The sequence below is a fragment of the Enterobacter sp. 940_PEND genome (assembly GCF_001059415.1).
Classification (GTDB): Bacteria; Pseudomonadota; Gammaproteobacteria; order Enterobacterales; family Enterobacteriaceae; genus Enterobacter; species Enterobacter cloacae_M.
On sequence record NZ_JUMS01000091.1, the window covers coordinates 1 to 56,738 of the forward strand.

A 56,738-nucleotide genomic window follows, 5' to 3' on the forward strand; every position below is an offset into this window, starting at 1 on the left:
CGGGTACTGAATGTCGCCCGGGCCGGGTTCTATGCGTGGCTGCATAACCCGGTCCCGGCGCCACAGTCATCTCGGCGGCGTCAGTCCGGAGGCCTTTGAATAGGCCTCGTCGTGAGGACAGAATTTGTCTACGAGCGTGGGCCTGTCCAAAAAGCTCTCATTGTCCCATGAAAATGAATATCCAAATAATTCAACAACGTTTCGCAAAATCGAATGGGTTTACCCCCTTCTCCCGATTCGCATCCAGATAATCAGCCCACCACTGCAACATTAGCCTACGCTCCCCTATATGCTCCGCCATATGAATATAAGCCGCCCGAACAGAGTTGCGTTCCTGATGACTCATCTGCCGCTCTACCGCATCTCTAGACCACAGCCCCGACTCAATCAACGAACTACACGCCATCGTTCTGAAACCATGTCCACACACTTCCGTTTTCGTGTCATAGCCCATCACTCGCAGAGCCTTGTTAACCGTATTCTCACTCATCGGCTTACGCGGATCGTGATCGCCCACAAAAATCAGCTCTCGATTCTCATTCATGCTTTTGATCTTTTCCAAAATGGCTAGAGCCTGCCGCGACAAAGGAACAAGATGAGGTGTTCGCATCTTTGAACCACGCTGAGAATGCTTAACACCTTCTAGCGGTTCACGCTCACCAGGAATCGTCCACATAGCCGTTTCAAAATCTACTTCAGACCAGCGAGCAAAACGCAGTTCGCTTGAACGGATGAAAACTAGTAACGTGAGTTCGACAGCCAGTCGGGTTAACGGTCTGCCAGAGTAGTGATCGATGCGGTGAAGTAATTCAGGAATGCGGTTAAGTTCCAATGCAGCACGCTGCTGTCTTTTCGCCGTAGCAACCGCACCGGCAATTTCTTGCGCGGGGTTATTATCGATTAGGCCGCTCTGCACAGCAAATCGCATAATCGCGGTAGTGCGCTGCTGTAAACGGGCGGCGACTTCAAGTCGCCCGGATGACTCGACAGCTTTAATGGGTACAAGAAGATCCCGAGTCTTGAGCTCCGCAATGTTCCGCTTACCGATGGTAGCAAAGAGATTATCTTCAAGACTTTTCAACACACGAGCGCTATGCAATGCCGACCATTTCTGATTACTGGCGTGCCAGTCTCTGGCAACCACCTCAAACGTTATCGCCTCTTGTTCCTGCTCTACTTTAACGGCTTTCTTATTCTCACTGGGATCGACACCATTAGCTAACAGCTTACGGGCTTCATCCCTGCGTGCTCTGGCATCCGCCAGCGAAACCTCAGGGTATTTCCCAAGCGCCAGCATCTTCTCTTTACCACCGAAGCGATAACGTAGCCGCCAGTATTTTGAGCCGTTAGGGTGAACCAGCAATACCATACCGTCACCATCAGTAAGCTTATAGGCTTTTGCTTCAGGCTTAGCCGAACGAACCTTCACATCACTCAGAGCCATGATGAGTATCCTTTCAAGGGTTCTGTGTGGGTACAAACATTATCGAACCGGGATATACCCGCAGTTGTACCCACTTCAGTAAGTTGATGTAGATTGAATCAGGTTGACTTAGGTTAAGTGAAAAGCGAGAAAAGCCTTGCGGATACTGGATTTCAGGCACAAAAAAAGACGTCCGTTGACGTCTATTGATGTTCCGATGGTGCCGAAGGCCGGACTCGAACCGGCACGTATTTCTACGGTTGATTTTGAATCAACTGCGTCTACCGATTTCGCCACTTCGGCACTGAAGGGGATGCGGAAACGTTGTGGATTATACCTGTCGCGCGCCGCCATGCAAGCGACGACGCGCGAAACCCGCGCTAAGTGCCCAAAAAACCAGCGCCCTTTGTCACTCCAGCTCAGACACCGCCAGCCGAATCACCCTCGCTGCCTTCTGCTCCGGCAGCGCCAGCACCTTCGCCCACATCTCCTGCACCATATCGCAGGAGAGCTTCTCTTTGCCCACCGCCTTCTCCGGCATCTGCAGCAGCTGGATGTCCTCGCCGTACTTATCGGCAAGTGCCTTCATAATCGGTCGCACATCCTCAACTGCCGCCTCGCGTTCGGCCGGGGTCACGGTGTGGCGGTTTTTGCCGTAGGCCGCGCGCATCATGTCGGCGTCGGCCTGCATGCGCCGCGCCATCAGGTCTTTATCCAGCATGCGCATCGGGTTCACGCCGCCCTTCACAGTCGGGTAGAGGAAGCGGAAGCAGGCGTCGTCGCTCACCTTCTGGATGGCGGCGGTCTGCTCCATGTTGATGGTCATGTAGTTCACCACGTTGGCGTCCGGGGCGTTTTGCAGGCGCGTCATCTGCAGATGCAGGATCTGCGGCTGAATGGTGTCGATAATCTGCTGCTCCGGCTCGCCCGCTTTTTGCAGGGCGGCCATCTGGTCGAGGATGCGCTGATGCAGCGCGGGCTCCTGCTCCTTAATTACCTGCCAGGCGGGCATCGCGTTAAGGGCGGAATCCATCTGCCGTTCCGGAGAGCGCTGCCTGTCGAAGAACACCCAGAACGCCACGGCGGCGGCCACCACAACAACCATCACGGTACGGGTCCACGTTTTATTCATCTCGCATCCTTATCCTTGAATTATGCCGGTTTACACCGGCACGCCGCTGTGGAAGCGAAACTCGTGGTCCGGTGTCGAGATAAGTGTGGCTTCAATTTCGCCAAAATGCTGTATGCGGGGTGAGATATCGTCGTCGCTCACCTGCCGGGCGAGCGTCAGGTAGTCCTGATAGTGGCGCGCTTCCGAGCGCAGCAGCGAGAGATAGAACTTCTGCAGGTCGTCGTCGAGGAACGGGGCCAGCGCGGCGAAGCGTTCGCAGGAGCGGGCTTCGATGTAGGCGCCGCAGATGAGCTTGTCGATCAGCGTCAGCGGCTCGTGGGTGCGTACTTCCTTCAGCATCCCTTTGGCGTAGCGGCTGGCGGTGATTTTGACGTACGGAATGTCGCGGGCCAGCATCGCCTCGCGCACCTGCCAGAAGTGGTGAAGCTCCTCTTTGATCAGCAGCACCATGCTGTCGATGAGCGCCTGGCCCCACGGGTCGTCGGTTTTGGGCATCACACTTTTGCCAATCTGCCTGTGCAGGGCGATGAAGTCCGGCTCCGGGCCGTCGCGGAAGGTGAACTGTTCGTAGGGCTTGAGCCAGTCGAGCAGCGCGTCGGCACCGCTTTCGTCGGCGACGTATTTACGCACCAGCAGCAGCGCGGTCTGGGCGGCCTTGAGCTCGCACACCATGTGGTCGGTGAGCAGCAGCGGCAGGTTCGCCGGGTCGCGGGCTTTATCAATCCATGCTTGCGGGGTCGGGCACTGGAGGAAGTTGAGTACGGGGGCGAGTATCTGCGGGTAATCCATGGTTCTGCCTTGAAAAAGCGGTGGCGCGCGCCACCGCCTGAAACGCTTAGTGACGCACGCCGTCGTCGTCTTCGTCGACGTAATCTTCGTCGTCGCCTTCCTCGCCGTCTTCACCGTTCGGATCTTCGAAGTAGGTTCCCCAGCCGTCGTATTCCACGTCAAACTTCTCGGCCAGGTTCATCAGCTGTTCTACCTGCGCGTCGATAAGCTCCGCCTTCAGCGCGCCTTCGCTCAGGATGTCACAGCAGATAACGGTGTCGCCCTCTTCCACTTCCAGCTCTTCCGGCTCGGTCACTTCGTAACCCAGCTTGAAGGCTTCTACGGCCATTTTTTCCAGCGCGTCGAAATCATCCGCAGAGAAATGGTGCTCGATGGTGTAGAGCGCGTCCGGATCGCTACCGTCTTCCAGCAGTTCTTCAATAATCAGACGCGTCTCTTCGCGTTGCTCTTCCAGGTGTTCCGGGTTTGCCATGGCTCAATCCTCTTTAAAGTGCGGCAGATACTTCTATTTTCACACACGGACGGGTTTGCCTCCACCTTTGTTGGAAAGATTTGTGAAACGGGGTTGCAAATGAATAATTACACATATAAAGTGAATTTTAATTCAATAAGTGGCGTTCGCCATGTGAGGATAAAATGTCCGATTTATACAAGAAACACTTTCTGAAACTGCTCGACTTTACCCCTGCACAGTTCACTTCTCTGCTGACCCTTGCCGCACAGCTCAAAGCCGATAAAAAAAATGGCAAGGAAGTACAGAAGCTTACCGGTAAAAATATCGCGCTCATCTTCGAAAAAGACTCGACCCGTACACGTTGCTCTTTCGAAGTTGCCGCATTTGACCAGGGCGCGCGCGTCACCTATTTAGGGCCGAGCGGCAGCCAGATTGGGCATAAAGAGTCAATTAAGGACACCGCGCGCGTGCTCGGACGAATGTACGATGGCATTCAGTATCGCGGCCACGGCCAGGAAGTGGTCGAAACGCTGGCGCAGTACGCGGGCGTGCCGGTGTGGAACGGGCTGACCAACGAGTTCCACCCGACGCAGCTGCTGGCGGATCTGCTGACCATGCAGGAGCACCTGCCGGGCAAGGCGTTTAACGAGATGACGCTGGTCTACGCGGGCGACGCGCGCAACAACATGGGCAACTCAATGCTGGAAGCGGCAGCGCTGACCGGGCTGGATCTGCGCCTGGTGGCCCCGAAGGCCTGCTGGCCGGAAGAGAGCCTGGTGGCGGAGTGCAGCGCGCTGGCGGAGAAGCACGGCGGGAAAATTACCCTGACGGAAGACGTGGCGGCGGGCGTGAAGGGCGCGGACTTTATCTATACCGACGTGTGGGTGTCGATGGGTGAAGCCAAAGAGAAGTGGGCGGAGCGGATTGCGCTGCTGCGCGGGTATCAGGTGAACGCGCAGATGATGGCGCTCACCGGCAACCCGAACGTGAAGTTCCTGCACTGTCTGCCCGCGTTCCATGACGACCAGACCACGCTCGGCAAGCAGATGGCGAAAGAGTTCGACCTGCACGGCGGGATGGAGGTGACGGACGAGGTGTTTGAGTCGGCGGCGAGCATCGTGTTTGACCAGGCGGAAAACCGGATGCATACGATTAAGGCGGTGATGGTGGCGACGCTTGGGGGTTGAGTCCTCTGCGGTCTGGTGCCCTCACCCCGGCCCTCTCCCACAGGGAGAGGGAGAAAACACTAAAAATGACAACAGCGTTATCGTCAGGCAGAAAAATTCATTTTACTGACGCTTTCTCAGATACGCATTAACCATAATAGGTATTTATCTTTTTATTAACCATTATTTACTGAGTAGATAATGGTTAATATCAGGTCATTATCAATTACAAAACACCTTATATTATCGGCGTAATATTTCCTTATTGCTGCATTTCATTAATAAGGATTGTTTATGTCATGGAATAAACATGAAGCTGTGTCATACGCCCGTAGCCACGCACTAACCCATACTGGACACTATTGCGCTCGAGCAATCGCCGCCGCCATTCGAGCCGGAGGGCTTAAAATCGAAGGGGCAAACGCTAAGGATTTCTGGCGTTCTCTTGAAAATGCAGGGTTCACAAAAGTCTATGGCACCCCCATAGAGGGGGATATCGCGGTGATTGATGCCTTGCCCGGCCCGAATCAGTACGGGCATGTCTGTATTTATGATGGCGCTGGAACCTGGTATTCAGATTTTAAACAGAGAACACTGTACCCGGGGCCAACCTATCGCCAGCTCCAGCCAGCCGTAACCTTATACAGGCATTATTAATATGAATAAGCTCATCTTAATTGTGTTATTCAGCACAGCCGCATTGGGGGCCGAAGATTTTCAGATACCGATGCAGCGCGCCCTTGAATTCAATCGCTGGTACGTCAAACAGGTGAACAACGATCGTTATCCCATCCAAGAGGGAAATGAAATCGATAAGTTCGTTACGGCCAGCACCATGAAAAAATTACGTCATGCAGACGATCCCCGTTATGCCGACGCTGAATTTTACGAGGCTGATTTTTTTATGAAATCGCAGTATATCGGCGAGGACTGGGCTGAGAATGTGGCTATTGATTCGTATGTTTCAGACCCGGTCTGTGTAAACGTGAATATCACGTTTGGCAAAAAGACCCAGCACACAGTCATTGATTGCATGGTTAAAGAAGATGGGGTCTGGAAAATCCAGTCTGTTGCCGCCCGGGATAATAATTGATGCCCCCCGCTAACAATAATGTAGCCGCCTTTGTTGCCGGGTGGCACTGCGCTTACCCGGCCTACACAACCCGTAGGCCCGTGCAAGCGTAGCGCCGCCGGGCAAATCAGGCAGCCCCTCTCCCACGGGCAGAGGGAGAACATCGGCGCCATTTCATTGATTTTTCACCCCGAAAAAGGTACGTTTTCGCCTTAATTCCAGCGTGGACATGCCAGCATTATGCCGATTATTCAGTCTGTTGAACGTGCGTTGCAGATCCTCGACCTGTTCAACGAGCAGGCCACCGAGCTTAAGATCACCGACATCAGCAAACTGATGGGGCTGAGCAAGAGTACCCTCCACTCGCTGCTGAAAACCCTGCAGCTTCACGGCTATATCGATCAGAACCCGGAGAACGGTAAGTATCGCCTCGGCATGAAGCTGGTCGAGCGCGGTCATTTCGTCGTGGGCTCCATCGATATTCGTCAAAAGGCGAAAGGCTGGCTGACGGAGCTGTCCCAGCGGACCGGGCAGACCACCCATCTGGGGATCCTGGACGGGCGTGAAGGGGTCTATATCGAGAAGATTGAAGGCAAGCTGGCCGCCATCGCCTATTCGCGCATCGGCCGCCGCCTGCCGGTTCACGCCACCGCCATCGGCAAGGTGCTGATTGCCTGGCTGGGCGAGACCGAGCTGAACGACCTGCTGGAGGGCTATCAGTACACCACCTTTACGCCCGCCACCCTCGCGTCTCGCGAAGCCTTAATTAGCGCCCTGGCGCAGACCCGCGAGCAGGGTTTTGCCCTGGACCGCGAAGAGAACGAGCAGGGCGTGCGCTGCGTGGCGGTGCCGGTGTGGAACCATGAGTCCCGCGTGATTGCCGCCCTGAGCCTGTCGACGCTGACCTCCCGCGTGGACGACGCAGAGCTGGCTAATTTCCGCGAACAGCTTCAGCAGGCCGGGCTCGAGCTCTCACGCGCGCTGGGCTACCCGGCCTGAGCCGTTAAACCGGCTCGTAGGTGAAGTAGTCGAAGTCCGCGTGGCAGCCGTCGCCGCTGATGTCCTCGCAGTGCAGCCCCACAAACGCGCCGGTGAAGAAGCCGCGCCCGCCGATGTAGTCGTCCGACAGCTTCCACGCCTCATACGTTACCGGCACGGTGTGCCACGTATCGCCGTCGAACGAGTAGCTGTAGCGGTAGACCAGCGTATCCACATCTACCCGCAGCCAGACGCTCTCCGCGCTCTCCGGCACCGGAATCGGCCGCTCGTGCAGCGGCCACGACGGTACGTTGTGGTCGAGCTGGATAACCTTAATCGTTCTGCCCTGCCCCTCCTCGTAGTCCACAAAGCAGTAGCTCCAGTTTTTGCTGTTGTAGTAGCAGGTCAGCCCCGCGCTCTGCTGGAAGTGGACCGGCGAAAACTGCATCCGCGTCTCGGCCCGGAAGGTGAAGTGCTGCCAGCGGCGCGCCACGGTCGACTGGGTAAAGGTCGAGTTGAGCGAGTCGTTGCCGTAGAGCCGTAAATAGCCCGGGCGCGCGGTGAGCGAGCCGAGGGTGTCGTCGAACGGAATGCGCAGGGTCTGCAGTTCCGGGTCGAGCGAACTGGCGTCGAAATCGTCCCGCCAGGTCGTCTGAACGGTAGCGGGCTGCTCGGCCATCTGCGGGCCGGGCACGGTCAGCTGCGCATGCTTGCCGCCTTCCACGTACGGCCAGCCGTCGCGCCAATCAATGCGGGCGATTCCGGTCTCGCGCCCCAGCGGGCAGTAGCCGCGCCCGCCAGCGGCCAGCAGCGGCACGCCGGGCAGGCGCAGCGGGCGGCTGGTGAGGTAGGCCATGTACCACTCTCCGGTGTGGATCTGCAGCAGCGAGCCGTGGCCGCTCTTCTGCAGCGGGTTCTCCGGCAGGTGCCAGCTGGTCATCATCGTTACGTCCGGGTGCAGCTCGTACGGCCCGTCGATATTTTTGGAACGCAGCACCACGACGGCGTGCTCGTAGCTGGTGCCGCCCTCGGCGACCATCAGGTAATACCATCCCGCGTGGCGATACAGGTGCGCGCCTTCGGTGTAGCAGAGCGGCGTGCCGGTAAACAGCGTTTTGCGCTCGGGCGAGAGGGTGCCGGTCTGCGGGTCAAACGCCTGCATCACGATGGTGTTGTGCGGGTTGCTGTGGTGGCGCGGCCCCCACGGGCGGTAGATATAGTATTTGCGGCCATCGTCGTCGTGGAACAGGGACGGGTCGAACCCGCCGTTGCCCATCGGGATCGGCTCGCTCCACGGCCCCTCGATGGAGGGCGCGGTAACGAGGAAGTTGCGGCCGTTTTTCCACGGCGAGTCGACAATCTTCACGTCGGTGTAAAGCAGCCAGAACCTGCCGTCGGCGTAGCTCAGGCACGGCGCCCAGATGCCGCCGGAGTCCGGGTTGCCCTTCATGTCCAGCATCGACACGCGGTCCAGCGGGGTGCTGACCAGCGACCAGTTTTTCAGGTCGCGGGAGTGGTAGATGCGCACGCCGGGGAACCACTCGAAGGTCGAGGTGGCGATGTAGTAGTCCTCGCCCTGGCGGCACAGGGACGGGTCCGGGTTAAAGCCGGTGAGTATCGGGTTGGTGATTTCCATATTGCCTCCGGTTAATGGGATGCGGCTGTCGCTGCGTCGGGAACGGCCTCGCCCTGCGCCGCGCGGTGTTTGATCAGCTGCTGGCTGATGGCCTCCACGCGGGCGTCGGTGAGCTTGTAGAACGACAGCATGATGAACATGCCCGCGTAGAGCACCACCGGCACCACGCAGAAAAGAATTTTGATGGTGGTGAGCACCTCGACCGGCTGCACGCTGCTGCTGGCGGAGTAGTTCACATACGCCAGGATCCAGCCCACCACCGCCCCGCCAATCGCCAGGCCAATCTTCAGGCTGAACAGGTAGGTGGAGAACACCAGCCCATCGAGGCGGCGACCGCTGCGGCTCTCCTCGTAGTCCACTACGTCAGAGGCCATCAGCCACTGCAGCGGCGTGGTGGTGTTGAAGACGAACAGGAACAGAATGTTGAGGGCAAAAATCAGCGCGATATGCTCGGCCGGGGTAACGAAAATCAGCAGACTAATCAGCGAGTAGGCGACGATGATCCACTTGAAGGCGGTGACGCGGTCGAAGCGGCCCAGCAGGCGGGAAGAGCAGAGCGAGCCGAACATGGTGGCGAGGCTGCCGTAGAGTAAGAACTGGGTCGCCATCTCCGGGTGATCCATCACGTATTTCACGAAGTAGAGCGTCGCCCCGCCGCGCACCACGTTGGAGCAGGTCGCCATCATCTTGAACGCGCACATGATGCGCCACTGGCCGTTGACGAGCAGCAGCCTGAGATCTTTCGCCACCGACGAGCCCGGCTGCACCTCAAAGGTGTAGCGCTCTTTGGTGGTAAAGAAGCAGACGTAAAGCAGCACCACGCCGCTCAGCCCGAGCACGCACATGGCGCCAAAATAGCCCACCTGTTCGTTCCCTTTGCCGATGATGCTGACCAGCGGCAGCGCGATGCCGCTGATGGCGAGCGAGCCCGCCGCAGCCAGGAAGAAGCGCCAGGACTGCAGGGCGTGGCGCTCTTTCGGGTCGGCGGTGATGACGCCGGGCATGGCGCAGTAGGGCACGTTAACGAAGGTGTAGACCAGGGTCAGGAGAATGTAGGTCACGCAGGCATAGATGATTTTGCCCTGCACGGAGAAATCCGGCGTGTAGAAGGTCAGCACGCAGACGATGCCGAACGGAATGGCGCCCCACAGCAGGAACGGGCGGAACTGGCCGTGCCGCGTGCGGGTGCGGTCTACCAGCAGCCCCATCAGCGGGTCGGTGACGGCGTCGAGCACGCGGGAGACCAGAAACAGCGTGCCCATAATGCCCGCCGACAGGCCGAAGACGTCGGTGTAGAAGTAGGCCAGCAGGAACATCGTGGCCTGCCAGACGAAGCCGCAGGCGGTGTCACCCAGCCCGTAGCCAATTTTGTCTTTCATGGTTAATTGCGTCATCAGAATTACACCCTTATGTAGTGTGCTGAATTACAACATCGTGTTAATGGAGTGTAATGAGCTGTTCAATTAACCAGCAATGGTCATATCTTATTTCTGAATTACGTTATTTTGCTTTTGTGACGCCAACGATATATCACAACTTATTGTTTAAATTAATAAATAACAGGAACAGGAAAACCGCCCGCGGAATATTTCCCGCAGACGGATTTATCTCAGAAAATAATTAAATGCCGAGCGCTTTTTTACCGGCGTTAATTACCTCAATGATTTTATCGGTGTCATAAATACAGCCTTTCCAGGTGCCGCCGCTCACCGACTGCAGCGCCGCCCACAGCCGGGTATCGTCCGGCAAAAAGTCATGGGCGTGCAGATCCGGGTGCGTCTGCCTGACTGCCAGCTCGCGCGCGCCCTCTTCCGGCGTCAGCGGGTTGTCCGCCGTGCCGATAAAGTTCACGCTGCCCGTGAGGGTCAGGCGGTCAACCGCTATCTCGATGATGTCGTTATCGCGCAGCTTGCCAATCGGCCCGCCCGCCAGCGCCTCCGGCGACACGTGGCCGAAGCAGGCGCCCGTCGACACGCCCGAGAAGCGCGCATCGGTGATTAACGACACTGTCTTGCCCCACGAGATATGCTTCAGCGCGGAGGTGAGCTGGTAGGTCTCTTCCATGCCGGTGCCGGACGGTCCGCCGCCGATGACCACCATGATATCGCCCTGCGCAATTTCTTCCCGCTTGATGGCCTTGATTGCCTGCGCTTCCGAGACAAACACCCTCGCCCGGCCGGTGTGGCGGTAAACGCCATCTTCACCGACGACCGACGGGTCGATCGCCGTGGCCTTGATCACCGAACCTTCCGGCGCGATGTTGCCCGTCGGGAAGCAAACCGTCGAGGTCAGCCCTTTCGCTTTTGCCTTCTTCGGCGGCAGGATCACGTCATCCGGATCTACGCCGTCCTGCTCGCGCAGGCACTGGCGGAAGCGTGCCCGACGCTCGGACGCCTGCCACCAGTCGAGGTTCTCGCCCACCGTCTGGCCAGTCACGGTCATGGCGTCCAGGTGCAGCAGACCGAGATCGCGCAGGTGGAGCATTACCTCCGGCACGCCGCCCGCGAGGAAGGCGCGCACGGTCGGGTGATAGTCCGGGCCGTTGGGCAGCACGCTCACCAGGCGCGGCACTTTACGGTTGACGCGCGTCCAGTGCTCAACGTCCGGAATAGTGCAGCCCGCCGCGTGGGCGATGGCCGGAATGTGCAGCAGTAAGTTGGTGGAGCCGCCGAACGCCGCGTGGATCACCATCGCGTTTTCGATGGCTTTGTCGGTGAGGATATCGCGCGTGGTGATGCCGCGGTTATCCAGCTCGCTGACCGCGCGCGCCGACTGGCGGGCGATCTCCAGCCACACCGCCTGCCCGGACGGCGCCAGCGCGGAATGCGGCAGCGCCAGGCCCAGCGCCTCCGCGACCACCTGCGAGGTGCCCGCCGTGCCGAGGAACTGACACCCGCCGCCCGGCGAGGCGCAGGCGCGACAGCCCAGCTCGGCGGCCTCCTGCAGGGAGAGTTCGTGGTTGGCAAAGCGCGCGCCGATGGTCTGCACCTTGCCCGCATCTTCCCCGACGGTCGGCGGCAGCGTCGCCCCGCCCGGCACCAGAATGGTCGGCAGATTGTGCATCGAGGCCAGCGCAATCATGGTGGCGGGCAGCCCTTTATCGCAGGTTGCTACGCCGATCACCGCCCGGCGCGTCGGCAGGGAGCGGATCAGGCGGCGAAACACGATCGCCGCGTCGTTGCGGTACGGCAGGGAGTCGAACATGCCGTGCGTCCCCTGCGAGCGTCCGTCGCACGGATCGCTGACGAAGGCCGCAAACGGGATCCCGCCATTGCGGGTGATCTCCTTCGCCGCCGCCTGCATCTGCATGCCGATCTCCCAGTGCCCGGTGTGGTAGCCCAGCGCGACCGGGCGTCCGTCCCCGGCGCGGATGCCGCCCTGGGTGCCGATGATCAGCACCTCTTTCCCGGTCAGCCTGTTGGCGTCCCAGCCCATTCCGGCGTTCTGCGTCATGCCGAACAGGTTGCCGCTGGGAGATTCCATCAGCATCTGCGGGGTCAGCGGCAGCGCGCCCTGCGGCCCCGCCGCGTGGGTGATCACCGCATAAAACGCGTCGTCCTGTGGGGTGAAAATTTTCTCAATGGTCATCGTTATCATCCGGCTCAGCAGAGCTTGAGCTGTTGCAGCAGGGTTTTCAGCTGCGCCTTGCGCGGCGCGTCCAGCGGCGAGGCGGGCGGCAGCACGTGCGTAGAGACAGGGCGACCGCAGAGCACGATCGCCTCTTTAATCACGTTCACAAACGGCGTATCCAGCTGATACATCTGCGGGATTTGCAGCAGGGTCTGATGATACTCAGCCGCTTTCGCCACGTCCCCGTCGCGCCAGGCTTTCAGAAGATTCACCGACACCTGCGGGGCAAAGTTGCCGCTCGCCGAAATCGCCCCGTCGCCGCCGAGCAGCAGGGTATTAAACAGATGATCGTCGTAGCCGCAGAGCACCGTGAAGTGCGGATGGGAGCCTTTGACGGTATGGATCATGCTGCGCAGGTGGGCGACGGAGTCGATGGTGTCTTTGATGCCGATAATATTGTTGCGCGAGTCGGCAAGGGTTTTAACCAGCGCCGGGGTCAGATCCTGCCCAGTCAGCGCCGGGAAGTTATAGAGCATCACCGGCAGCGTGACGCTGTCGGCCACCTGCTCGAAATAGCGGATCAGGTTCGCTTCCGACACTTTCCAGTAGTAGGGGTTGATCACCACGATGCCGTCCGCGCCCGCCTGCTGCGCGTGCTGGCTCAGTTCAATGGTTTCCCGGGCGTTGGTGCCGCCGGTGCCGATCAGGACCGGCACGCGACGATCGACGTGATCGATAGCAAAGCGGGCAATTGCTTTACGCTCTTCGGCGCCGAGCTGGGAGAACTCGCCGCCGCTGCCCAGGAAGAACAGGCCGTCAACGCCTGCTTTGATGAGATCGTCGATCAGCGCGGCAGTGCCCGTCTTATCGAGCTGGCCGTCGGCGGTAAAGATGGTGGAGACAGGGGGAATGATTCCCGTGAACAACGCGGACTTCGGCATGAGATCTCCTTGCTGAATCATTTTGTTCTACATTATAGAACAGCGTTCATTATTTTAACGATCATACTATGACGCAGAAAAAGCGCAGGTAAATGGGAAGGGAAGAGGGAGTGTGGGAAATTTAAGCTGGATCACATATTGCGTGGGTGCGGTCTGGTGCCCTCACCCCGGCCCTCTCCCACGGGGAGAGGGTTAGGGTGAGGGGTCAGGGTTACTCCACCAGCATTTTAACAACCACTTTCCTGACCTTCGCAGGCGCACCCACCGCGCACAGCGGCTTGTGCACCTCACCCGGCCAGAACACCACAAAATCCCCTTCGCTAAGCACCACGGTTTTCTCCTGCTCGCCTTCCGGCAGGAACGCGATGTCTTTGTCCGCCAGCCAGTCGGTGTCGGGCGTACCGTGCGGCAGGGTGCTGAAGGTCATCCCCTCCTGGCCCTTCATGATTATCTGGATGTCCAGATAGCGCGCGTGGTACTCGGCGCGGCGCTCGGCGAACGGCTGGGTCATGTCTTCCGAGACCAGATAAAAGAGGCTGCTGCCGTTGATGTCGTGCTTGCCGAGCGGCGTGGCGTCGGTAACGTGGGCTTTAACGTGCTCGATGGCCTGACGCAGATCGTCAGGCAGCCAGGAGTGCAGATGGTGGATGTTGCCGATAATCATGTGAAATCCCTCTATGTAAAACAATGTTTCATTTTTATCTTTTATACGAGAGTTAAGGCTGCCATACCAGCGCTTTTTAGAGGGGTTTTGCGCGAACGCATGTTTATCGGGAATGGTGTTAATTTGCTGTTAAGCCCTCGCAGGCATTTATGCAGTCATTATGCATATCTTCAGCTCTTCGTTATCACGCCCTTGCGCTAACTCATTGATCGCCAGGCCTTAACAACAAAACTCGCTACCGCTTCACATTTTATCACTTTGATAATTTGCTATTAAATTCAATAAATATTTATTGATTTTCCTTAAGCCCAAAATAGTTAATTAGCAATAATGCATAGTCATTCCGCAAAAACTATAAAAACAATTAAAATCAATAACTTAACAAAATATTTCAAAGCATTAAATTCTACAAAACACTAACAACTGAAAATAATGACAACGGATAGTGCTTAGCTATTCACCTCGTCAGAATAATCAATTAATCATTATCTGATGCGAATCATGCAAATGAAAACAAACCGCTTAATATCCATTTTCGCGTGAGCAACATCACAATAAGGATTATTTAACCGCCTAGTATGAATCACGAAATCAATTGAGCTTAGCCGCCATGCAATTAAATACATGACATGGCGCATGCCCTTTTTATTCTGAAAAACAGTTAAAGGAATAATTATGGAAAAGCATTACGTCGGTTCTGAAATTGGTCAATTGCGTAGCGTTATGCTGCACCGCCCAAATTTAAGTCTGAAACGTTTAACGCCATCAAACTGTCAGGAGCTGCTTTTCGATGACGTGCTCTCGGTTGAGCGGGCGGGTGAGGAGCATGACATCTTCGCCAACACGCTGCGCGAGCAGGGTGTGGAAGTCCTGCTGTTGACCGACCTTCTGACGCAATCTCTTGATATTGCAGAAGCGAAAGCCTGGCTGCTGGATACCCAAATCTCCGACTATCGCCTCGGCCCAACCTTTGCCGGCGACGTGCGCGGCTGGCTGGCAGATATGCCGCACCGGGAACTGGCGCGCAGGCTGAGCGGCGGATTAACCTACGGCGAAATTCCGGCGGCCATTAAAAATATGGTGGTGGATACCCACACGGCGAATGATTTTATTATGAAGCCGCTGCCGAACCATTTATTTACCCGCGATACCTCCTGCTGGATTTATAACGGCGTCTCTATTAACCCAATGGCCAAACCGGCCCGTCAGCGCGAAACCAATAACCTGCGGGCAATATATCGCTGGCACCCGGCGTTTGCCGACGGCGATTTTATTAAGTATTTCGGCGACGAGAATATTAATTACGACCACGCCACCTTAGAAGGCGGCGATGTATTAGTCATTGGCCGCGGCGCGGTACTGATCGGCATGTCCGAGCGCACGACGCCGCAGGGCGTGGAGTTCCTCGCCAACAGCCTGTTTAAACACCGTCAGGCCGAGCGCGTGATCGCCGTTGAGCTGCCCAAACACCGCTCCTGCATGCACCTCGACACCGTCATGACCCACATAGACGTGGATACCTTCTCCGTCTACCCGGAAGTGGTGCGCAAGGACGCCCAGTGCTGGACGCTCACCCCGGACGGACGCGGCGGCCTGCTGCGCACTCAGGAAACCGACCTGCTGCACGCCATCGAGAAAGCGCTCGGCATTAGCCAGGTGCGCCTGATCACCACCGGCGGCGACGCCTTTGAAGCCGAACGCGAGCAGTGGAACGATGCCAACAACGTGCTGACTATCCGCCCGGGCGTGGTGATCGGCTACGAGCGCAACGTCTGGACCAACGAGAAGTACGACAAAGCGGGCATCACCGTGCTGCCTATCCCGGGCGACGAGCTCGGACGCGGCCGCGGCGGCGCGCGCTGCATGAGCTGTCCGCTTGAGCGCGACGGAATTTAAAGGAGCCATCATGGAACGAAAACCCACTCTGGTTGTGGCCCTGGGCGGCAACGCGCTGCTCAAGCGCGGCGAGCCGCTGGAAGCGGATATCCAGCGCCAGAACATCGAGCAGGCCGCGCGCACCATCGCCGGATTAACGGAACAGTGGCGCGTGGTGCTGGTGCACGGCAACGGACCGCAGGTCGGGCTGCTGGCGCTGCAGAACAGCGCCTACGACAAAGTCACGCCCTACCCGCTGGACGTTCTCGGAGCCGAAAGCCAGGGAATGATCGGCTACATGCTCCAGCAGGCGCTGAAAAACAGCCTGCCGCAGCGCGAGGTGAGCGTCCTGCTCACGCAGGTGGAAGTGGACGCTGCCGACCCTGCCTTCAGCAACCCGACCAAATACATCGGCCCGGTGTACAGCGAAGCGCAGGCGAAAGCGCTGGCCGCGGAGAAAGGCTGGGTGTTTAAGGCCGACGGCAGCTACTTCCGCCGCGTGGTGCCGTCACCGCAGCCGAAACGCATCGTCGAGAGCGACGCCATCACGGCGCTGATCCAGCGCGATCACCTGGTGATCTGCAACGGCGGCGGCGGCGTGCCGGTAGTGGAGAACGCCAACGGCTATCGCGGCATTGAGGCGGTGATCGACAAAGACCTCTCCGCCGCCCTGCTGGCGCGCCAGATCGAGGCCGACGCCCTGCTGATCCTGACCGATGCCGACGCGGTGTACCTCGACTGGGGCAAGCCGACCCAGCGCCCGCTGGCGCAGGTGACGCCGGAGCTGCTCAGAGGCATGCAGTTCGACGCCGGATCGATGGGGCCGAAAGTGGCCGCCTGCCGCGAGTTTGTTGAGGCCTGCAACGGCATTGCCGGGATCGGCGCGCTGGCCGATGGCGCGGAGATCCTCGCGGGCGAGAAAGGCACGTTGATTCGTAACTGAGTCGTTTTCCCCTCACCCTAACCCTCTCCCTAAGGGAGAGGGGACGATTACACCCTCTCCCCGTGGAAGAGGGCCGGGGTGAGGGCATCAAACAGCAAATTTTAAAAAGGATTTACCCATGACCATCAATCTGAAAAACCGTAACTTCCTGAAACTGCTGGACTACACCCCGGCGGAGATCCAGTACCTGATCGACCTCGCCATCGAGCTGAAGGCCGCCAAAAAAGCCGGACGTGAAAAGCAAACCCTGGTCGGGAAAAACATCGCCCTGATCTTTGAAAAAACCTCCACCCGCACCCGCTGCGCCTTCGAAGTGGGTGCGTTCGACCAGGGCGCGCAGGTGACCTACCTCGGCCCAAGCGGATCGCAGATCGGCCATAAAGAGTCGATGAAAGACACCGCCCGCGTGCTGGGCCGCATGTATGACGGTATCGAATACCGCGGCTACGGCCAGGCCATCGTTGAGGAGCTGGGCGAGTACGCGGGCGTGCCGGTGTGGAACGGCCTGACCGACGAGTTTCACCCAACGCAGATCCTCGCCGACCTGATGACCATGCTGGAGCACGCGCCGGGCAAAACCCTGCCGGAGCTGAGCTTTGCCTATCTCGGCGACGCGCGCAACAACATGGGCAACTCGCTGATGGTCGGCGCGGCCAAGATGGGGATGGATATCCGCCTCGTCGCGCCGAAATCCTTCTGGCCGGAAGCCGGGCTGGTTGAGCAGTGCCGCGCCATCGCCAAAGAGACGGGCGCGCGCATCACCCTCACCGATGACGTGGAAGAAGGCGTGCGGGGGACCGATTTCCTCTACACCGACGTGTGGGTCTCCATGGGCGAGCCGAAGGAGGCCTGGGCCGAGCGCGTCAGCCTGATGAAGCCGTATCAAATCAACGCGGACGTGATGAAGGCCACAGGCAACCCGAACGTCAAGTTTATGCACTGCCTGCCGGCGTTCCATAACGAACACACCAAAGTGGGCCGCGAGATCGAGATGGCGTACGGCCTGAAGGGGCTGGAGGTGACGGAAGAGGTCTTCGAATCGCCGAACTCCATCGTCTTCGACGAAGCAGAGAACCGCATGCACACCATTAAAGCGGTCATGGTGGCGACACTCGGCGACTAATCACCGCCCGGCGCGCCAAGGGGTGCGCCGGGTTTAAGGAGAACATCATGGGCAAGTTTAAGTTTCCCTCCGCTTACACCATTCTCTTTTTCCTGATTGCCGTTGTGGCGGCGCTGAGCTGGGTCGTCCCCGCCGGTCAGTACCAGATGGCGATGAACGAAACCCTCGGTAAAGAAGTCCCGATTGCCGGAACGTACGCGCACGTGGCGGCACATCCGCAGGGGCTGGTTTCCGTCCTGATGGCGCCCATCGCCGGGCTGTACGATCCGGTCTCCGGCCAGGCCGGGGCGATCGACGTCGCGCTGTTTATCCTGATCATCGGCGGTTTTCTCGGGATCGTCACCAAAACCGGGGCGATTGATGCGGGGATCGAACGCGTCACCACCCGGCTGCGCGGACGCGAGGAGTGGATGATCCCGATCCTGATGGCGCTGTTTGCCGCGGGCGGCACGATTTACGGCATGGCCGAAGAGTCGCTGCCGTTCTACACCCTGCTGGTGCCGGTGATGCTGGCCGCCCGGTTCGATCCGGTTGTCGCCGCCTCTACCGTGCTGCTCGGGGCGGGGATCGGCACGCTCGGCTCTACCATAAACCCGTTTGCCACGGTGATCGCCGCCAACGCCGCCGGGATCCCCTTCACTAACGGTATCGCCCTGCGCGTGGCGCTGCTGGTCATCGGCTGGATCATCTGCGTGGCGTGGGTGATGCGCTACGCCCGTAAGGTGCGCCAGGATCCGTCGCTGTCGATCGTTGCGGATAAGCAGGAAGAGAACCGCGCCCATTTCCTCGGCGACAAGGGCGAACAGTCGCTGGAATTCACCCTGGTGCGCAAAATCATCCTGGTGATTTTCGCCCTCGCCTTCGCGGTGATGATCTACGGCGTGGCGGTGCTGGGCTGGTGGATGGCGGAGATCTCGGCGGTGTTTCTCGCCAGCGCGATCATCGTCGGCCTGATTGCCCGCATGAGCGAAGAGGAGCTGACGTCGACGTTTATCAACGGCGCGCGAGATTTGCTGGGCGTCGCGCTGATTATCGGCATCGCGCGCGGTATCGTAGTCATCATGGATAAGGGCATGATTACCCACACCATTTTGCACAGCGCGCAAGGGCTGGTCAGCGGGTTGTCCACGGTAGCGTTTATCAACGTGATGTACTGGCTGGAGGTCGTGCTGTCGTTTCTTGTGCCTTCTTCATCCGGCCTGGCCGTTCTGACGATGCCGATCATGGCGCCGCTTGCCGATTTCGCTAACGTCAACCGCGACCTGGTGGTGACGGCTTACCAGTCGGCCTCCGGCATCGTTAACCTCGTCACGCCCACTTCTGCCGTCGTGATGGGCGGGCTGGCTATCGCCCGCGTGCCCTACGTGCGTTATCTGAAATGGGTGGCGCCGCTGCTGGGCATTTTAACGGTGGTGATTATGGTGGCGTTAAGTCTGGGTGCCTTGTTGTGATTTGCCGGATGGCGCTGCGCTTATCCGGCCTACGGATCGGTGCGGTGCCACCGGTTATTTCAGGAACTGATATGGGAACTATGATGGATTACGAAGAGTACTCTCCCAAAGAGCAACTACAGCTGACGGTCTGCCAGCGCCTGATCGCAGAAAAGAGCTATCTTTCTCAGGAGGAGATCCGCCGGGATTTGCAGGAGCGTGGTTTTGAGACCATCAGCCAGTCCACCGTTTCACGTCTGCTTAAATTGCTCGGTGTCATAAAAATTCGAAATGCCAAAGGGCTAAAGATTTATTCGCTGAATCCCCAGCTGCGCCCTGCCCCCGATGCCGCGCGTACCGTGTCCGAAATGGTGGTCAGCGTCGAGCACAATAGCGAGTTTATCCTTGTTCATACCGTCGCCGGATATGGCCGCGCGGTGGCGCGTATTCTGGATTATCACCAGCTACCGGAAATTTTAGGCGTGGTGGCCGGCAGCAGTATCGTCTGGGTCGCACCCCGGGTCGTGAAGCGCACCGCCCTGGTGCATAAGCAAATTAATTATTTACTCAGAACGCATTAATATTCATAAAGAACCGTTTGCATTGAGTAAAGCGTGCATTAAATCGCTTGATCCGAAAAGCGAGCTGCGTATAATGCCCGACAATTTGCCGGGAGGAAGCATGGTCAAGCGTGTACGACATAACGTCTTACCGCGTCTGAAATCAGACGCTGGCCTGCCGTTTTTCTTCCCGTTGCTAAACCTATTCCCAGAGCCCCTCATTTGAGGGGCTTTTTTTTGCCCGGCGTCAGGAGATAAACATGAATCCGCTTTATCAAAAACACATCATTTCCATAAACGACCTCAGCCGCGAAGAGCTGGAACTGGTTCTGGAAACCGCGGCAAAACTGAAGGCCAATCCGCAACCGGAGCTGCTGAAGCACAAGGTGATTGCGAGCTGCTTCTTCGAAGCCTCGACCCGCACCCGTCTCTCCTTTGAAACCTCCATGCACCGCCTGGGCGCGAGCGTGGTGGGCTTCTCGGACAGCAGCAACACGTCGCTGGGTAAAAAAGGCGAGACCCTGGCGGATACCATTTCAGTGATTAGCACCTACGTCGACGCGATTGTGATGCGTCACCCGCAGGAGGGCGCGGCGCGTCTGGCGACCGAGTTTTCCGGCGGCATTCCGGTGCTGAACGCCGGTGACGGTGCCAACCAGCACCCGACGCAGACCCTGCTGGATCTGTTCACCATTCAGGAGACGCAGGGCAAGCTCGAGAACCTGAATATCGCCATGGTCGGCGACCTGAAGTATGGCCGCACCGTCCACTCCCTGACCCAGGCGCTGGCGAAATTTAACGGCAACCGCTTCTTCTTCATCGCGCCGGACGCGCTGGCGATGCCGCAGTACATTCTCGACATGCTGGATGAGAAAGGCATTCAGTGGAGCCTGCACGCCAGCATCGAAGAGGTGATGAGCCACGTGGATATACTGTACATGACCCGCGTGCAGAAAGAGCGTCTGGATCCGTCCGAATACGCCAACGTGAAGGCACAGTTCGTGCTGCGCGCCAGCGACCTCGAGGGCGCACGCGACAACATGAAGGTACTGCACCCGCTGCCGCGCATCGATGAGATCACCACAGACGTGGACAAAACGCCGCACGCCTGGTACTTCCAGCAGGCCGGAAACGGCATCTTCGCCCGCCAGGCGTTACTGGCACTGGTTCTGAATCGCGAATTAGCTCTGTAAGGGGAGACGACCATGACGCACGATAACAAACTCCAGGTTGAAGCCATCAAGCGTGGCACCGTGATTGACCACATCCCTGCGCAGGTGGGCTTTAAGCTGCTGACGCTGTTCAAACTGACCGAAACGGACCAGCGCATCACCATCGGCCTGAACCTGCCGTCCGGCGAGATGGGCCGCAAGGACCTGATTAAAATCGAGAACACGTTCCTGACCGACGAGCAGGTCAACCAGCTGTCGCTGTACGCGCCGGACGCCACCGTCAACCGCATCGACGAGTATGAAGTGGTCGGCAAATCCCGCCCGAGCCTGCCGGATCGCATCGAAAGCGTGCTGGTCTGCCCGAACAGCAACTGCATCAGTCACGCTGAGCCGGTTTCTTCCAGCTTTGCAGTGAAAAAACGTGCCGATGACATCGCGCTCAAATGCAAATACTGCGAAAAAGAGTTTTCTCATTATGTGGTGCTGGCCAACTAATTGAGGTTGGTAATGAAATCCCGGCTGTTATAATGGCCGGGAACATTCTTAACGCTGTCATTCTGGAGAAAACATGAGCAAAGTACTCGCGACGGAAAATGCACCCGCGGCTATCGGCCCTTACGTTCAGGGCGTTGATCTGGGTAGCATGATCATCACTTCCGGGCAGATCCCGGTGAACCCAAAAACCGGCGCGGTGCCGGAAGATGTCGCGGCGCAGGCGCGTCAGTCGCTGGAAAACGTGCAGGCTATCGTTGAATCTGCCGGTCTGAAAGTGGGCGATATCGTGAAAACCACCGTTTTCGTGAAAGATCTGAACGATTTCGCGACCGTTAACGCCACTTACGAAGCGTTCTTCACAGAGCACAACGCCACCTTCCCGGCGCGCTCCTGCGTGGAAGTGGCCCGTCTGCCAAAAGACGTGAAAATTGAAATCGAAGCGATTGCGGTACGTCGCTAATTCGCTTTGGCGATAAAAAAGGCAGCCCGGGCTGCCTTTTTTGTTGCTTGCTACTGATTCCTCGTCGCCCTGAGCAGCGTCTCCAGCGGATAGACCGCCGCAATCACCACCTCGTCCTGAACCTTCGCCGCGTTATCCAGCTCGCTCTGAATCGAGGCTATCTCTTTATCATCCAGCGTGCCCTGGCGCGCCACCAGATCCGTCAGCCTCAGGCCAATGGAGGCCAGCTTATCCACCTCCTGGATCACCGGCTTCATCGCCTTCAGCTGATAGCTGTTTTCGCTTAACGCCAGCGCGTCGCTGGTGTTGCTCTGCCAGCGGTTAAAGACGTGGCGCAGCGCGTCGGCGCTTTCCGCGTCTTCCGCATCGCTCACCAGGCGGTCCGCCCACTTGTTCATCTGGCGCACGGTGGCGCTTTCGGCGTTCAGCGCATCGGCGAAGCGGTTGAGCGGCTCGAACTGATGATAGTTTCCCGCCTGGAACTTCAGGTGCTGGCGGGTGTAATACTGCGCGGGCTCTACCGCCTGAGCGAGGATCTGCAGCGGCAGCGTGTCGGCATTACCGGCAAGGCGCGTGAACTGCACCTGCTGCTGGGTATGCTGCTGCAGCCCGACCGACACCGTCGACCAGCTGTCCATCGCCTGCAGGCGGGTGTACATGTTGTCGACGTCGTTGACGTCCTGCGCGGACCACAGCCTCTCCGCCACCGCGAAGGTGCGCGGCCACAGGCGGATATCCAGCACCGGCGCCACCACGTTTTCCGCCCACAGCGCGGCTTCCCCGCCGAGCAGGTTGGCCTGATTCGCCACGTCCGGCACGACGGGAGGAATGCCTTTCGGCACCGCGTCCAGACGCGTGCCGCTGATTGGGTAACGCGTATTCCCCACCAGGAAATAGCCGGTAAGCTTGTCGTTATCAACGGAAACCACCGGGCGCGTCTCGCCCATCCACGTATCGACGGTAAAGGTCACCTGGCTGTCATTGCGCCATTCAATATCCTGCACCGCGCGGCGGGATTTCCCGGCAAAATCAATAAATCCGCGCCAGCCTGCGTCCCCTTTCACCAGCGTGAAGCTCCCCTCCACCGGCTTGCCCTTCAGGCGCGGCATGGAAAAGGCCCAGCTCTGGACGCTGTCGGTGTCTGCAATCACGTCCACGCCGTTCAGGCCCTGCGGGACAATTTCGTTGCGGTAGTGATAGGCGGTGGACTGGGGCTGGTCGAGATAGAAACCGGTGGAGAGAATGCCCTTGTAGCCGTTCTGCGCCACCTGCCCCAGCGCGTCCTGGCCCTGCCAGGACTGGATCAGAATGCTTTTCGGCAGGTCGGGATGGTAGATCTCGTCCCAGCCGACCATCTGCCGGTGATGCTTCTCAAGGATCGTCTCCAGTTTACGGTTGAAGTACGCCTGCAGCGCGTGGCTGTCCGCCAGCCTGTTGTCGCGCATGAAATTCTGGATCGCGGCGTTCGCTTTCCACTGGCTGTCGTCGACCTCGTCACCGCCGATATGCAGATACGGATCGGGGAAGATCGCCGCCAGTTCGCTGACCATTGCGTCGGCAAAAGCGTAAGTTGCGTCTTTTGTCGGATCCAGCACCGGCTTCAGCACGCCCCAGTGGCGCTCCATGGCGTACGGTCCCGGCGCGCTCATCAGCTCCGGGTAGGCCACGGCAATCGCCGAGGCGTGGCCCGGCATGTCGATCTCCGGCACCACGCGAATGCCGCGCTCGGCGGCGTAACGCACCACCTCGCGCATCTGTTCAGGCGTGTAGTACAGCCCGTCGCTGGCAAGCTGCGTCAGCTTAGGGTAGCGCTTCGAGCTGAAGCGCCAGCCCTGATCGTCGGTCAGGTGCCAGTGCAGGACGTTGAGCTTCGCCGCGGCCATGCCGTCGATCTGGCGCTTGATATCCGGCAGCGGAATAAAGTGGCGCGCCGAGTCGAGCAGCAGCCCGCGCCACGGGAAGCGCGGCGAATCTTCAATGGTGACCCACGGCAGCGAGGTGTTTTCCGCGCCGTTCTGCATCAGCTGGAGCAGCGTTTCCATGGCGCGCAGCGCGCCGAAGCGGGTGTTGGCGGAGATATCGACGCCGCTGGCGTCCACCGTCAGCCTGTAGCTTTCATCGCTGTCCGGCAGAGGCTGCGGCTTCACCTTTTTGGCAATCGCGATGCGGATGGTCGGTTTGTCTGGCTTTTCAGCCTGCGGCTGCAGCGTCCAGCCGGTTTGCAGGGCCATGCGCTGGCGCAGGCGGCTGACGGCGTCACCGAGATCGTCCCCGCTGACGCTAATGGATACGTTGTTGCTGAGCACCAGCGCGCCCTGGGTCGTCGGGCGTTCGACCTTGGCAGGCCAGGGCATCAAAGGGAGATCGCCTGCCGGGGCGGCAAACGCAGAGGCGCCGAGCATCAGCCCGGCGGTTAAGAGACTGTACCGTAACATGAATGTTCCTTATCTGACGGGCCAAATAAAGGCAAAACATTCTGTTAACATGCGCTCAATTTGTCGTCAAGCAAATGCGCCGACGGAGATCACAGGTTGTTGAATTTGGGAGGAAAGCCAGTCCCCTCCCCCCCAAGGGGCGAGGGTGAAAGGCGGCACCGAGCGGTCCCCTCTCCCTTCCAGGGAGAGGGTTAGGGTGAGGGTATGTTTTTACTGCCATCCATACCGACGCGCATAGAATCCTTTCACCATCTGCGTCAGCACCATATAGCCCGCAAGGATTGCCACCAGCCACGGGAAGTAGCCCAGCGGCAGCGCCTGAAGCTGCAGGTAGCCTGCCAGCGGCGAGAACGGCAGCGCGATACCGAGCGCCATCACAATGCCCGTCATCACAATCAACGGCCATGCGGCACGGCTCTGGATGAACGGAATGCGGCGGGTACGGATCATATGAACAATCAGCGTCTGCGACAGCAGACCTACCACAAACCAGCCGGACTGGAACAGCGTCTGGTGTTCCGGGGTGTTGGCGTGGAACACAAACCACATCAGGCAGAACGTCAGAATGTCGAAGATGGAGCTGATCGGCCCAAAGAACAGCATAAAGCGCCCGAGATCCGCCGGGTTCCAGTGCTGCGGCTTCTGGATCTGCTCGTCGTCGACGTTATCAAACGGGATCGCTACCTGAGACACGTCGTACATCAGGTTCTGGATCAGCAGGTGCAGCGGCAGCATCGGCAGGAACGGCAGAAACGCGCTCGCCACCAGCACGCTGAAGACGTTACCGAAGTTGGAGCTGGCGGTCATTTTGATGTACTTGAGCATGTTGGCAAAGGTACGGCGACCTTCGATCACGCCCTCCTCCAGCACCATCAGGCTCTTTTCCAGCAGGATGATATCCGCCGCTTCGCGGGCGATGTCCACCGCACCATCGACGGAGATACCGATGTCCGCCGCACGCAGCGCGGGCGCGTCGTTGATGCCGTCTCCCATAAAGCCCACCACGTGTCCTTCGCGCTTGAGCAGGGTGACGATGCGCTCTTTGTGCATCGGCGTCAGTCGGGCAAACAGCGTGGTACGCTGGGCAAGCTTCGCCAGCTCGTCATCAGAGAGATGTTCAATATCGCTCCCCACCACCACGTCGCCCGCGTCCAGCCCCACTTCATGGCACACTTTGGCCGCCACCAGCTCGCTGTCGCCGGTGAGAATTTTGACGGTAATACCGCTCGCCTTCAGCGCCTTCAGCGCCGGCGCGGTGGTCTCTTTCGGCGGATCGAGGAAGGCGATGTAGCCCTCGAGGATCAGATCGGATTCATCGATACGCTGATAGTCACCCTCGCGCGCGGGCAGGAACTTGCTCGCGACCGCCACCACGCGCAGCCCCTGACGGTTCAGGTTATCGGTGACGCGCTTGATGCGGCGCATCATGGTGTCGTCCAGCGGCACGATGTCGCCGTTATAGCGCACCTGCGTCGACACGTTGAGGATCTCCTGCAGCGCCCCTTTGCAGATCAGCTGGTGCACGTCCGTCTGCTCGCTCACCACCACCGACATGCGGCGGCGCTCGAAGTCGAACGGGATCTCATCCACCTTCTGCCAGCGGCCGGAGAGCGTGCGGGCGGATTCCTCGTCCACCCCTTCCAGCACCGCGACGTCGAGCAGGTTTTTCAGCCCGGTCTGGTAATGGCTGTTCAGCCACGCGCTGTGCAGGACGCGCTCGCTGGTTTTGCCGGAGATATCGGTGTGGTTCTCCAGCACGATTTTGTCCTGCGTCAGGGTGCCGGTTTTATCGGTGCAGAGGATGTCCATCGCGCCAAAGTTCTGGATGGCGTCGAGGTGTTTAACGATCACTTTCTGTTTAGAGAGCTTCACCGCCCCGCGCGCCAGCGTGGAGGTGACAATCATCGGCAGCATTTCCGGCGTCAGGCCAACGGCCACGGAGAGCGCAAACAGGGCCGCTTCCCACCAGTCGCCTTTGGTGTAGCCGTTGATCAGCAGCACGATTGGCGTCATCACCATCATAAAGCGGATCAGCAGCATGCTGACGCGGCCAATCCCTTTCTGGAAGGCGTTTGGCTCGCTCTCCTGCTCGCTGACGCGCCCGGCAAGCTGACCAAACCAGGTGTTGCCCCCGGTGGCGGTAACAATCGCCTGCGCGGTGCCGCTGACCACCGTGGTGCCCATAAAGCACAGGGTGTCACACTCGAGCGGGTTCATCTGCTGCGGGTCGCGGCTGCGCGCTACCTTTTCAACGGGCAGGGATTCCCCGGTCAGCGAGGCCTGCGCCACGAACAAATCGCGCGCCTGGATGATGCGTAAATCCGCCGGGATCATGTCTCCCGCGGCCAGCTTCACCAGATCGCCCGGCACCAGCTGGTCGATAGGCAGCTCCACCCAGGCGTTTTCGCCGAGATCGTTAATCACGCGCGAGACGGTCGCGGTGTTGCTGACCATCGCCTTCAGGGCGTCCGCCGCTTTGGTGGAGCGGGCCTCCTGAATAAAGTTCAGCAGCGTGGAGATACCCACCATCAGGGCAATCACCCCTGCGGCAAACAGATCTTCCGTCGCGTAGGAGATGAGGCCGAGCACGGTCAGCAGCAGGTTGAACGGGTTGCGGTAGCAGAGCCACAGGTGCACCCACCACGGAGACGGCTTTTGCGCTGGGATCTGGTTATCGCCGTGTACGGCGCGCATTTTTTCCACTTCGGCCGCGTTGAGCCCTTCCGGGTGTCCGCCGAACGCGCGCCAGACTTCGTTTTCATCCATCGCCGCCACGTTCAGGCAGCGTTCGCTCAGGGAGGCGGGGATCGCCGCCCCCGCCATGTTTTTGGCGTTTGGCAGCGGGTCGCGTTGAACAAGACGGTGTGGCAGGTGGCGGCTCAGCAGCGCCTGCAGCTGCCGGGTGATATTTTTAAACATAGTCATTCCTCCGCATCCGCCGGGGCGGATGCAGCAATTCCTTCAGGCGTGGCGAAGCCGTACCTGAGAGGCACTTAATTTTTTAAGCAGGAACGTTTAAGACGTTGCTGCCTCACGCCGGTGAGACAGCAAAAGCTGGCTTACCGGAAAGAACGCATTCTCCCGTTCAGGAGAGGTGTGGGATCGGGATCCATGAAGCCTCCGGTAAGTAAAAAAACAGGGTGTTGCCGCGCAGTCCAGGGATTTAGGCATACCCTTTATGACGATTCGGGCGGTATTATACCCCCCTGCAAATAAACCAAACGTAAACCAGACTTTGCCCATAGCGAAATCGCGCTATAGCATTAGGCTCAATTCACTACATCGTCGTTGTTACAGGGAATACAGCATGCAGAACCGCCTTACGATTAAAGACATCGCGCGTTTAAGCGGCGTGGGGAAATCGACCGTCTCACGCGTGCTGAACAACGAAAGCGGCGTCAGCGAACGCACCCGCGAGCGCGTTGAGGCGGTCATGAATCAGCACGGTTTTTCCCCTTCCCGATCCGCGCGCGCCATGCGCGGGCAGAGTGACAAAGTCGTCGCCATTATTGTCTCGCGTCTGGATTCTCTGTCTGAAAACCTCGCCGTGCAGACCATGCTGCCCGCCTTCTACGAGCAGGGGTATGATCCGATCATGATGGAGAGTCAGTTTTCTGTGCAGCTGGTTGAAGAGCACCTGGGCATGCTCCAGCGGCGCAACATTGACGGCGTGGTGCTGTTCGGTTTTACCGGCATTAAGGACGAGATGCTAAAACCCTGGCAGCCTTCGCTGGTGCTGCTGGCGCGCGATGCCCACGGGTTTGCCTCCGTCTGCTACGACGACGAGGGCGCGATTATCACCCTGATGCAGCGCCTGTTTGACGAAGGCCATCGCCACATCAGCTTCCTCGGCGTCCCGCACGCGGACGTCACCACCGGCAAGCGTCGGCATGAGGCCTACCTGGCTTTTTGCAAAAAGCACAATCTCTCCGCCGTGGCCTCCCTGCCGGGGCTGGGCATGAAGCAGGGCTACGAGCAGGTCGCCAGCGTTCTGACGCCGCAGACCACGGCGCTGGTGTGTGCCACGGATACCCTGGCGCTGGGTGCGAGCAAATATCTGCAGGAGCAGCGCATCGATAACCTGCAGGTGGCGAGCGTCGGCAGCACGCCGCTGATGAAGTTCCTGCACCCGGAAATTATCACCGTCGATCCGGGCTACGCCGAGTCCGGCAGGCAGGCCGCCGCGCAGCTGATCGAGCAGATAAACGGGCGTTCAGAGCCCCGTCAGATCGTCATTCCCGCTCACCTTTCGTAACCCCTCTAAAACAGATTATTGTGATCTTCGCCTGATTTCGGGAACGTTCCCATTTTCGCCGTCACGCTGAAGGAGTAGGCTTGCGCTCAGGTCATTACACCCCTCACCATCTGTCATGAGGTTTCATGATGAGTAAAGTCAAACAAGCAGATATCGATCAGTTGATCGTCCTGGTCGGTGGCCGCGAAAACATCGCTACCGTCAGCCATTGCATTACCCGCCTGCGCTTCGTGCTGAACGATCCGGCCAAAGCCAACCCGAAGGCCATTGAAGAACTTTCCATGGTCAAAGGCTGCTTCACCAACGCCGGGCAGTTCCAGGTCGTTATTGGTACCGAAGTGGGCGATTACTATCAGGCTCTGCTGGCGACAACCGGGCACTCCTCCGCCGATAAAGAGCAGGCGAAGAAGGCCGCGCGCCAGAATATGAAGTGGCACGAGCAGCTGATTTCCCACTTCGCGGAAATTTTCTTCCCGCTGCTGCCGGCGCTGATCAGCGGGGGCTTAATCTTAGGCTTCCGTAACGTCATCGGCGATGTACCGATGAGCGACGGCAAAACCCTGGCGCAGATGTATCCGGCGCTGAAAACCGTTTACGATTTCCTGTGGCTGATTGGCGAGGCGATCTTCTTCTATCTGCCGGTCGGGATTTGCTGGTCCGCGGTGCGCAAGATGGGCGGCACGCCGATTCTCGGTATCGTGCTGGGCGTCACGCTGGTCTCTCCACAGTTAATGAACGCTTACTTACTTGGTCAGCAGGTGCCTGAGGTGTGGAACTTCGGCCTGTTTACTATCGCCAAAGTGGGCTATCAGGCGCAGGTCATTCCGGCCCTGCTGGCGGGTCTGGCGCTGGGCTTTATTGAAACGCGCCTGAAGCGCATCGTGCCGGATTACCTCTATCTGGTGGTGGTGCCGGTCTGCTCGCTGATTCTGGCGGTGTTCCTGGCGCACGCCTTTATCGGTCCGTTTGGCCGCATGATCGGCGACGGCGTGGCCTTCGCGGTGCGTCACCTGATGACCGGCAGCTTCGCGCCGATTGGAGCCGCACTGTTTGGCTTCCTGTACGCCCCGCTGGTGATCACCGGCGTGCACCAGACCACGCTGGCCATTGATATGCAGATGATCCAGAGCCTCGGCGGCACGCCGGTCTGGCCGATTATCGCCCTGTCTAACATTGCCCAGGCGTCGGCGGTTACCGGCATCATCATCGTCAGCCGCAAGCACAACGAGCGTGAGATCTCCGTTCCGGCGGCCATCTCTGCCTACCTCGGCGTCACCGAACCGGCGATGTACGGTATCAACCTGAAGTACCGCTTCCCGATGCTCTGCGCGATGATCGGTTCCGGTCTGGCTGGCCTGGTGTGTGGTCTGAACGGCGTGATGGCGAACGGGATTGGCGTCGGCGGCCTGCCGGGCATTCTCTCCATCCAGCCCGCTTACTGGCAGGTGTTTGCCCTGGCGATGGCCATCGCGATTATCGTCCCAATGGCGCTCACCACCGTGGTTTACCAGCGTAAGTTCCGTCAGGGCTCGCTGCAGATTGTTTAACTTCTTCTTTCGGGGCGCAGTTGCGCCCCTTCGCATTTGCAGGAACGCATTATGAATACCCTTCCTCACTGGTGGCAGAACGGCGTCATCTATCAGATTTACCCAAAGAGTTTCCAGGACACCACCGGCAGCGGCACCGGCGATCTGCGCGGCGTGACGAAGCGTCTGGACTACCTGAAAACCCTCGGCATCGACGCCATCTGGCTGACGCCGTTTTATATCTCCCCGCAGGTGGATAACGGCTACGACGTGGCGAATTACACCGCCATCGACCCGGCCTACGGCACGCTGGATGATTTCGACGAGCTGGTTGCCCGGGCGCACGAGCGCGGCATCCGCATCGTGCTGGACATGGTGTTTAACCACACCTCCACGCAGCACGCCTGGTTCCGCGAGTCGCTGAACAAAGCGAGCCCGTACCGCCAGTTCTACATCTGGCGCGACGGCACGCCGGAGCAGCTTCCCAACAACTGGCGCTCCAAGTTTGGCGGCAACGCCTGGCGCTGGCACGCCGAGAGCGAGCAGTATTACCTGCACCTGTTCGCGCCGGAACAGGCGGACCTCAACTGGGAAAACCCGGCGGTGCGCGCCGAGCTGAAAAAGGTGTGCGAGTTCTGGGCCGATCGCGGCGTGGACGGCCTGCGTCTCGACGTGATTAACCTGATTTCAAAAGACCAGGATTTCCCGGACGACAACACCGGAGACGGCCGCCGCTTCTATACCGACGGGCCGCGCGTTCACGAATATCTGCAGGAGATGAGCCGGGACGTCTTCACCCCGCGCAACCTGATGACGGTGGGCGAGATGTCCTCGACCTCGCTGGAGAACTGCCAGCAGTACGCCTCGCTCGACGGCAGCGAGCTGTCGATGACCTTTAACTTCCACCACCTGAAGGTGGACTACCCCGGCGGCGAAAAGTGGACGAAGGCAAAGCCGGACTTCGTGGCGCTGAAAACCCTCTTCCGCCACTGGCAGCAGGGCATGCACAACAGGGCCTGGAACGCGCTGTTCTGGTGTAACCACGATCAGCCGCGCATCGTGTCGCGCTTTGGTGACGAAGGAGAATACCGCGTACAGGCCGCGAAGATGCTCGGCATGGTGCTGCACGGCATGCAGGGCACGCCGTATATCTACCAGGGCGAAGAGCTGGGGATGACGAACCCGCACTTCAGCCGCATCACCGATTACCGCGACGTGGAGAGCCTGAACATGTTCGCCGAACTGCGCGCCAACGGCCGCGAGCCGGAGGAATTGCTGGCGATTCTGGCGAGTAAGTCCCGCGATAACGGGCGAACCCCAATGCAGTGGGACGCGTCGCACAATGCGGGCTTTACCGAGGGCGAGCCGTGGATTGGCGTCTGCGATAACTACGAGACGGTGAACGCCCGCGCGGCGCTGGACGACCCGGATTCGGTGTTCTACACCTACCAGTCGCTGATTAGCCTGCGCAAAACCCTGCCGGTGCTGACGTGGGGGGATTATGAGGATCTCCTGCCGGAACATCCTTCTCTTTGGTGCTACCGTCGTCAGTGGCAGGGGCAGACGCTGATGGTGGCGGCGAACCTGAGTAATACGCCTCAGGAATGGCAGGCAGACGCTCTCAGCGATAAGTCGCAGGTGCTGATGAGTAACTACCCGGCACCGCAAACGACGTCACTCCGTCCGTTTGAAGCCGTCTGGTGGTTGCAGCAGTAATTTTCCCTGCCGGGTGCGGCTCAGCACCCGGCTTACTTGACTGTTTTTGTTGAATAATTAATCAGATTTTTCTCGCGCGCCTTTACAATCGCTGAAGCGCCCGTCGTTTGTACTCTCGTCTTTTTACTTTGTTCTGCATCAAATAAATCGCAAACATGTTTGATGCAAATCACTATATGTAGCACTTAAAATGCACGTCGACCCAACATCTTGTATTTATCGTCTACTATTCCAACAACAAGACGGCGCTTACGCTGGCCGGAATTGTGGATAACACGAGCTGGGAACGCGGGAAGTCTTTGGCCCGGCGGGGAATACGCCCGGTTATTACTTCTCCACCTCTGTGGATAACCTGTTTTCAAAAAATGGAGTGATCATGACACCGCATGTGATGAAACGTGATGGCTGTAAAGTGCCGTTTAAATCAGAGCGCATCCAGGAAGCCATTCTGCGTGCAGCTAAAGCAGCGGGAGTCGATGACGCAGATTACTGCGCCACCGTCGCAGAAGTCGTTAGCAGCCAGATGAACGAACGCAGCCAGGTCGATATCAACGAGATCCAGACCGCGGTTGAGAACCAACTGATGGCGGGGCCTTACAAGCAGCTGGCGCGTGCCTACATTGAGTACCGTCACGATCGTGACGTGCAGCGTGAGAAGCGCGGTCGTCTGAACCAGGAGATCCGTGGCCTGGTGGAGCAGACCAACTCCGCCCTGCTCAATGAAAACGCCAACAAAGACAGCAAAGTGATCCCGACCCAGCGCGACCTGCTGGCCGGTATCGTCGCCAAACACTATGCCCGTCAGCACCTGCTGCCGCGCGACGTGGTATCGGCGCACGAGCGCGGTGAAATTCACTACCACGATCTCGACTATTCGCCGTTCTTCCCTATGTTCAACTGCATGCTGATCGACCTGAAAGGCATGCTGACCCACGGTTTTAAAATGGGTAACGCCGAGATTGAACCGCCTAAATCAATCTCCACGGCCACTGCCGTCACCGCGCAGATTATCGCTCAGGTCGCCAGCCATATTTATGGCGGCACCACGATTAACCGCATTGATGAAGTGCTGGCCCCGTTCGTGACGGCAAGCTTCAACAAGCATCGTAAAACGGCCGAAGAGTGGCAGATCCCGGACGCCGACGGCTACGCGCACTCCCGCACCGAGAAAGAGTGCTACGACGCCTTCCAGTCGCTGGAGTATGAAGTGAACACGCTGCACACCGCCAACGGCCAGACGCCGTTTGTAACCTTCGGGTTTGGTCTGGGCACCAGCTGGGAATCGCGCCTGATCCAGCAGTCCATCCTGCGCAACCGCATTTCCGGCCTCGGCAAGAACCGCAAAACGGCGGTGTTCCCGAAACTGGTCTTTGCCATTCGCGACGGCCTGAACCACAAGTTTGGCGATCCGAACTACGACATCAAACAGCTGGCGCTGGAGTGCGCGAGCAAGCGCATGTACCCGGACATCCTGAACTACGATCAGGTCGTCAAAGTGACCGGTTCGTTTAAAACGCCAATGGGCTGCCGCAGCTTCCTCGGCGTGTACGAAGATGAAAACGGCGAGCAGATCCACGACGGGCGCAACAACCTGGGCGTCATCAGCCTGAACCTGCCGCGCATCGCGCTGGAGGCGAAAGGCAATGAAGCGGAATTCTGGACGCTGCTGGATGAACGTCTGCAGCTGGCGCGTAAGGCGCTGATGACCCGCATTGCGCGCCTTGAAGGGGTCAAAGCCCGCGTCGCGCCGATCCTCTATATGGAAGGGGCCTGCGGAGTGCGTCTGAAAGCGGACGATGACGTGTCTGAGATCTTCAAAAACGGTCGCGCGTCGATTTCGCTGGGCTACATCGGTATTCACGAGACCATCAACGCATTGGCGGGCGATACGCATATGTACGACAGCGAGGCCCTGCGCGAAAAAGGCATCGCCATCGTTCAGCGCCTGCGCGACGCGGTTGACCAGTGGAAAGAGGAAACCGGCTACGGGTTTAGCCTCTACAGCACCCCGAGCGAGAACCTGTGCGACCGCTTCTGCCGTCTGGACACCGCCGAGTTCGGGATTGTGGAAGGCGTGACCGACAAAGGGTATTACACCAACAGCTTCCACCTCGACGTGGAGAAAAAGGTGAACCCGTACGACAAGATCGACTTTGAAGCAGCGTATCCACCGATCGCCAGCGGCGGCTTCATCTGCTACGGCGAGTACCCTAACATTCAGCACAACCTGAAGGCGCTGGAAGACGTGTGGGATTACAGCTATCAGCACGTGCCGTATTACGGGACCAACACGCCAATCGACGAGTGCTACGAGTGCGGCTTTACCGGCGAGTTTGAGTGCACCAGCAAAGGCTTTACCTGCCCGAAATGCGGCAACCACGATGCGGCTCGCGTCTCCGTGACCCGTCGCGTGTGCGGCTATCTCGGCAGCCCGGATGCGCGTCCGTTTAACGCCGGGAAGCAGGAAGAGGTGAAGCGTCGCGTGAAGCATTTGGGGAATGGGCAGATCGGGTAAGTTCTGCGCAGGGTTCTACCCCTCACCCTACCCCTCTCCCTCAAGGGAGAGGGGACCGATCGAGCACATTGTTATTCCGGCCGCCGGTTTTCTCCCTCTCCCTGTGGGAGAGGGTCGGGGTGAGGGCATCAGCGCGCACAAATTCTCTGGACATTTTCTATGCGATATCATCAATACTACCCCGTCGACATCGTCAACGGCCCCGGCACCCGCTGCACCCTGTTCGTCTCAGGCTGCGTCCACGAATGCCCCGGCTGCTATAACAAAAGCACCTGGCGCTTAAATTCCGGCATGCCGTTCACCGCCGAAATGGAAGACCGGATCGTCAACGACCTTAACGACACGCGCATCAAACGCCAGGGGATCTCGCTCTCCGGCGGCGACCCCCTGCACCCGCAAAACGTGCCGGAGATCCTGAAGCTGGTGAAGCGCATTCGGGCAGAGTGTGCGGGAAAAGATATCTGGGTCTGGACAGGCTACAGGCTGGATGAGCTGAACGCGCAGCAAATGGAAGTGGTGGATCTGATTAACGTCCTGGTTGACGGCAAGTTCGTGCAGGATTTAAAAGACCCGGCGCTGATCTGGCGCGGCAGCAGCAATCAGGTTGTGCACCATTTACGATGATCGCTAAAGCCGTTTGTTAGCATCATGATAAACGGCTGATTTCTCTCGCTTACCGATAGCGATAACAAATACCGTTACAACGTTGTCCTGAACCTGATAGACCAAACGATAACCCTGCGTTCTGAGTTTTATTTTGTAGCAATCCGGCAGACCATGCAGGCGGGCCGATTCGACCCTGGGGTTCACCAGCACGTCCGCAAGTTTCTTCTTAAACAGGTCTTTTACAGTCTGCCCCAGCTTGCACCACTCCTTTAACGCCCTCGGGTCAAATGCCAGTTCATAAGTCATCCAGACTAACCTTGATTCCCTTTTGCGGATTCGCCAGTCGCTCCCGGACCGTCTGTATCAGCGCATCTTCGCTGTCGCTAATCGTGACCGTTTTCACCGGCATACGTCCCGTCTCCGCGACGTACTGAAACAGTAATCGCACGGCTTCCGTTGGGGTGATATTGAGTTTTTCCAGCACGGCATAAGCCTCGTTTTTGAGTTTGTCATCCAGACGGACGTTCAGCGTGGCCATTATGCCTCCGGTAAAATCGAATGTGTAATGCAGTTTAGCATTACATTCGCATTACATCGAATTCTGGATAACGCCTCTCAAAACCGACTCAAACTCTCCATTGCCACCGCCTTAAATTCGGCAAAGTCACTGCAGCTACAGAGCCGCGACATCGCCCGTTCACGCAGGAAGGTGACGAAGATATCGTAAATCGCCATAGCCTCTTCGTATTCGCTTTTGCTGATGGCGAGCAGGAAGATGACGTGCGCGGTTTCGTCGCCCCACTGTACGCCGTGCGGGGCGAGCACGGTATAGACCACGGTTTTCTGCGCTAAAAGGCCGAGGGAGTGCGGCAGCGCGATGCCGTCGCCGAGCATGGTGCTGACGATGGCTTCACGCTCAACAACCGAATCCAGAAACTCCGCGCCGACAAACCCCTCGCCTTCAAGCTGCGCGCACAGCTCGCGAAACAGCGTTTGCTGGTCAACGGGCTTGTCGATAATGCGGAAATGGGCCGCGTCGAAGTATTTATCCAGCATCCACGGGCGGGTGCGGTCCACCAGCACCAGCTTGCCGATCTGCTCTAACTGGTAATCGGTCGGGAACGGGGCGATCGTCACCACCGGTTTGGACTTTTCGCTGACGCGGGCGGTGGCGATCACAAAGTCTTCGCTAATCGTTTCCGCCAGCTCGTACTCGCGCAGGGTGAGCGTGCGGGCCACCTCAATTTGCGGGTACTTGCGCTGCAGCACCGCTTCAATCATGCGGACCATGGCATTACCTGCGTCGCACACCAGCAGTACGCGCGGCTGACGCTGGTAGCCGATGTTGTAGTGGCGCTCCAGCCCGACGCCGATATGCAGCACCAGGAAGCCGATTTCGTTTTCGCTGATCACATAAGGCGTGTATTTTCCCCAGCTCGACACCGCCGCCAAGGTCATATCCCACGCCATCGGGTAGTGCTGCTTGATGTTATCCAGCAGCGGATTGGGGATCATGATTTGATACCGCACGCGGGTGATCATGGTTTTGATGTGCGTGAGCAGGTCCGCGTGCAGCTGCGCGTCGCTCAGCAGGTTGTAGTTATAGTGGGTGTTGATATAGCGCAGGATGTAGTTGACCAGCGCTTCGTCGTCATCCGCGTTAATTGCGCTCGGGGCAATCTCCTGAATCTGCCGCGCCGCAATGTGCACGCACAGCCAGCTCTCCTCCGAAGGTGAAAGCGCTTTGCCCGCCAGCTGCTGGATAGTGACGGCGATATCCTTCGCCGCCTCGCGCACGTTCTCTTCCACGTCTTCGGCGTGGAATTCCGGCAGCGGATAGCCCTCGCTGATGCGCCGCACCGACACCGCGCAGTACAGGCGCAGGAACAGCTCGCCTTCATCGGTCAGACGGATGTGATGACGCGTCAGCGCCTCGTGCAGCACGGGCACCATCTGCTCCGCCACGCCTGCATTCAGCGCCACGTCGGTCACCAGCGGGTTCAGGCTGTCCTGCTGCGCAAGCTCCCAGAGCAGATCGGTCAGGCAGGCGCGGGTCGACATCTCGCTGCCAAACAGCTTCATGCCGTGGCGAGGACGCGTTTCCAGCGTCAGGTTATAGCGGTGGAACCACTCGCGGACTTCGGCCATATCGCTTTGCAGCGTGGCGCGGCTGACGAACCACTCGTCCGCCAGATCCTCAAGCTTAAGAGAAAACGCCGAGGTGAGAAAACGCACCACCAGATAGTGCACGCGCTCCGGCCCGGTCCGGGGAATACGCAGCGCGCGCGGGTGGGATGCCTGCAGCTGCTGGTAGCGCTGGGCATCATCAATTTTGAGCTGATAGCCGTTGCCCCGGCTCAATATAAACTGCGCGCCGTGGCCTGCCAGCAGCGCGTTCAGGGCGGTGATATCGGCACGGACGGTTCGCGTGGAGACCGACAGCCGCTGCGCCAGCTCGTCCTGCGGCAGCGTCTCGTTTTGCAACAGATCGAACAGTTGCGCTAAACGTTGGTTCGGAAATCGCACGGGCTTGTCCTCTTATTACAGCTTAAGGTGAAATGACCATCTGGGATGGGCTGCCGACCGGGGTATAGTCTGGCTCGAAGCTCAATTTCCCGCCCTGCGCCACGCGGAAACGGGTGATGTTGTCGCTGCGCTGGTTCATGACGTACAGCCAGCGCCCCTGCTTATCGAGCGTCAGGGTGCGCGGGTAGTCGCCGCGCGTCCAGACGTCGTCCTGATGCGTCAGCGTTCCCTCCGCTGTTACGGTAAAGTGCCCGATGCTGTTATGCAAACGGTTAGCCACATACAGCTGTTTACCGTCGGCGCTTAATGCGAGCCCGGCAGCAAAGCTGGTGCCTTTGTAGCCTTCCGGCAGGGCTGAAAGCGTTTTGCCCTCTTTTAAGGTGCCGTTGGCGCTCACGGTATAATGGGTGAGCGTAGACGCCTCTTCGTTAATCAGCCACAGGGCATCGCCTTTTGGCGTAAAAACAAAGTGGCGCGGCCCGGCGCCTTTTGAGGAGGCGTTGATAAACGGCGGATCGTTCGGCGTCAGCTTCCCTGTTCGATCGTCAAAACGGTACTGGTAGAGGCGATCCAGCCCAAGATCGGTGGAAAAGACGTATTTCCCGCTCGGATCGGCGGCGATCATGTGCGCGTGTGGGCCGTTATGATCGCTGATGGCAAAGCTGCCCTCCGCTGCCGCTTCCGGCTTCGCCGCGCCCGGCTCGCCCTGATCCTGATGCTTATCCGTAGCCTCACCCAGGCTGCCGTCTGCTTTAACGGGCAGCACTGCGATAGATCCGCTGACGTAGTTCGCCACCAGAAGATGGCGACCGTTCGGCGTCAGCGACAGGTAAACCGGCCCCGCGCCGCCGGAGGCCACCTGATTCAGCTCGCTCAGCTGGCCGTTATCCCCCACCCGCAGTGCCTGCACCACGCCCTGCTCCACCTCGCTTGCCAGATACAGCGTTTTGCCGTCGTGCGAGACGGCCAGCTGCGCGGCGTTCGGCAGCCTGCTCACCAGCGTTTTATTTGCCAGCGCGCCGCTTTGCGGGTCAACGGTAAAGCGGTACAACCCTTCGCCGTTGGGGTTGTAGGTGCCCACCCAGGCGTACTGCGTCTGGGCGATAGCGGCGGTGGCGAACATTGAGAGTGAAGCAACAAGCAGGGTACGGGTATGCATGGTGGCTCCTTCAGGTTTGTGCGGTTTGTTTTCCCTCACCCCGGCCCTCTCCCAAAGGGAGAGGGGGGTAAAGTTTCCCTCTCCCTTTGGGAGAGGGTTAGGGTGAGGGCAGATACTACTTCACCAGCTTCTTCGTCATTTCCAGCAGCGTACGCACGTCTTCCGGGCGCGTATCGCCGCTGGCTTTGTCGATAATCGAGCTGTAGATATGCGGGATGATTTTGCTCACGCCCGCGTCGAGGGCGATCTGCAGGATCTCCTCATAGTTTTCCAGATCGATACCTCCGGTTGGCTCCAGCCAGAAGTCGTGACGGGCGCAGGCTTCCGCCACCGCTTTGTACTCGTCACGGCACTTCAGGCCGCCCATCGGGAAGTATTTGATGGAGCTGCCGCCGAAATCCTTCAGCAGGGCAATCGCGGTTTCAACCGGCACAATGCCGTCCGGAGCGTTGCTGCTCAGCGGTCCGGTGGAGATTTTGACCATCCCGACGGTGCCGGTTGGAGAGACCAGACCGTTGACCACCGACTCATTCTGCCCCAGCAGCGCGCGGCTGGTGGCCACGCCGGTAAAGACCTGGTTAACGTGCTGCGGCTGCACCTGACGGGAGATCTCGCTCACCATCGCCGACTGGTTCGGATCCCCCGCGCCGAGGCCGACGGAGAGCGCGTTATCAATCAGCGCGGCGTATTCGCGCATGTCGGCAACGGCGCTCGCCACGTCCGGGTAATTTTTGGAGAGCACGCCCACCAGCACGTGACCTTCCGCCGCCTCGTAAATGGCGCTGGCGTTGGCTTTCGATCCTGCCAGCACGTTCAGGCAGACGCGGTCACGGTAAAAGTTAGGGGTCAGTTTCATGCTTTTTTCTCCTGTCCTAATACTTCGCAAATGCGGCGGTAGACGATGTTCAGCTGGTCAGCATTCACGCTGCGCACGTCCGCCTCGATAATCCCTTCGTTGGCCTTGTAGCCACGGAAGTAAATGGCGTATTCGCCCTGCTTGAGCTTCGCCACCAGATCGCCCGTGCCGACGCCCGTTGTGGCTTCATCAAACTTAATCTCGGTGCGGGCGATATCGCGACCGGCGCTGTCCCAGACCACGCGCGCGGTCACGCCGTTCAGGGTGTTGAGCGCCTCGATAAACGGCGTCATCTTCGCCACCATCTCGGCCCCGCTCTCTTTGGTCGCGATAAGGTAGTGTTCGATGGCGCAGGTCAGGCCGAGGATCCCCTCTTTGCCCACCTTCATCGCGCGGCCAATGCCCGCGGTCTGACGCTTCACCCACTCAACGTACTGGGTTTTGCCGATCACCAGCCCGCTGGTTGGGCCTTCAATCGCCTTCGCGCCGCTGTAGATCACCAGATCGGCGCCGGATCGGTAGTACGCGTGCAGATCTTCTTCCGCCGCCGCATCGACGATCAGCGGGAGATCGTGCTTGCGCGCCACCACCGCCGCCTGCCCGACGCTGAGCATGCTTTTCTGCACGCAGTGGTGAGATTTGATGTAGAGGATCGCCGCCGTGCGCGGAGTGATCGCCGCCGCCAGCTGATCGGCAGAGCATTCGTTGGCGTAGCCCGCCTCCACCAGCTTGCCGCCGCCCAGCGCCACCATGGTGCCCACCGGCGCGCCAAAGTTTACGTTGTGGCCTTTCGGCAGGACGATTTCGTTGTTCTCAATCGGGGTCACGTGCAGGTTTTCCAGCAGCCAGTCGCTGTCTTTTACCAGCACCGCCGCCACCGACTGGGCTATGCCCGCCGACGCGCAGGAAACCACCGTCGCGCCTTCCACATCCAGCAGCTTCGCGATGTATTCCCCGGTTTTATTGACCAGATCCTTCATCTCGAAATAGTGATTCATGCCGTCCATCGCCGCCTGCACCACTTCCGGGCGCGGCGTGGAGACGCCCAGCGCCGTCATGCGGCCGGAGGTATTGATCACCTGCTTTAAGTTGTACTTCTCATAAATCGAAGGCATGTTCCGTGCTCCCTTGTTCGGTCATGTAGCCCTTGCCCGCGCGGATCGCGGCAAGCGGCACCAGAATGTGTTCAGCCTGCAGGCTGTCGTTTTCGGCATCCGTCAGCACCGTCGGCTGGCGTTTCATCGTGAACAGCGTCAGGTCGGCGTCGAGACCCGGCTGAATGCGGCCCTTGCGCGCCAGGCGCAGGCCGTCGGCGGCGTTCGCAGTCACGCAGTCAATCACCTGCGGCAGCGACATGCCGATGGCGAGAAACTTCGACATCACGCTTGCCAGCGAGCCGACAGGACCGTTGATGCGGTTGCGGCAGTAGATATCCGAGCTGATGGTGTGCGGCAGAATGCCCATCGCGATGGCGCGTTTCGCCACCTCAAAGCTGAAGCTCGCCGTGCCGTGACCGACGTCCAGACGCACGCCGCGCTTCAGGGCGGAGGTGATGGAGGCGCGCAGCTCGCCGGAGGGCGTCAGAATGCGGTTGGGCTTGCCGTTGTAGCAGTGGGTGATGATGTCACCGGAGCTCAGCAGCTCGGCAATTTCGTCGAGGTTCGGCGGGTTGTTGCCGATGTGCACCATCAGCGGCAGGTCGCCGTTCTCTTTCTGGATGGCTTTGGCGCGCTCCAGCGGCGTGATGCCGTTTTCACCGACCACGCTGCTGCTCATGCGCGCCTTCAGGCCGACGATAAAATCAGGGTGGCGCTTCACCGCCTGCTTCACCGCGTCGGCGTCGATATTCGCCATGTTGGCCAGCTCGTTCTGGGCAATCAGCCCCACGCGGGAGATATTCAGCAGGGCAAATACCTCAGTGGAGGCGCTGCGGGTGATTTTATAGAAATCATCCACGTCGTCGGCACCGGTACTGCCCGCGTCCACTACGGAGGTGACGCCGGTGGCAATACCCACGCTGTCCGGCTCGTCGTGGTAAATCGGGGAGTTCGGGTAACAGTGAACGTGGGAGTCAATCCAGCCTGCGCTGACGAACACGTCGCCGTTAAGCTCAACCGTTTTATGCGCGGGAGCGTCAATGTCGCCCGTCGCGGCAATTTTCCCGTCCTGAATGGCGATATCGGTCAGGGTATCGTCGGCGAGGCGCGCACGGCGCAGGAGTAAATCAAACATGAGGATCTCCTGATAAGGCGGGCGCCTTAGCGCCCGCGGGTATTAAAGGGCGACCGGGAACAGCCAGCCCAACAGCATCGCGCCGAGAATGGCGCCACCGGTGATCGGCTTCTGCCAGATGTAGAACACCAGCGCCCCCAGCAGGGAACCGACGCCGATAGGAATGGAGGCGGTCATGGCGCTGAGGATAATCAACGGCCCGAGGAAGCGGCCGGAGGCGTTGCCCGCGCCCATCATCACGTCTGCGCCGTAGGTGGAGTTGCTCTGGTTGATGGTGAACTTACGCGCCAGGATGATGACGTAGCCAATCGCCAGACCAATCACCAGGCCGGTAATCAGCGCGGCAATGAAGTTGGTCACCGGGAACATGATCCCCGCGCCCAGCAGCAGCGCCGGAACGCCGAGGCCCACGCCGGTCTGGATGGCGCCGCCGATGTCGAGAATACCGACCAGCGACCCTTCGATAATACGGGCGAACAGGAAGCTCGCGCCGAACGCCGCCACCGCGCCGTAGACGCCGGTATCGATCCCCGCTTTTAGCATCGCTACGAAGGCCACTTCGTTAAACGCGCCGATGCCGTAGAGGTAGTACATGTGCGTCCCGGCAAACACGCCGGAGGAGAGCAGGCCAACGAAGATCGGGAACGACCAGTCGGCATACCAAAAACCTTTATTCTGTTCCATGTAGAGGCTCCTGTTATTTACCGCTGAGCGAGTTGTGGATCATGTCGAGCCAGTTCGGCACGGTCAGATGGAAGGATTCGATCATCTTCATGTCGAAGCCGCGGAAGAAGCCGCTCAGCACGAAGAGCAGAACGATAGCCGCCATCATCACTTTGGTGACGTGGTTCCAGCCGCTCTCTTCCACGCCTTTCCCGATCAGGATCCCCAGCACCAGGCCCGGTACGGCGTTGCCCATGATCAGCTGCGCCGCGCCGCCAAAGATGGTGGCCCAGAAGCCCGATTTTTTACCCGCATCGATGGCCGCCAGCCAGAAGATCACCGGCATCACGGTGTTCACCAGCAGGTTCGCCGCCGGTACCAGCACCTTCACGGCGGTGACCTGAAGCGCTGCCGGAACGGAGGAGGCGGTCAGGTTCAGGAAGGTGACGACGAGCATGCCAATCACGCCGCAGGCAATTGCCATTTTGCGCGGGTCGTGCAGCGTTTCGCCGACGTTACGGTTTTTGATCATCAGTGCAGCAGCACCCCAGTTCGGGATGATGCGGTGGTCAACGTCCTGTGTGAAAGCCCCTGCGGCCACGGAAGAGGCCCAGGCGTTAAAGAAGAAACCTAACCCAAAGGAGAAGTGGGACGCCGGATCCCCTTCACAGGAGTTCAGTTCCCCCAACGTACGAAACGCGCCCATACCCTGAGTGGTAGGCGCATGAAACATGCGTGCAGCCCCGGCTCCGACACCGACGCCAACCAGGCCGCCAATGATGAGCGATTTTATTAATATAATTAAGAACATCAGTCTGCCCTTTTATGAATAATCAGCGTTGCGTGACGAAATCCACCTGGTCAAGATTGATAGCGGTCACGTTGACGGTCACATCCAGCTCCACGCTGTAGGTGCGTCTTTCCCGGCGCAGAAAGAAGAACAGAAAGGCTTCTTTTCGCACCGCTTCTTGCGCCTGAACGACCTGCACATCCTGTGGCTCAATACGCAGTAAGATATGCGGTGAGGCTTTCATCACCGCGGCCTGAACGTGGTTGAGCGCGTCGGCAAAGGCGCGCGCTTTGGCGTCGCCTTTGCCCTTCACTCTCACCGTGGTTGTGAACTGTTCTTTCATGCTTATGCGCCGTATTTCTTCTGCCACGCCTGCACCAGACGCTCGCCCAGCTCTTCTTTATCCATAAAGCCGAAGCCCAGCACGTTGCAGCCTTCGTTGATGGCGGTGACGCCTTCATCCACGGAACGCATACCGTATTTGGCCTTGTAGCCATATTTAGTCTGGGCGGTGATGGCACCCGCGCCGCCGCTGCCGCAGAATGAGATGCCGAAGGTGGCGTTTTCCGCTTTCATCACGTCGCCGAGCTTCATGTCCGCCGCCATGCCCGGTACGACCACCGCGCGTCCACCTGCTTTTTCCACACCGGCAGCCACTTTCTGACCTTTACCCAGGCGATCGCCAATCACGACTGTAATCTGTTCCATGTGTTGCTCCTTAAAGGTTGTCTTTCGCGACTTCAAAGTGAACGGAGAGCAGCCAGGCTTCTTCATCAGGAAGATTGCCAAACTGCGCGACCACTTCACGGGCGAGCCGCATTGAATCCGGTGAAATTTCGTCAAACAGCTCTGCTTCAACCTCCGGCAGCGGCTCGCCGGTCACGGACCGGTGCGCCATGGCGCGCACGTGGGAGGTGAGCATCTGCTCCTGTACCGCATTGGGGATGATGTTGTTCCGGGCCAGCAGGGCATAAACCTGCTGCAGCATGGTGTTCGCGAGCTGTTCTGTTTGCTCCGCCTGTTCCCCAACGTCCTTCATTACCGCTCCGTTAATCACTGGTCTTACCCCGTTAATGGCTCTGGAATAAAACTAACGTTGGGGGGGAATTGTTTGTAGCGAGTTGTTTTCCACTTCGAAGTGGAAAGGCGAGCCGCAGCAGTGATCTGTGCCACATAAATGCGGTGAATCTGAATTAATCCCGGTATTTGCGTGATGAATATCACGTATTCCAGCGGCAAAACGCGCGCAAGGGAAACGAAACGTTCAGGCGTGGTGACGCAAAAATGTGATGGCGATAGGGTTTACTTATTACCGCGTAAAAAAACGGGAGCCGCTGGCCCCCGCTGGTTGTTTGTCAGATGCGCGATCGGTTAACGGTATTTCTTGTGATACGTGTTACGGGTCGTCACAAACTGCTCGGCCGCCGCCTGGGCTTCCTTCACTTTGCCTTCGTTAGCCAGCTTCAGCGCGCCGTCGATCTGGCCGACCAGCACGTCAAAGCCGTGGCGGTAGTCTTTCATCTCTGCGCTGTCTGCCGCTTTGCTTTCCAGCTTAGGAGGCGTCGCTTTTTGTGCGTCCAGCGCCGCTTCACGCATTTTGGTCAGCGCGTCTTTCATTTCAGCCGCATTGTCGGTTTTCTGCACCACCTTCAGGTTTTGACCGAGGATGCCCATGTCGTCTTCAAGATCGGCAGCAAACGCAGAAGAGCCAAGAACCAGCGTTGAAGCCGCGACGATCGCTAACAGATGTTTACGCATTGCTCACTTCCTTTTTTATTATTAAAACGCCTTTACGGATATTACTGACCGGCGATTTTCATTTCCGGCAGAAGTACAGAACCACACTGTATATTGCTACGTGTTTCAATATCGTTACCGACCGTAACGATATTGCGCCACATGTCCTTAAGGTTACCGGCGATGGTAATTTCGCTCACCGGATACTGGATTTCGCCGTTTTCCACCCAGAAGCCCGCCGCGCCGCGCGAGTAGTCTCCGGTGATGCCGCTTACGCCCTGGCCCATGAGCTCGGTGACTACCAGACCGGTGCCCATCTCTTTCAGCATCTGCTCAAAGTTCAGACCCTGTCCGGCAATGCGCCAGTTGTGGATGCCGCCAGCGTGTCCGGTGCTTTTCAGCCCCAGCTTGCGCGCGGAGTAGTTGGTCAGCAGCCACTGGGTCAGAATACCGTCTTTGATGATATCGCGACGTTCGGTGCGCACGCCTTCGCTGTCGAACGGCGTGGAGGCCAGCCCTTTCAGCAGGTGCGGATGTTCTTCAATGGTGAGCCATTCCGGCAGGATCTGCTTGCCCAGCGAGTCGAGCAGGAAGGTCGATTTACGGTAAACCGAGCCGCCCGCGATAGCGCCCACCAGATGGCCAAACAGACCGGTTGCCACTTCGTTGGCAAAAATGACCGGGGCCTTCATGGTGGAGAGTTTACGCGGCGACAGGCGTGACAGCGTGCGTTCGGCACACTCTTTACCCACCCACTCAGGAGACTGCAAATCCCCCAGCGCGCGGCCAATGGTGTAGGCGTAGTCACGCTCCATGTCACCGTTCTCTTCGGCGATCACGCAGCTGGAGAGCGAATGACGGGTGGAGCAGTAGCCCTGCAGCATGCCGTGGCTGTTGCCGAAGACTTTGATGCCGTAATGGCTGTTAAAGCTGCCGCCTTCGGTATTGGTGATGCGCTTATCGGCCTGCAGGGAAGCCTGCTCGGCGCGCGCGGCCAGTTCGATCGCTTCGTCCGGGGTCACTTCCGCCGGGTGGAAAAGATCGAGATCCGGCGCGTCAAACGCCAGCAGGTCTTTATCCGCCACGCCTGCGTAAGGATCCGGGGAGGTATAACGGGCGATATCCAGCGCCGCCTGCACCGTGCGGGCAATGGCATCCGGGCTGAGATCGGTGGATGACGCGCTGCCTTTGCGATTCTGGTGATACACCGTGATCCCAAGCGCGCCATCGCTGTTGAATTCTACGTTCTCCACTTCACCATAGCGGGTACTTACGCTGATGCCGGTGGTTTTGCTGACCGCCACTTCGGCGCCATCTGATTTTTCTGAAGCAAGCATCAGCGCGGTGGAGACGGCTTCTTCCAGAATCTTACGCTGCGCTTCAACTTGTGAGGTTACTTTCATCGCAAATGCCATACTGTAAGAGAGAGTTAACTGAAGTCTAACAGAGAACCGTTTTTCAGTGCGCGTCTTAACTGGTAACATTAGCCTCTTTTTTTAAGGAGCCTGACATGACTAAGCAGCCCGAAGACTGGCTCGACGACGTTCCCGGTGATGACATCGAAGACGAAGATGATGAGATCATCTGGGTCAGCAAAAGTGAAATTAAACGTGACGCCGAAGAGTTAAAACAGCTTGGCGCGGAAATGGTAGAACTGGGTAAAAACGCGCTGGACAAGATCCCGCTCGACCAGGATCTGCGCGATGCCATTGAACTGGCACAGAAAATCAAAAAAGAAGGCCGTCGTCGCCAGCTTCAGCTTATCGGGAAAATGCTGCGTCAGCGCGACGTCGATCCGATCCGCCAGGCGCTGGACAAGCTGAAAAACCGCCACAACCAGCAGGTTGCGCTGTTCCATAAGCTGGAGCAGATCCGCGATCGTCTGATTGAACAGGGTGATGACGCCGTGCCGGAAGTGCTGAACCTGTGGCCGGATGCCGACCGCCAGCAGCTGCGTTCCTTGATCCGCAACGCGAAGAAAGAGAAAGAAGGGAATAAGCCGCCGAAGTCTGCGCGCCTGATTTTCCAGTATCTGCGCGAGCTGTCTGAGAACGAAGAGTAATCTCTTCCCCCTCACCCCGGCCCTCTCCCCGGAGGGGCGAAGGAGGAAACACGGGAAAGTAGGCCCGGTAAGCGTAAGCGCCACCGGGCTTTTTTTTACTCTGCGGCTGCCGCTTCCGCTTTCTTCGCCAGACCGTCCAGCAGCTTCTGATGGATCCCACCAAAACCGCCGTTGCTCATCACCAGAATGTGGTCGCCAGGCTGAGCGGCTTTCACCACCATATCCGCGAGCGCATCCACATCCGCACTCCAGTGCGCAGGCTGAATGCAGGCATCGGCCACTTCCGCCACCTGCCACGGAATATGCTGCGGCTGCAGCAGGAAGACCTCATCGGCGCGTCCTAATGACGGCGCGAGATCGTCTTTGCAGATGCCCATCTTCATGGTGTTCGAGCGCGGTTCCAGCACCGCCAGAATGCGGGCCGTCCCGCCGACCTTGCCGCGCAGGGCGGCAAGCGTCGCCAGAATGGCCGTTGGGTGGTGCGCGAAATCGTCATACACGCTAACGCCGTGGGCTTCACCGCGCAGCTCCAGGCGGCGACGGGCATTGATAAACGAACCTAGCGCATTGGCCGCATCCGCAGGCTGAACGCCCACGTGACGCGCCGCAGCAATGGCCATCAGGCCGTTGTGCATGTTGTGCTCGCCCACCAGGCCCCACTTCACCTCACCCACTTTTTCACCGTCGAGCAGCACTTCCCACTCGGAGGCATCGGCGTTGAGCTTCTTCGCCTGCCAGTGGCCCTGCTCGCCCACCAGCTCCTGCTCGCTCCAGCAGCCCATCGCCATCGTCTGCTTCAGGTTGATGTCGTTTTCCGGCAGGATGATGCGCCCCTGGCCCGGAACAATGCGCACCAGGTGGTGGAACTGTTTCTGGATCGCTTTCAGGTCGTCAAAAATATCCGCGTGGTCGAACTCAAGGTTGTTGAGGATCAGCGTGCGCGGGCAGTAATGCACGAACTTGGAGCGCTTGTCGAAGAACGCGCAGTCGTATTCGTCGGCTTCGATCACGAAGAACGGGCTGTCGCCCAGACGTGCGGAGACGTCGAAATTTCCAGGTACGCCGCCAATCACGAAGCCCGGCTTGTAGCCGCAGGCTTCGAGGATCCAGGTCGCCATGCCCGCGGTCGTGGTTTTGCCATGGGTACCGGCAACGGCAACCACCCAGCGGTCACGCAGGACGAAGTCATGCAGCCACTGCGGACCGGACATGAACGGAATATTGCGTTCCAGTACCGCCTCAACGCACGGGTTACCGCGGGTCATAGCGTTGCCGATGATCACCAGGTCCGGCTCGGGATCCAGCTGGCTGGCATCGTAGCCCTGAATTAACGAGATGCCCTGTTTCTCCAGAAGTGTGCTCATTGGCGGATACACATTGGCGTCCGAACCCGTCACTTCATGGCCCAGCGAGCGCGCCAGCATTGCCAGTCCGCCCATGAAAGTGCCACAAATCCCCAATATATGAATGCGCATACGTCACTATCCTTCTTCAATGTGGCGCACATTTTACTCACATGTTAGCGGGTGTGAAACGCATTTCAGGAAAATCCGTATCCTGCTGGCGCGATTCACCTCTGCGCTACTATTTGAATATTTGTTAAGATTGTTGGGCTTTAGTCGTTTTAGTGAACATACAATCGCTCTACTCACAAAGATGCAGGGAAAGTGTTATGAAAACGTTAGGTGAATTTATTGTCGAAAAGCAGCACGAGTTCTCTCATGCTACCGGTGAACTCACTGCTTTGCTGTCGGCAATAAAGCTGGGCGCTAAGATCATCCACCGCGATATCAACAAGGCCGGTCTGGTCGATATCCTGGGTGCCAGCGGTGCCGAGAACGTTCAGGGCGAGGTTCAACAGAAGCTCGATCTGTTCGCAAATGAAAAACTGAAAGCTGCACTGCGCGCGCGCGACATCGTTGCGGGTATCGCCTCTGAAGAAGAAGATGAAATTGTTGTTTTCGAAGGGTGTGAACACGCTAAATACGTTGTTCTGATGGATCCGCTCGACGGTTCCTCAAACATCGACGTTAACGTTTCTGTCGGTACCATTTTCTCCATCTACCGCCGCGTCACGCCTGTTGGCACGCCGGTGACCGAAGAAGATTTCCTGCAGCCGGGCATTAACCAGGTTGCTGCCGGTTACGTCGTTTATGGCTCCTCCACCATGCTGGTGTACACCACCGGATGCGGGGTTCACGCCTTTACGTACGATCCTTCCCTGGGCGTTTTCTGCCTGAGCCAGGAACGCATGCGCTTCCCGGAGAAGGGCAACACCTACTCCATCAACGAAGGCAACTACATCCGCTTCCCGAACGGCGTGAAGAAGTACATTAAATTCTGCCAGGAAGAAGATAAAGCGACCCAGCGCCCGTACACGTCGCGCTATATTGGCTCTCTGGTCGCGGATTTCCACCGTAACCTGCTGAAAGGCGGTATCTACCTCTACCCAAGCACCGCCAGCCACCCGGACGGGAAGCTGCGTCTGCTGTACGAGTGCAACCCGATGGCGTTCCTCGCCGAACAGGCGGGCGGCAAGGCGAGCGACGGTAAAGAGCGCATTCTGGATATCGTGCCGGAAAGCCTTCACCAGCGCCGTTCATTCTTCGTCGGCAACAACCACATGGTTGAAGACGTTGAACGTTTTATCCGCGAGTACCCGGACGCGTAATGCCTCTCTACAGGGGAGCCGTTCTGGCTCCTCTGGTCATTTATATATTTTACCGTATAAGTGTTTATAAAAAACATGCTTTAATATTCACCACTGCTCCTGCATTATTTCCATAACAGTTTGACAGATATTTCGTGGAGCAGAAACGTAATGAAAAATTATTCCCGTGCTAATACCGGCATTGATTTAAATCTTATCCCTGTATTTATTGAAGTCGTCCGCTGCGGCAGCATGGCAAAAGCCTCTTTGCGTCTGGAGATGTCACGTCCGGCGGTGAGCCTGGCCTTAAAGCGTTTTAATCAACTCTTTGATGAACCGTTATTTTTCCGCAAAGGTTTATACCTTGAACCGACGGAAAAAGCGTTAGCCTTAACCAGTTCGCTGGAAATATTAATGGGTGATATTCACGATAATATTGCGGCAGTTAATTCCGGAAAAAATAAAACCCCGGAACAGAACGTACCGGGGCTGGGTAATATTATGCAGCGGTCTGAGTCGTCACTTTGAATGATGACATGGCTTCCATCAGCTGACGCGACTGCTCCTCAAGGGAGCGGGTCGCGGCGGAGGATTGCTGCACCAGCGCCGCATTCTGCTGCGCGGTTTCGTCCATCTGATTCACCGCAATATTCACCTGCTCAATACCACGGCTCTGCTCCTGAGACGCGGTCGCAATCTCACGCATCAATTTGGTCATGCGCAGCACTTCTGTTGCGATTTCGTCCATGGTTTCGCCAGCCTGCTGGGCCAGCTCGCTGCCCTCGTTAACGTGGGTCTGCGAATCGCTGATAAGCGATCGGATCTCTTTCGCCGCGTCGGCGCTGCGGCTGGCAAGGTTTCGCACTTCGCCCGCGACGACGGCAAACCCGCGCCCCTGCTCGCCCGCGCGCGCCGCTTCCACGGAGGCGTTAAGCGCCAGAATATTGGTCTGGAAGGCAATACCGTCGATCACGCTCAGGATGTCGGCGATGCGCGCCGAGCTGCCCGAGATATCGCGCATTTTTTCAATTACGTAGCAGACCATTTCGCTGCCGTGATCGGCCGTGTCGGACACCGACTTCGCCAGCTGGTGCGCCTGCTCGGCGTTATCGGCGTTGAGCTTCACCGTCGCGGTGATCTGTTCCATGCTGGCCGCCGTCTGCTCCAGCGACGTGGCGGTGGATTCCGTACGCTCGGCAAGATCGCGGTTCCCCAGCGTCAGCTCGCGGCTGCCGGTGTCAATCTGCGCGCTGGCATCGCGTACCCGCATAACCGAGTTCATCAGCGACTGTCGCATCTGCTCTATCACCGCGTTGAGGCGGTTAAATTCCTGGCTCGCGGGGGCATTCAGCGTATGGGTTAAATCCCCCGCCGCCACGTTCTCCAGCTGGGCGATCGATGCCGAAAGCGGCTTGAGCAGCATATGGCGCAGCGCCAGCCAGGCGAGCACGATAATGCCCGCCGTCAGCAGCGCGGCGACGATAATCAGGATCAGGACGCGGGTTTTGCTCGCCTGCACGGCACTCACTTCCGCCTGACCACGCGCTTCGCTCCATTTCTGAAACGCCTGCATATCGTTATCAAACTGCTTCGCCACCGGAATCAGCGTCTTCTCCAGCAGATCGTAATACCCGTCCGCGCTCTGGTCATTTAGGGTTTTCAGCATCGGGTTGATCCCCTGCTGGCTATAGGTCGCCAGGCTGGCCGCCACTTTATCGAGCAGCTGTTGCCCCTGCTCGTCAGCCACGCCGCCGTCGATCACGCCTTTCAGCGTTTTCTGGGCCAGGGCAACTTCCTGATTGATGTTTTTTACCGCTTTGGCCGCATCGTCCAGCATGCCGATTTCCATCATGCGGACGGCCTGGCCCGCCTCATTGCGCGCGCGCAGGATCAGCGTATAGCCTGAATTAAGCTGCACCATCTGCTCACCCTGAAGGTGATTAATACGCTGCAGTGAAGAAGAACTCTGTGTGAGGGCATAAATGCCAATGCCGCTGACAATCAGCAGCAGAAGGGTCATAACGGCCAGTAAAGAGAGCAAGCCGGTACGAATCGATAGCGTTTTAAGCATGATATTATTTCCGGTAGCGAGATATTTCTGGGCATAAAAAAAGAGTATCGGCCGCTACCGGAAAATGTTTAGACTTTAAGCAAATTCAGCGTGTTATCGCTCTGTTACCGATGTGTTTACGCGGGTAACAGGTGAGCTTTGGCGGTTCTCCCAGAGCACCGTAAGACCGCGCTGCAGGGCAATAAAAATAAACAACAGAATGCCGATGGCGATTTTCGTCCACCAGGAGCTGAGCGTGCCGTCAAAGTTGATATAGGTTTGTATCAGCCCCTGGATAGCCACGCCGAACAGCGTTCCCAGCACGGTACCGACCCCACCGCTCAGCAGCGTGCCGCCGATAACCACAGAAGCAATCGCATCCAGCTCCACGCCCACGCCTGCAAGGGCATAGCCCGCCTGGGTATACACCGAGAAGACGATACCCGCCAGCGTCGCCAGGCCGGTCGAGAGCATATAGATGCGGATGGTGGTGCTGCGGGTGGAGATCCCCATCAGGTTTGCCGACGTGGCGCTACCGCCGATGGCGTACACCTGATTGCCAAACCGGGTACGGTGGGCGAGGAAGATGCCAATCACCACCACGCCCAGCATCAGCAGCCCCATCGCGCTCAGACGACCGCCGCCGGGAATTTTCCAGGCCAGGCTGGAGAGCGTGTCGTACACCGGATGGTTAATCGGAATCGACTCTTCCGACACCAGATAGCTCACCCCGCGCAGGAAGAACATTCCCGCGAGGGTAATGATAAACGCCGGAATTTTTAACGCGTCGATCAGCAACCCCATAAAGGCGCCAAACGCACAGCCCATCGCCAGAACCAGCGGAAACGCCACCAGCGGAGAGATCCCCCAGAAGCCGATCGCCTTCGCGAGGAACACGCCCGTAAACGCGATCACCGACCCGACGGAGAGATCGATCCCGCCGGAGAGGATCACAAAGGTCATCCCGACGGCGATGATGCCTAAAAAGGCGTTATCGGTCAGGATATTGCAAATCACGCGCGTCGACGCAAAACCGGGGAATTGGGTGAGGCAGTAGAGGTACCCCAGCACAAACACGCCCAGCGTGATCATCAACGGTAAATTACGTTTTATCATGGCCACGGATCCCCTTAATGATGCTGACAAAGCGCGGCGACTGGACGATCAGCACGCAAAGCACGACCACCGCTTTCACCACCTGGTTGAGTTCCGGCTGAAACCCCGAGAGCAGGATCCCGGTGTTCATTCCCTGAATGATCAGCGCGCCTATCACCGAGAGCAGCAGGTTAAAGCGCCCGCCCATCAGCGACCCGCCGCCGATCACTACCGCGAGGATCGCGTCCAGCTCCAGCCAGAGTCCCGCGTTGTTGGCATCGGCCCCGCGAATATCCGCCGCGACGATGACCCCGGCGATGGCGGCGCAGACGCCGCTCAGCACGTAGGTCAGCATCACCATCAGGCGGGTGTTAACCCCGGCGTTGCGCGCGGCGCGGATGTTGATCCCGACGGCTTCAATGAACATGCCCAGCGCCGTTTTGCGGGTGAAAAGCCAGAAGACAACGAGCGTGGCCAGGGCAATAATCACCGGCGTCGGGAAGAACAGCAGGTTGCCGCTCCCGATCCACGCCAGGCTCGGCGAGTTAAAGGTGACAATCTGTCCGGAGGTAATCAGCTGCGCCACGCCGCGCCCGGCCACCATTAAGATAAGGGTGGCGACAAAGGGCTGAATTTTCAGCACCGCCACCAGAATGCCGTTCCATAATCCGGCCAGCACGCCGGTGCCTAAGGCCGCCAGCAGTACCACCGGCAGGCTGTGTCCGGATACGGTCATGGAGGCTGCCGTGGCCCCGGCGATGGCCATCACCGCGCCGACGGAAAGGTCAATCCCGCCGGTGGCGATGACCAGCGTCATCCCGATGGCCAGCAGCGCCACCGGCGCGGCACGGTTTAGAATGTCTATCGGGCTGCCAAACAGGCGACCATCCTGCACGATAATCTGGAAGAAATGCGGCGCGACCAGGCTATCAACCAGCAGAACAACCAGCAGCGCTGCGATTTGCGGCGTGCCGGTTGGCCAGCTGAATCGGCGCTTTGACTCACCGGTTTGCGAAAGCGAACGGGGCATCACGATTTACTCCTTATGCCGCGATGGCATTCATGATCGCCGGAACGGACAGCTTATCCAGCGGGATCTCTGCCACCTGTTTGCGATCGCGCATGATGATGACGCGATCGGCATAGCCCACCAGCTCCTCCAGCTCGGACGAAATAACCAGCAGCGCCAGACCGTCCGCGCACAGGGTTTCGATAAGCCGGATAATTTCGGCGTGCGCCCCCACGTCAATGCCGCGGGTTGGTTCATCGAGGATCAGGAACTGGGGTTTGGTCAGCAGCCAGCGGGAGAGGAGAACCTTCTGCTGGTTGCCGCCGGAGAGGAACTCGATGGGCTGTTCCGCGCTCGGCGTGCGGATACCCAACTGACGGATAAAGCGCTCGGCGATGGCGTTTTGCTCTTTACGGGGGATCGGGCGCAGCCAGCCGCGCTGGGCCTGCAGCGCCAGGATGATATTTTCCCGCACCGAGGCCGCGGCAATAATACCGTCCGTTTTTCGGTCTTCCGGGCAGAAGCCGACGCCCAGGCAGGAGGCCTGATGCGGCGATCGTAAGGTTTGCGGTTTGCCCTTGATCAGCGCGCTGCCGCTGTCGGCCGGTTTGATCCCGAAGATCACCTCGGCGGTTTCGGTTCGTCCCGATCCCAGCAGGCCCGCCAGCCCGACAATTTCGCCCGGGCGGACTTCCAGATTAAACGGCGATATCACGCCTTTCTTGCCGTAATCGCTGAACGCGGCGACCGGTTTCTCGCTCAGCAGCGTGCGCCCGGCGCGCTGAAGGGCGTTGGTTTCCAGCTCGCGGCCCAGCATCATTTTCACCAGTTCGATCTGCGGCAGCTCGCGGGTTTCGCGGCAGCCGACAAAGCTGCCGTTGCGCAGCACCGTGATGCGATCGCTTACCTCATATACCTGATCGAGAAAGTGGGTAACGAAGATCAGGCTGACGCCCTGATCGCGCAGCTGGCGCATCAGGGTAAAAAGCATCTCCACCTCCTGGGTATCGAGGCTGGCGGTGGGTTCGTCGAGGATCAGCACCTTTGCCGAGAGGTCTATCGCGCGACAGATGGCGACGATCTGCTGCATCGCCACGGAAAAGCGGTTCAGCGGCTCGCGGACGTCGAGGGAGAAGCCGTAGGATTCCATCAGCTTTGTCGCCCGCGCCTCCATCTCTTTGCGGCGCAGCAGGCCAAAACGTCGCGGCTCACGGCCAATAAACAGATTATCCGCCACCGACATATTCGGCAGCAGGTTTACTTCCTGGTACACCGTCCCGATCCCCAGCTGCTGGGCGTGGGCGGTATTTTTCGGCGAAATGGCGTTGCCTTCCAGCCAGATGGTGCCGCGATCGGCGTGATAAACGCCGGTGAGGGATTTAATCAGCGTCGATTTTCCCGCACCGTTCTCGCCCAGCAGCGCCATGATCTCACCGCGCCGCAGGCTGAAATCAACGTTATCCAGCGCCTTTACGCCGGGGAAGAATTTGCTTAAGCCCTCTGTGCGGAGGATTTCCTGGTGTTGTTCAGTGGTCATGGTTTCCCCCTCACCCTGACCCTCTCCCCGGAGGGGAGAGGGGATTGATCGTGCCAATTGTTAATATCCAGCTCCGCCCTGCCTTTTTCCCTCTCCCCTCCGGGGAGAGGGCTGGGGTGAGGGGCGGGGTCTTAGTAGCCCATATTTTTCTTCTTCTCTAACTCTTCTTTCGCCGTGTCAGGCAGGTAGAGCGTGGACTTGGTGACCGTCACTTTCTCCGGCATCGTGCCGTCTTTCTTGAATTTCTCCAGCGCGTCGAATGCCGGGCCCGCCATGTTTGGCGTCAGCTCCACGCTGGCGTTGGCTTCGCCGTCGATCATCGCTTTATAGATGTCCGGCACGCCGTCGATAGAGCCGGTGAGGATATCTTTGCCCGGCTTCAGGCCCGCTTCTTTAATGGCCTGAATCGCACCGATCACCATGTCATCGTTGTGGGCGTAAACCATGCAGATGTTCTTGCCGTTGTTTTCAGCCTTGATGAAGCTCTCCATGACCTCTTTACCTTTGCTGCGGGTAAAGTCGCCGGACTGAGAGCGGATAATCTTGATGTTTGGCGCTTTCGCGATGGCTTCAGCAAAGCCTTTTTTACGGTCGATGGCCACGCTCGCCCCGACGGTACCCTGCAGCTCAACGACGTTACACGGCTTGCCGTCGACCTGTTTTACCAGCCAGTCACCAATTAACTGCCCTTCCAGCACGTTGTTGGCCGTCACGGTGGTCATATAGAGAGATTTGTCTTTGACGTCGATGGAACGATCGAGCAGGAAGACCGGGATCTCAGCGTCTTTCGCTTCCTTCAGGACGGGTTCCCAGCCGGTCGCCACGACGGGGGCAATAAAGATGGCATCCACGCCCTGGGCGATAAAGGAGCGCACGGCTTTGATCTGATTCTCTTGTTTTTGCTGACCATCGGCGATTTTCAGGGTAATACCGCGTTTCTGAGCTTCGCTTTTCGCCACGTTGGTTTCTGCCGCTCGCCAGCCAGATTCAGAGCCGACTTGCGAAAAACCTACGGTTAAGGGAGCGGCCATCGCCATAGACGACATGGCTGCCGAAACGGCTGTGACCAGGAGTAAGCGCTTCCACATATGAACGTCCTCGTAGGGTGAGTTATTGTTGGTTAAAAGATGTTCTGCGGAATGACTATAGCCCATGAAATATGTAACGAATTGCGTTACATCACACTTCAGAAAAGTGAATAAAACGTTAATCACAAGTTTGTAATCGCTTTCATTTCTCCATGAAAAATGCGGCTGAGTTTATGGATTTTTCTGTCATGGAAACGGTCTGAAAAGTGGGAAGAACGTGGAGAGAAGGCGAAAACAGGCGGAGACATTCAGCGCGAGTTGGCTATAATACCTGCCACTTGTTTACCATCCATTTTAAAGGACACCGACATGAGCTTACTCAACGTCCCAGCAGGTAAAGAACTGCCA

54 protein-coding genes, 1 tRNA gene and 1 pseudogene (1 of these 56 running past the window's edge) are annotated in these 56,738 nt (G+C 58.5%); 23 read left to right on the forward strand and 33 right to left on the reverse strand.

Translation table 11 applies throughout. From position 1 onward, the window contains the following. Positions 1 to 190: 190 nt before the first annotated feature. The 5 genes from ADJ24_RS12335 to rraB all read right to left on the reverse strand — a co-directional run bounded on the left by ADJ24_RS12335 (position 191) and on the right by rraB (position 3,816). Complete coding sequence (locus ADJ24_RS12335; RefSeq protein WP_023310215.1) at positions 191 to 1,444, reverse strand: tyrosine-type recombinase/integrase; 1,254 nt, start codon at positions 1,442 to 1,444, stop codon at positions 191 to 193. Between the two features lie 197 nt (positions 1,445 to 1,641). Continuing rightward, a tRNA-Leu gene (locus ADJ24_RS12340) sits at positions 1,642 to 1,726 on the reverse strand. 106 nt (positions 1,727 to 1,832) lie between these two features. After that, entirely contained in the window at positions 1,833 to 2,555 is a 723-nt protein-coding gene (locus ADJ24_RS12345) for a hypothetical protein (RefSeq protein ID WP_023310213.1), read from the reverse strand. Positions 2,556 to 2,585: 30 nt separating this feature from the next. Then, positions 2,586 to 3,344: a tRNA isopentenyl-2-thiomethyl-A-37 hydroxylase MiaE gene (gene miaE, locus ADJ24_RS12350; protein WP_023310212.1), complete on the reverse strand. Its 759-nt coding sequence runs from the start codon at positions 3,342 to 3,344 to the stop codon at positions 2,586 to 2,588. A 46-nt stretch (positions 3,345 to 3,390) separates the two neighbouring features. Further along, positions 3,391 to 3,816: a ribonuclease E inhibitor RraB gene (gene rraB / locus ADJ24_RS12355; protein ID WP_006810300.1), complete on the reverse strand. Its 426-nt coding sequence runs from the start codon at positions 3,814 to 3,816 to the stop codon at positions 3,391 to 3,393. Positions 3,817 to 3,915: 99 nt separating this feature from the next. Between rraB and argL the strand changes: the two genes are divergently transcribed. The 5 genes from argL (at position 3,916) to xynR (ending at position 7,035) form a co-directional block, all read left to right on the forward strand. Beyond that, positions 3,916 to 4,011 carry a putative translational regulatory protein ArgL gene (gene argL / locus ADJ24_RS25560; protein ID WP_213845421.1) on the forward strand — a complete coding sequence of 32 codons (96 nt, stop codon included), beginning with the start codon at positions 3,916 to 3,918 and terminating at the stop codon, positions 4,009 to 4,011. Beyond that, positions 3,981 to 4,985 (forward strand): ornithine carbamoyltransferase, encoded by a 1,005-nt coding sequence (gene argF / locus ADJ24_RS12360; RefSeq protein ID WP_014830469.1) that lies wholly within the window; start codon positions 3,981 to 3,983, stop codon positions 4,983 to 4,985. Before argL ends, argF (ADJ24_RS12360) begins: the two co-directional genes overlap by 31 nt. A 273-nt stretch (positions 4,986 to 5,258) precedes the next feature. Beyond that, positions 5,259 to 5,621, forward strand: coding sequence for a hypothetical protein (locus tag ADJ24_RS12365; RefSeq protein ID WP_023310211.1), 363 nt, complete (start codon positions 5,259 to 5,261; stop codon positions 5,619 to 5,621). Position 5,622: 1 nt separating this feature from the next. Continuing rightward, positions 5,623 to 6,057 carry a DUF3828 domain-containing protein gene (locus tag ADJ24_RS12370; RefSeq protein ID WP_023310210.1) on the forward strand — a complete coding sequence of 145 codons (435 nt, stop codon included), beginning with the start codon at positions 5,623 to 5,625 and terminating at the stop codon, positions 6,055 to 6,057. A 219-nt stretch (positions 6,058 to 6,276) separates the two neighbouring features. Then, positions 6,277 to 7,035: a DNA-binding transcriptional repressor XynR gene (xynR, locus tag ADJ24_RS12375; protein WP_023310209.1), complete on the forward strand. Its 759-nt coding sequence runs from the start codon at positions 6,277 to 6,279 to the stop codon at positions 7,033 to 7,035. Positions 7,036 to 7,039: 4 nt separating this feature from the next. Here the strand turns inward: xynR and ADJ24_RS12380 are convergent, their stop codons facing one another. The 5 genes from ADJ24_RS12380 to ADJ24_RS12400 form a co-directional block, all read right to left on the reverse strand. After that, positions 7,040 to 8,650 carry a glycoside hydrolase family 43 protein gene (locus ADJ24_RS12380; RefSeq protein WP_023310208.1) on the reverse strand — a complete coding sequence of 537 codons (1,611 nt, stop codon included), beginning with the start codon at positions 8,648 to 8,650 and terminating at the stop codon, positions 7,040 to 7,042. Positions 8,651 to 8,661: 11 nt separating this feature from the next. After that, positions 8,662 to 10,044, reverse strand: coding sequence for an MFS transporter (locus ADJ24_RS12385; protein ID WP_023310207.1), 1,383 nt, complete (start codon positions 10,042 to 10,044; stop codon positions 8,662 to 8,664). A gap of 226 nt (positions 10,045 to 10,270) precedes the next feature. After that, positions 10,271 to 12,238, reverse strand: a complete 1,968-nt coding sequence (gene yagF, locus ADJ24_RS12390) for a xylonate dehydratase YagF (protein ID WP_023310206.1) — start codon at positions 12,236 to 12,238, stop codon at positions 10,271 to 10,273. Between the two features lie 14 nt (positions 12,239 to 12,252). Then, complete coding sequence (gene yagE, locus ADJ24_RS12395; RefSeq protein WP_023310205.1) at positions 12,253 to 13,161, reverse strand: 2-keto-3-deoxygluconate aldolase; 909 nt, start codon at positions 13,159 to 13,161, stop codon at positions 12,253 to 12,255. Positions 13,162 to 13,372: 211 nt separating this feature from the next. Further along, positions 13,373 to 13,825: a YhcH/YjgK/YiaL family protein gene (locus tag ADJ24_RS12400; RefSeq protein WP_023310204.1), complete on the reverse strand. Its 453-nt coding sequence runs from the start codon at positions 13,823 to 13,825 to the stop codon at positions 13,373 to 13,375. Between the two features lie 675 nt (positions 13,826 to 14,500). Between ADJ24_RS12400 and arcA the strand changes: the two genes are divergently transcribed. From arcA to ADJ24_RS12425, 5 genes are all read left to right on the forward strand, one after another. Continuing rightward, positions 14,501 to 15,721, forward strand: a complete 1,221-nt coding sequence (gene arcA, locus ADJ24_RS12405; protein WP_023310203.1) for an arginine deiminase — start codon at positions 14,501 to 14,503, stop codon at positions 15,719 to 15,721. A 10-nt stretch (positions 15,722 to 15,731) separates the two neighbouring features. Continuing rightward, entirely contained in the window at positions 15,732 to 16,643 is a 912-nt protein-coding gene (gene arcC, locus ADJ24_RS12410) for a carbamate kinase (RefSeq protein WP_048702581.1), read from the forward strand. A gap of 118 nt (positions 16,644 to 16,761) precedes the next feature. Continuing rightward, on the forward strand, positions 16,762 to 17,766 hold the full coding sequence (argF, locus tag ADJ24_RS12415) for an ornithine carbamoyltransferase (protein WP_023310201.1): 1,005 nt from the start codon (positions 16,762 to 16,764) through the stop codon (positions 17,764 to 17,766). Positions 17,767 to 17,813: 47 nt separating this feature from the next. After that, positions 17,814 to 19,217: a YfcC family protein gene (locus ADJ24_RS12420; protein WP_023310200.1), complete on the forward strand. Its 1,404-nt coding sequence runs from the start codon at positions 17,814 to 17,816 to the stop codon at positions 19,215 to 19,217. Positions 19,218 to 19,297: 80 nt separating this feature from the next. Beyond that, positions 19,298 to 19,777, forward strand: coding sequence for an arginine repressor (locus tag ADJ24_RS12425; RefSeq protein WP_029739272.1), 480 nt, complete (start codon positions 19,298 to 19,300; stop codon positions 19,775 to 19,777). Positions 19,778 to 19,780: 3 nt separating this feature from the next. Here ADJ24_RS12425 and ADJ24_RS25080 read toward each other — a convergent pair. Continuing rightward, positions 19,781 to 19,898 (reverse strand): annotated as a pseudogene (locus ADJ24_RS25080) (hypothetical protein). On the opposite strand from ADJ24_RS25080, the gene ADJ24_RS24270 reads away from it, so the two are divergent. From ADJ24_RS24270 to ridA, 4 genes are all read left to right on the forward strand, one after another. Then, the gene (locus ADJ24_RS24270) at positions 19,878 to 19,982 is read left to right on the forward strand and encodes a pyrBI operon leader peptide (RefSeq protein WP_022646880.1); all 105 of its coding nucleotides are present in this window, start codon (positions 19,878 to 19,880) and stop codon (positions 19,980 to 19,982) included. The pseudogene ADJ24_RS25080 and the gene ADJ24_RS24270 sit on opposite strands and share 21 nt — an antisense overlap. Before the next feature lie 34 nt (positions 19,983 to 20,016). Then, a complete protein-coding gene (gene pyrB / locus ADJ24_RS12430) occupies positions 20,017 to 20,949 on the forward strand; it encodes an aspartate carbamoyltransferase (protein WP_023310198.1) in 933 nt (310 codons plus the stop codon). A 12-nt stretch (positions 20,950 to 20,961) separates the two neighbouring features. Further along, the gene (gene pyrI, locus ADJ24_RS12435) at positions 20,962 to 21,423 is read left to right on the forward strand and encodes an aspartate carbamoyltransferase regulatory subunit (RefSeq protein WP_023310197.1); all 462 of its coding nucleotides are present in this window, start codon (positions 20,962 to 20,964) and stop codon (positions 21,421 to 21,423) included. Between the two features lie 73 nt (positions 21,424 to 21,496). Continuing rightward, positions 21,497 to 21,883, forward strand: a complete 387-nt coding sequence (gene ridA / locus ADJ24_RS12440) for a 2-iminobutanoate/2-iminopropanoate deaminase (RefSeq protein ID WP_008501391.1) — start codon at positions 21,497 to 21,499, stop codon at positions 21,881 to 21,883. Positions 21,884 to 21,933: 50 nt separating this feature from the next. Here ridA and ADJ24_RS12445 read toward each other — a convergent pair whose 3' ends face one another. Beyond that, entirely contained in the window at positions 21,934 to 24,318 is a 2,385-nt protein-coding gene (locus ADJ24_RS12445) for a beta-N-acetylhexosaminidase (RefSeq protein WP_023310196.1), read from the reverse strand. Positions 24,319 to 24,528: 210 nt separating this feature from the next. Next, on the reverse strand, positions 24,529 to 27,237 hold the full coding sequence (gene mgtA / locus ADJ24_RS12450) for a magnesium-translocating P-type ATPase (protein ID WP_023310195.1): 2,709 nt from the start codon (positions 27,235 to 27,237) through the stop codon (positions 24,529 to 24,531). A 388-nt stretch (positions 27,238 to 27,625) separates the two neighbouring features. Here mgtA and treR point away from each other — a divergent pair, with 388 nt between their 5' ends. From treR to nrdG, 5 genes are all read left to right on the forward strand, one after another. After that, positions 27,626 to 28,573 carry a trehalose operon repressor TreR gene (treR, locus tag ADJ24_RS12455; protein WP_023310194.1) on the forward strand — a complete coding sequence of 316 codons (948 nt, stop codon included), beginning with the start codon at positions 27,626 to 27,628 and terminating at the stop codon, positions 28,571 to 28,573. A gap of 128 nt (positions 28,574 to 28,701) precedes the next feature. Next, entirely contained in the window at positions 28,702 to 30,120 is a 1,419-nt protein-coding gene (gene treB / locus ADJ24_RS12460; protein WP_023310193.1) for a PTS trehalose transporter subunit IIBC, read from the forward strand. A gap of 51 nt (positions 30,121 to 30,171) precedes the next feature. Then, positions 30,172 to 31,815, forward strand: coding sequence for an alpha,alpha-phosphotrehalase (treC, locus tag ADJ24_RS12465; RefSeq protein ID WP_023310192.1), 1,644 nt, complete (start codon positions 30,172 to 30,174; stop codon positions 31,813 to 31,815). 376 nt (positions 31,816 to 32,191) lie between these two features. Beyond that, the gene (gene nrdD / locus ADJ24_RS12470) at positions 32,192 to 34,330 is read left to right on the forward strand and encodes an anaerobic ribonucleoside-triphosphate reductase (protein ID WP_023310191.1); all 2,139 of its coding nucleotides are present in this window, start codon (positions 32,192 to 32,194) and stop codon (positions 34,328 to 34,330) included. 159 nt (positions 34,331 to 34,489) lie between these two features. Further along, entirely contained in the window at positions 34,490 to 34,954 is a 465-nt protein-coding gene (gene nrdG, locus ADJ24_RS12475) for an anaerobic ribonucleoside-triphosphate reductase-activating protein (RefSeq protein WP_023310190.1), read from the forward strand. Positions 34,955 to 34,957: 3 nt separating this feature from the next. On the opposite strand, the gene ADJ24_RS12480 is transcribed toward nrdG, so the two are convergent. The 14 genes from ADJ24_RS12480 to pmbA all read right to left on the reverse strand — a co-directional run bounded on the left by ADJ24_RS12480 (position 34,958) and on the right by pmbA (position 46,314). Further along, on the reverse strand, positions 34,958 to 35,242 hold the full coding sequence (locus ADJ24_RS12480; RefSeq protein WP_023310189.1) for a type II toxin-antitoxin system RelE family toxin: 285 nt from the start codon (positions 35,240 to 35,242) through the stop codon (positions 34,958 to 34,960). Then, entirely contained in the window at positions 35,232 to 35,474 is a 243-nt protein-coding gene (locus tag ADJ24_RS12485) for a type II toxin-antitoxin system RelB/DinJ family antitoxin (protein WP_008501400.1), read from the reverse strand. The genes ADJ24_RS12480 and ADJ24_RS12485 overlap by 11 nt, the downstream gene beginning before the upstream one ends. Positions 35,475 to 35,551: 77 nt before the next feature. Next, a complete protein-coding gene (locus tag ADJ24_RS12490) occupies positions 35,552 to 37,462 on the reverse strand; it encodes a BglG family transcription antiterminator (protein WP_023310188.1) in 1,911 nt (636 codons plus the stop codon). Positions 37,463 to 37,484: 22 nt separating this feature from the next. After that, positions 37,485 to 38,621 (reverse strand): lactonase family protein, encoded by a 1,137-nt coding sequence (locus ADJ24_RS12495; protein WP_023310187.1) that lies wholly within the window; start codon positions 38,619 to 38,621, stop codon positions 37,485 to 37,487. 115 nt (positions 38,622 to 38,736) lie between these two features. Further along, complete coding sequence (dagF, locus tag ADJ24_RS12500) at positions 38,737 to 39,477, reverse strand: 2-dehydro-3-deoxy-phosphogluconate aldolase (protein WP_023310186.1); 741 nt, start codon at positions 39,475 to 39,477, stop codon at positions 38,737 to 38,739. Continuing rightward, on the reverse strand, positions 39,474 to 40,592 hold the full coding sequence (locus tag ADJ24_RS12505) for a DgaE family pyridoxal phosphate-dependent ammonia lyase (RefSeq protein ID WP_023310185.1): 1,119 nt from the start codon (positions 40,590 to 40,592) through the stop codon (positions 39,474 to 39,476). Before ADJ24_RS12505 ends, dagF begins: the two co-directional genes overlap by 4 nt. After that, positions 40,576 to 41,709 (reverse strand): amidohydrolase/deacetylase family metallohydrolase, encoded by a 1,134-nt coding sequence (locus ADJ24_RS12510; RefSeq protein ID WP_023310184.1) that lies wholly within the window; start codon positions 41,707 to 41,709, stop codon positions 40,576 to 40,578. The genes ADJ24_RS12505 and ADJ24_RS12510 overlap by 17 nt, the downstream gene beginning before the upstream one ends. Before the next feature lie 42 nt (positions 41,710 to 41,751). Continuing rightward, on the reverse strand, positions 41,752 to 42,393 hold the full coding sequence (locus ADJ24_RS12515) for a DUF4310 family protein (RefSeq protein WP_023310183.1): 642 nt from the start codon (positions 42,391 to 42,393) through the stop codon (positions 41,752 to 41,754). Positions 42,394 to 42,406: 13 nt separating this feature from the next. Next, positions 42,407 to 43,183 (reverse strand): DUF4311 domain-containing protein, encoded by a 777-nt coding sequence (locus tag ADJ24_RS12520; RefSeq protein WP_023310182.1) that lies wholly within the window; start codon positions 43,181 to 43,183, stop codon positions 42,407 to 42,409. A gap of 22 nt (positions 43,184 to 43,205) precedes the next feature. Beyond that, a complete protein-coding gene (locus tag ADJ24_RS12525; RefSeq protein WP_006810338.1) occupies positions 43,206 to 43,505 on the reverse strand; it encodes a DUF4312 family protein in 300 nt (99 codons plus the stop codon). A 2-nt stretch (positions 43,506 to 43,507) separates the two neighbouring features. Continuing rightward, positions 43,508 to 43,870, reverse strand: a complete 363-nt coding sequence (locus ADJ24_RS12530) for an SFCGS family glycine-rich protein (RefSeq protein WP_006810339.1) — start codon at positions 43,868 to 43,870, stop codon at positions 43,508 to 43,510. A 10-nt stretch (positions 43,871 to 43,880) separates the two neighbouring features. After that, on the reverse strand, positions 43,881 to 44,219 hold the full coding sequence (locus ADJ24_RS12535; protein ID WP_123244545.1) for a glycine dehydrogenase: 339 nt from the start codon (positions 44,217 to 44,219) through the stop codon (positions 43,881 to 43,883). 314 nt (positions 44,220 to 44,533) lie between these two features. Next, positions 44,534 to 44,920, reverse strand: coding sequence for a cytochrome b562 (gene cybC, locus ADJ24_RS12540; RefSeq protein ID WP_008501412.1), 387 nt, complete (start codon positions 44,918 to 44,920; stop codon positions 44,534 to 44,536). Positions 44,921 to 44,961: 41 nt separating this feature from the next. Next, the gene (gene pmbA / locus ADJ24_RS12545) at positions 44,962 to 46,314 is read right to left on the reverse strand and encodes a metalloprotease PmbA (RefSeq protein WP_023310180.1); all 1,353 of its coding nucleotides are present in this window, start codon (positions 46,312 to 46,314) and stop codon (positions 44,962 to 44,964) included. Between the two features lie 95 nt (positions 46,315 to 46,409). Here pmbA and yjgA point away from each other — a divergent pair, with 95 nt between their 5' ends. Beyond that, a complete protein-coding gene (gene yjgA, locus ADJ24_RS12550) occupies positions 46,410 to 46,961 on the forward strand; it encodes a ribosome biogenesis factor YjgA (RefSeq protein ID WP_008501414.1) in 552 nt (183 codons plus the stop codon). Positions 46,962 to 47,056: 95 nt separating this feature from the next. Here the strand turns inward: yjgA and mpl are convergent, their stop codons facing one another. Next, positions 47,057 to 48,436: a UDP-N-acetylmuramate:L-alanyl-gamma-D-glutamyl-meso-diaminopimelate ligase gene (gene mpl / locus ADJ24_RS12555; RefSeq protein WP_023310179.1), complete on the reverse strand. Its 1,380-nt coding sequence runs from the start codon at positions 48,434 to 48,436 to the stop codon at positions 47,057 to 47,059. A 197-nt stretch (positions 48,437 to 48,633) separates the two neighbouring features. Here mpl and fbp point away from each other — a divergent pair, with 197 nt between their 5' ends. Beyond that, positions 48,634 to 49,632: a class 1 fructose-bisphosphatase gene (gene fbp, locus ADJ24_RS12560; protein WP_023310178.1), complete on the forward strand. Its 999-nt coding sequence runs from the start codon at positions 48,634 to 48,636 to the stop codon at positions 49,630 to 49,632. Positions 49,633 to 49,782: 150 nt separating this feature from the next. Then, positions 49,783 to 50,139: a helix-turn-helix domain-containing protein gene (locus tag ADJ24_RS12565; protein ID WP_023310177.1), complete on the forward strand. Its 357-nt coding sequence runs from the start codon at positions 49,783 to 49,785 to the stop codon at positions 50,137 to 50,139. On the opposite strand, the gene ADJ24_RS12570 is transcribed toward ADJ24_RS12565, so the two are convergent. The 5 genes from ADJ24_RS12570 to ytfQ form a co-directional block, all read right to left on the reverse strand. Continuing rightward, the gene (locus ADJ24_RS12570; RefSeq protein ID WP_048702586.1) at positions 50,111 to 51,682 is read right to left on the reverse strand and encodes a methyl-accepting chemotaxis protein; all 1,572 of its coding nucleotides are present in this window, start codon (positions 51,680 to 51,682) and stop codon (positions 50,111 to 50,113) included. The genes ADJ24_RS12565 and ADJ24_RS12570 overlap by 29 nt on opposite strands. A 93-nt stretch (positions 51,683 to 51,775) precedes the next feature. Then, positions 51,776 to 52,777, reverse strand: coding sequence for a galactofuranose ABC transporter, permease protein YjfF (gene yjfF, locus ADJ24_RS12575; RefSeq protein ID WP_023310175.1), 1,002 nt, complete (start codon positions 52,775 to 52,777; stop codon positions 51,776 to 51,778). After that, positions 52,764 to 53,789, reverse strand: a complete 1,026-nt coding sequence (ytfT, locus tag ADJ24_RS12580) for a galactofuranose ABC transporter, ATP-binding protein YtfT (RefSeq protein WP_161798671.1) — start codon at positions 53,787 to 53,789, stop codon at positions 52,764 to 52,766. Before ytfT ends, yjfF begins: the two co-directional genes overlap by 14 nt. A 10-nt stretch (positions 53,790 to 53,799) precedes the next feature. Beyond that, positions 53,800 to 55,302, reverse strand: coding sequence for a galactofuranose ABC transporter, ATP-binding protein YtfR (gene ytfR / locus ADJ24_RS12585; RefSeq protein ID WP_008501421.1), 1,503 nt, complete (start codon positions 55,300 to 55,302; stop codon positions 53,800 to 53,802). A 131-nt stretch (positions 55,303 to 55,433) separates the two neighbouring features. Then, a complete protein-coding gene (gene ytfQ / locus ADJ24_RS12590; RefSeq protein ID WP_014882271.1) occupies positions 55,434 to 56,390 on the reverse strand; it encodes a galactofuranose ABC transporter substrate-binding protein YtfQ in 957 nt (318 codons plus the stop codon). Between the two features lie 309 nt (positions 56,391 to 56,699). Between ytfQ and ppa the strand changes: the two genes are divergently transcribed. Further along, positions 56,700 to 56,738, forward strand: partial view of an inorganic diphosphatase gene (gene ppa / locus ADJ24_RS12595; RefSeq protein WP_008501423.1) — the start only. The gene runs 492 nt beyond the window's last position; only the first 39 of its 531 coding nucleotides appear in the window; its start codon is at positions 56,700 to 56,702; its stop codon lies off the right edge, out of view.

Coding starts and splice junctions, on each gene's coding strand:
- ADJ24_RS12335 (WP_023310215.1), bottom strand. CDS start 1,444: ATGGCTCTGAGTGATGTGAAGGTTCGTTCGGCTAAGCCTGAAGCAAAA.
- ADJ24_RS12345 (WP_023310213.1), bottom strand. CDS start 2,555: ATGAATAAAACGTGGACCCGTACCGTGATGGTTGTTGTGGTGGCCGCC.
- miaE (WP_023310212.1), bottom strand. CDS start 3,344: ATGGATTACCCGCAGATACTCGCCCCCGTACTCAACTTCCTCCAGTGC.
- rraB (WP_006810300.1), bottom strand. CDS start 3,816: ATGGCAAACCCGGAACACCTGGAAGAGCAACGCGAAGAGACGCGTCTG.
- argL (WP_213845421.1), top strand. CDS start 3,916: ATGAATAATTACACATATAAAGTGAATTTTAATTCAATAAGTGGCGTT.
- argF (WP_014830469.1), top strand. CDS start 3,981: ATGTCCGATTTATACAAGAAACACTTTCTGAAACTGCTCGACTTTACC.
- ADJ24_RS12365 (WP_023310211.1), top strand. CDS start 5,259: ATGTCATGGAATAAACATGAAGCTGTGTCATACGCCCGTAGCCACGCA.
- ADJ24_RS12370 (WP_023310210.1), top strand. CDS start 5,623: ATGAATAAGCTCATCTTAATTGTGTTATTCAGCACAGCCGCATTGGGG.
- xynR (WP_023310209.1), top strand. CDS start 6,277: ATGCCGATTATTCAGTCTGTTGAACGTGCGTTGCAGATCCTCGACCTG.
- ADJ24_RS12380 (WP_023310208.1), bottom strand. CDS start 8,650: ATGGAAATCACCAACCCGATACTCACCGGCTTTAACCCGGACCCGTCC.
- ADJ24_RS12385 (WP_023310207.1), bottom strand. CDS start 10,044: ATGACGCAATTAACCATGAAAGACAAAATTGGCTACGGGCTGGGTGAC.
- yagF (WP_023310206.1), bottom strand. CDS start 12,238: ATGACCATTGAGAAAATTTTCACCCCACAGGACGACGCGTTTTATGCG.
- yagE (WP_023310205.1), bottom strand. CDS start 13,161: ATGCCGAAGTCCGCGTTGTTCACGGGAATCATTCCCCCTGTCTCCACC.
- ADJ24_RS12400 (WP_023310204.1), bottom strand. CDS start 13,825: ATGATTATCGGCAACATCCACCATCTGCACTCCTGGCTGCCTGACGAT.
- arcA (WP_023310203.1), top strand. CDS start 14,501: ATGGAAAAGCATTACGTCGGTTCTGAAATTGGTCAATTGCGTAGCGTT.
- arcC (WP_048702581.1), top strand. CDS start 15,732: ATGGAACGAAAACCCACTCTGGTTGTGGCCCTGGGCGGCAACGCGCTG.
- argF (WP_023310201.1), top strand. CDS start 16,762: ATGACCATCAATCTGAAAAACCGTAACTTCCTGAAACTGCTGGACTAC.
- ADJ24_RS12420 (WP_023310200.1), top strand. CDS start 17,814: ATGGGCAAGTTTAAGTTTCCCTCCGCTTACACCATTCTCTTTTTCCTG.
- ADJ24_RS12425 (WP_029739272.1), top strand. CDS start 19,298: ATGATGGATTACGAAGAGTACTCTCCCAAAGAGCAACTACAGCTGACG.
- ADJ24_RS24270 (WP_022646880.1), top strand. CDS start 19,878: ATGGTCAAGCGTGTACGACATAACGTCTTACCGCGTCTGAAATCAGAC.
- pyrB (WP_023310198.1), top strand. CDS start 20,017: ATGAATCCGCTTTATCAAAAACACATCATTTCCATAAACGACCTCAGC.
- pyrI (WP_023310197.1), top strand. CDS start 20,962: ATGACGCACGATAACAAACTCCAGGTTGAAGCCATCAAGCGTGGCACC.
- ridA (WP_008501391.1), top strand. CDS start 21,497: ATGAGCAAAGTACTCGCGACGGAAAATGCACCCGCGGCTATCGGCCCT.
- ADJ24_RS12445 (WP_023310196.1), bottom strand. CDS start 24,318: ATGTTACGGTACAGTCTCTTAACCGCCGGGCTGATGCTCGGCGCCTCT.
- mgtA (WP_023310195.1), bottom strand. CDS start 27,237: ATGTTTAAAAATATCACCCGGCAGCTGCAGGCGCTGCTGAGCCGCCAC.
- treR (WP_023310194.1), top strand. CDS start 27,626: ATGCAGAACCGCCTTACGATTAAAGACATCGCGCGTTTAAGCGGCGTG.
- treB (WP_023310193.1), top strand. CDS start 28,702: ATGAGTAAAGTCAAACAAGCAGATATCGATCAGTTGATCGTCCTGGTC.
- treC (WP_023310192.1), top strand. CDS start 30,172: ATGAATACCCTTCCTCACTGGTGGCAGAACGGCGTCATCTATCAGATT.
- nrdD (WP_023310191.1), top strand. CDS start 32,192: ATGACACCGCATGTGATGAAACGTGATGGCTGTAAAGTGCCGTTTAAA.
- nrdG (WP_023310190.1), top strand. CDS start 34,490: ATGCGATATCATCAATACTACCCCGTCGACATCGTCAACGGCCCCGGC.
- ADJ24_RS12480 (WP_023310189.1), bottom strand. CDS start 35,242: ATGACTTATGAACTGGCATTTGACCCGAGGGCGTTAAAGGAGTGGTGC.
- ADJ24_RS12485 (WP_008501400.1), bottom strand. CDS start 35,474: ATGGCCACGCTGAACGTCCGTCTGGATGACAAACTCAAAAACGAGGCT.
- ADJ24_RS12495 (WP_023310187.1), bottom strand. CDS start 38,621: ATGCATACCCGTACCCTGCTTGTTGCTTCACTCTCAATGTTCGCCACC.
- dagF (WP_023310186.1), bottom strand. CDS start 39,477: ATGAAACTGACCCCTAACTTTTACCGTGACCGCGTCTGCCTGAACGTG.
- ADJ24_RS12505 (WP_023310185.1), bottom strand. CDS start 40,592: ATGCCTTCGATTTATGAGAAGTACAACTTAAAGCAGGTGATCAATACC.
- ADJ24_RS12510 (WP_023310184.1), bottom strand. CDS start 41,709: ATGTTTGATTTACTCCTGCGCCGTGCGCGCCTCGCCGACGATACCCTG.
- ADJ24_RS12515 (WP_023310183.1), bottom strand. CDS start 42,393: ATGGAACAGAATAAAGGTTTTTGGTATGCCGACTGGTCGTTCCCGATC.
- ADJ24_RS12520 (WP_023310182.1), bottom strand. CDS start 43,183: ATGTTCTTAATTATATTAATAAAATCGCTCATCATTGGCGGCCTGGTT.
- ADJ24_RS12525 (WP_006810338.1), bottom strand. CDS start 43,505: ATGAAAGAACAGTTCACAACCACGGTGAGAGTGAAGGGCAAAGGCGAC.
- ADJ24_RS12530 (WP_006810339.1), bottom strand. CDS start 43,870: ATGGAACAGATTACAGTCGTGATTGGCGATCGCCTGGGTAAAGGTCAG.
- cybC (WP_008501412.1), bottom strand. CDS start 44,920: ATGCGTAAACATCTGTTAGCGATCGTCGCGGCTTCAACGCTGGTTCTT.
- pmbA (WP_023310180.1), bottom strand. CDS start 46,314: ATGGCATTTGCGATGAAAGTAACCTCACAAGTTGAAGCGCAGCGTAAG.
- yjgA (WP_008501414.1), top strand. CDS start 46,410: ATGACTAAGCAGCCCGAAGACTGGCTCGACGACGTTCCCGGTGATGAC.
- mpl (WP_023310179.1), bottom strand. CDS start 48,436: ATGCGCATTCATATATTGGGGATTTGTGGCACTTTCATGGGCGGACTG.
- fbp (WP_023310178.1), top strand. CDS start 48,634: ATGAAAACGTTAGGTGAATTTATTGTCGAAAAGCAGCACGAGTTCTCT.
- ADJ24_RS12565 (WP_023310177.1), top strand. CDS start 49,783: ATGAAAAATTATTCCCGTGCTAATACCGGCATTGATTTAAATCTTATC.
- ADJ24_RS12570 (WP_048702586.1), bottom strand. CDS start 51,682: ATGCTTAAAACGCTATCGATTCGTACCGGCTTGCTCTCTTTACTGGCC.
- yjfF (WP_023310175.1), bottom strand. CDS start 52,777: ATGATAAAACGTAATTTACCGTTGATGATCACGCTGGGCGTGTTTGTG.
- ytfR (WP_008501421.1), bottom strand. CDS start 55,302: ATGACCACTGAACAACACCAGGAAATCCTCCGCACAGAGGGCTTAAGC.
- ytfQ (WP_014882271.1), bottom strand. CDS start 56,390: ATGTGGAAGCGCTTACTCCTGGTCACAGCCGTTTCGGCAGCCATGTCG.